This window comes from Azospirillum sp. Marseille-Q6669 (genome assembly GCF_965111635.1).
The window spans coordinates 1,849,847-1,905,864 of record NZ_CBCOOP010000001.1 but is presented as its reverse complement, the minus strand read 5'-3'; the positions used below and the strand labels follow the sequence as shown (position 1 = coordinate 1,905,864).

Below are 56,018 nucleotides of genomic sequence, written 5' to 3'. Positions count from 1 at the left end.
GAAGGCGCGCGGCACGTTGGCGCCGTAGCGCAGGCTGATCAGCCGCTCCGACCCGTAGGCGAGCATCTGGCGCCCCGCCCGCAGCGTGCCCTGCACGCTCCCCAGCGGGACGGACAGATCGGCGAAACCCTGCAGCAGGTCGGTGCGGTCGATGTCCGGCGCCCCCTCCGGCCCGAGCTTGCCCGCCGAGCCGGCCATGATCAGTTGCCCGAAGACGCGCAGGGCCGGACCCGCGCGCAGGTCGGCGTAGGGCAGCAGGCGCCACAGGCCATAGGCGTCGTTCCTCGGCTCATCCTGCCCCCAGCCGCTGTTGCGCACGGCCTCGCCGCGCAGCCGCGCCTCCAGCCCGGTGGACAGGGAGAGCGTGCCACCGGGGGTGAGCGGGATCGCCTTGAAGCGCTCCCAGAAGGCGCCGCTCCCCGCCGCGGGGTCGAGGAGGTAGCGGTAATCCTCGTCGTAGCGGCTGTTGGTCAGCGGCGGGGGCGTCTCCGCAAGGGTCTCGGCGGGGGCCGGGGCGGACTGGAGCAGCAGAGCCGCGACCAGCGCCCCGCGCCACCGCCTCACGACGCCGGCCCCGCGCCGTGCTCCAGCGCCAGGAAATGCGACACCCGCGGCGGCCCGTCGCCGCGGTGGAAGGCCAGCGCCTCCTTCTGCACGTCCGCGTCGGCGTGCGATACCCGGCGGTGCTGGCGCTGGTGCTCCGCCCAGGATTCCACGAAGAACCATTCCAGCACCCGTTCCGGATCGCCGGAATCCTGGCTGACGCCCCAGGCGTAGGCGCCGTCCCGCCGCCGCGCCTCCGACAGGCGGCGCAGCGCGGCGTGAAAGGCGTGCTGGTCGGCGGCGGCCACCCGGTACTCGATGGTGATCAGCACCGGGCCGCGGTCGTTGCGCACCGGCTCGGCGGTCAGCGGCTCCGGCCAATGGTTGGACGGGGTGAGGTCGGCCTCGCCCTCCGGCAGCGGCACCGCGCGGGACAGCACCGCCACGGCCAGCAGCCCGGCGGCGCTGACCCACAGGGTGGCCGGCACGCCGATCGCATCGGCCAGAGCGCCCCAGCCGAGGCTGCCCGCCGTCAGGGCACCGTTGAACACGGTCAGGTAGAGCGCCAGCCCACGCCCGCGCACCCAGTTGGGCAGGATGGCCTGGGTGGTGGCGCTCAGCGTCGTCAGCACGGCGATCCAGGCCGCACCGGCGCCCAGCAGGACCGGCAGGGCCAGCCAGCGCGGCGGGGCCAGGGCCAGGATGCCCATGACCACGGCGGTGACCAGCGCGGCGGCCAGCATCGGGCCGCCCGCGCCAGGCCGCGCGCGCGGGCGCGGCGGGGCGGCCGCCCCGCCGATGGCCCCCGCCCCCACGGCACCCAGCAGCAGGCCGTAGAAGCCCGGCCCGCCGCCCAGCATCGGCCCGGCGACGATGGGCAGCAGGGCCCACAGGGCGCTGGCGCAGGCGAAGAACAGGCCGGCGCGGATGAAGACGCGGTGCAGCTCCTTGCTGGCGCGGGCGTAGCGCAGCCCGGCGCGCAAAGCGCCGCCGAACTGCTCCGACAGATCGTCGCGGGTGTCGGGGGTGCGCCGCCACCACAGCAGGGCGGCGATGACGATGATGTAGGAGGAGACGTCCACCGCGTAGGTGGCGGCCGCTCCGGCGGCGGCCAGGATGGCGCCGCCCGCCGCCGGGCCGATGGCGCGGGCGATGTTGATGCCCAGGCTGTTCAGCGCGACGGCGCCTTTCAGCTCGCCGCGCGGCACCAGCTCCGGCACGATGGACTGCCAGACCGGCGCCATCAGCGCCGCCCCGACCCCGCCGAGGAAGGTCAGCCCGGCGATGGAGGCGACGCTGGCGACGCCCAGCCACGCCTGGATCATCAGCGCGGCGCTGACGCAGGCGAGCAGGCACTGGATGACGATCAGCATCCGCCGCCGGTCCATGATGTCCGACAGCACCCCCGCCGGGATCGCCAGCAGGAAGATCGGCAGCGAGCCCGCCGCCTGGATCAGCGCGACGGTGGACGGCGACCCCGACAGGTCGAGCACCAGCCACGCGCTCGCCACGTCGCGCATGAAGGTGCCGACGTTGCCCAGCACGGCCGCCACCCACAGCACGGCAAACAGGCGGTTGCTCAGCGGCGCGAAGGCTCCAGCCGGCTTGTGTGCGGCGGGCTTATGTCCGGGCGGCTGTGCGCCAGGGGTTGGGACGGCCTCGGCGGTCATGCGCGCCCTCCCCGGCGGTGGGCGTTGCGGTGGGTCAGCACCGCCGCCGCCGCGAAGCCGCCGACGATGGCCAGATGCTCCAGGAAGGTGGCGGTCTGCCGCGCGCGGTCCGGCCCCTCATAGGTCCAGAAGGCGTGGGCGAGCAGGGTGGCGACCACCGTGAAGCCGGCGAGGATCCCGGCGCCGAGCCAGCACCAGCGCCGTGTCAAAAACAGCGCCGCCCCGCCGAGCTGGGTGACGATCACCGCCACCGCGACGAGGACCGGCAGGCCGAGCCCCAGCCCCGCCGCCTCGGCCACCGCGCCGTTGAAGTCCGTCAGCTTGACCAGTCCGCTGACCACGAAGGGCGCCGCCAGCGCCAAGCGGGCGAGCCAGGCGGTCCCCGGCCAGTCGAGCAGGGCGGCGACCGGCGCAGCGGCGGCGTCCTTGCGCGTGGAGAGGGTGTCGGCCATCGTTGCGCTCCCCCTCACACCGCCCAGCAGCCGCAACCGAACACGCCCCAGAAGCTGCGCGAGTCGGACGAGGGCACGTCGGCGCCCAGCGCCGCCGCGTGGTCGTGGCCGTGCACCGCACAGCCGGAGTGGCAACCGCACTCCGCCGCCTGCCGCTGCGCCGTCCTGGGATCGCGATAATAGCCGCCGACCGTGGCGACCGGCGACCAGTCGGGCATCGGCTTGGGCAGCGGCGGGGCGAGGGTGTCGTAATCGCCCTCGCCATGCACCACGGCGCCGCCCAGCAGGGTCAGGACCGAGCGGATGTGGGGGATGCGGTCCTCCGGCACGGCCATGTAGTCGTCGCTGAGCAGCGCCGCGTCGGCGAGCTGCCCGCCCTCGATCCGGCCCTTCTTGCCCTGCTCGTTGGAGAACCAGGTGTTGGCCTCCGTCCACAGGCGCAGCGCCGTCTCGCGGTCCAGCCGGTTCGCCATCGGGTAGAGCGACAAGCCGCCCACCGTCTTGCCGGTGACCAGCCAGGACAGCGAGACCCAGGGGTTGTAGCTGGCGACGCGGGTGGCGTCCGTCCCCGCGCCCACCGGCACCCCGGCGGCCATCATCTTGGCGATGGGCGGCGTGGCCTCGGCGGCCTTGGCGCCGTAGCGCTCCACGAAATACTCGCCCTGATAGGCCATGCGGTGCTGCACGGCGATGCCGCCGCCGAGCGCCGCGATGCGGTCGATGTTGCGCTCGCTGATCGTCTCGGCGTGGTCGAAGAACCAGTTCAGCCCCTGCAGCGGGATGTCCCGGTTGACCTTCTCGAAGACGTCGAGCGCCCGCCCGATGGTCTCGTCGTAGGTGGCGTGCAGCCGCCACGGCCAGCGCCGCTCGGCCAGCAGGCGGACCACCGGCTCCAGGTCCGTCTCCATGTTGGGCGGCATCTCGGGCCGGGCGACGCGGAAGTCCTCGAAGTCGGCGGCGGAATAGACCAGCATCTCCCCCGCCCCGTTCAGGCGGTAGCGGTCGTCGCCGTCGCCCGGCTTCACCGTGTCCGACCAGGTGGCGAAGTCCTTCAGCTCCTCCTTCGGTTTCTGGGTGAACAGATTGTAGGCGATGCGCAGGGTCATCTCGCCGTCGGCGTGCAGCTTCTCGATGATCGCGTAGTCGTCGGGGTAGTTCTGGAAGCCGCCGCCGGCGTCGATCACGCTGGTCACGCCCAGCCCGTTCAGCTCGCGCATGAAGTGGCGGGTGGAGTTGACCTGATACTCCTCCGGCAGCTTCGGCCCCTTGGCGAGGGTGGAATACAGGATCATCGCGTTGGGCAGGGCGAGCAGCAGGCCGGTCGGATTGCCCGCGGCGTCGCGCTGGATCTCGCCGCCCGGCGGGTTGGGCGTGTCCTTGCCGTAGCCCACCGCCCGCAGCGCCGCGCCGTTCAGCAGCGCGCGGTCGTAGAGGTGCAGGATGAAGACCGGCGTGTCAGGGGCGGCGGCATTCAGTTCCTCCAGCGTCGGCAGGCGCTTCTCGGCGAACTGGTGCTCGGTGAAGCCGCCGACGACACGCACCCATTGCGGGGCCGGCGTGCGGGCCACCTGGGCGCGCAGCATCGCCATGGCGTCAGCCAGAGTCGGCACGCCGTCCCAGCGCAGCTCCATATTGTAGTTCAGGCCGCCGCGGATGACGTGGATGTGGCTGTCGATCAGGCCGGGGATCAGGCGGCGTCCCTTGGCATCGATCACCGCGGCGTCGGGGGCGGCGGCGGCGCGCACCTCGGCCTCCCGCCCCACGGCGAGGAAGCGTCCGTCGCGGATCGCCACGGCGTCGGCCTGCGGGTTGGCGCGGTCGAGCGTCGTGATCTTTGCGTTGACGATCAGAAGGTCGGAAGACGGCATGGCGGCATTCCCAAGGCGGGTGAGCAGGGGCGAGGCGAGCAGGGTGGCGGCGGCGCTGCCGGCGATGGCGCCGCGGCGACCGATACCGGGGCGACCGTTTCCGGTGTGGCCGGTCATGCCCGGCCCCGCGGGGGTGCGTCCGCGGCCGGGGCCGGCGGATTAGCTGCATCGGGAGCGGCATTGCCCGCCTGCGGCCCCAGGATGTGGCGCGCGCAATCGTTCTGGATGAAGGCGAGAACCGGCTGCCCGGCGATCAGCCGCTTGACCACCGGCACCGCCTGCTCGCCGACCAGCATGCCGAGCAGGCCGATCAAGGCGATGGTGGGCGGTGCTGGGGAGCGGACACCGAGCAACGCGTAGAGGACGCCGACCAGGATGCCGGCGCCGAGGGAGAGCAGATAGGGCATCATGGCGTGCCTGTTCTTCGTCCGGATGGGCGGGAAGAGGCGGACCGGCCCCGGGGAGGGTCCGGTCCGGTCCGCCGCGGCGCAGGGCATCGGGCGCCGCAAAGCAAGTGCCTCAAACCAAGCGTTGCCGGTCAGGCGGCGGCGCTGTGGCCGCCTTCCGACGCGCCGAACATGGTCTTGGCGTAGATGATGCCCAGGCCATAGGCGCCGCCGTACTTCTTGGCGATGCCGGTGGTCATCTCGTAGGTCTCGGTGCGCGCCCAGTCGCGCTGCAACTCCAGCATGTACTGGAGCGAGGTCATCGGGCGGACGCCGGCCTGGACCATGCGGTCCATGGCGCGCTGGTGCGCCTCGACCGAGACGTCGCCGCAGGCGTCGGCGATGACGTAGACCTCGAAGCCCTGGTCCAGCGCCGACAGCGTCGGGCCGACGATGCAGACCGAGGTCCACAGGCCGCAGAAGACCAACCGGGTCTTGCCCAGGCCGTTCACCCGCTTGATGACGTTCGCGTCCTCCCAGGTGTTCATGGAGGTGCGGTCGGTGACCTCCGCCCCCGGGAAGGCTTCGGTGATCTCGGAGAAGATCGGGCCGGAGAAGCTCTTTTCCGCGACCGTGGTCAGGATGGTCGAGACGCCGAAGCCGGCGGCGGCGTGGGCGACCAGCGCGGTGTTGGTGCGCAGCGTCGTGGCGTCGATCGAATGGGTCGCGAAGGCCATCTGCGACTGATGATCGATCATGATCAGCGCGTGGTCCTTCGGCGAGACGAGCAGTTTGCCGGGAGTCGCGGTGGCGGTGATGGTCATGTCTCTATCCCCGTTGTTTTTGGCGCCGGTGCCAATGGCGTTGCCTCTGACGATGTCTGTGGCCCGGCGGTGTGTCGAAGCATCGGTCAGGGACGGAGGACGGCGACATTGAACTTGCGTTTGCGGGTCCTATACCTTGGTATATCAGGCCAAGGCGCCGCTCGCCGCCGGTGCCGGTCAGGGTAAAGGGACAGGACAAAGGGACAGGGTTGAGGGAAGACGTGACCCGACGGCCAGGCGAGCGACGGTGATGCGCACGAGGGATGTCCCCGGAGACCAGCGGTTTCTTCTGGCAACCCTGCCCCCGGGGGCGGGTCAGACGCGGCTGGCCATCGGCACGGTGGCGGGGCTTCTGGTCGCGCTGGCGATCGCGACCCCCTTCGCCCGCCTGACGCTGGACGGCACGGCGGTCCTGCTGCCCGCCTACGCCACCGCGGTCCTGCTGACCGAGCTGATGACCGCCGTCCTGCTGTTCGCGCTCTACGCCACGCAGCGAACGCCGGCCCTATTGGCGCTGGCCGCCGGTTATCTGGTCACGGCACTGCTGATTGTTCCCTGGGCGCTGACCTTCCCCGGAGTCTTCGCGCCGACCGGGCTGCTCGGCGCCGGCCTGCAGAGCACGGCCATCGTGGCCGCCGGGCGCCGCGTCGGCCTGCCGCTGTTCATCCTGGCATACGCGCTGCTGAAGGCCATGGAGGCCGGCCCACGCGAGGCGCACCGCCCGGCCCTGCCCGCCATCGCGGGCGGCGTGGCGCTGGCGGCGGCGCTGGCCGGAGGCCTGACGGCCTTCGCGCTGGCCAACGACGCCGTTCTTCCCCGGCTGATGGTCGACACCATGCGGGAAACGCCGCTGTGGCGGGTCGTGCCGGTGACCGCGCTGGCGCTCTGCGCCGCCGCACTGGCCGTCCTGTGGCGGCAGCGGCGCTCCGTTCTGGACCTCTGGCTGATGGTCGTCCTGGCCGCCTGGGCCATCGAGACCTGCCTGCTCAGCTTCATCAGCGGCGGGCGCTTCAGCGCCGGCTGGTGGTCGGGGCGGCTGTTCGGGCTGGCCGCTTCCAGCGTCGTCCTGCTGATCCTGCTGGCGGAGATGACGACGCTCTATGGGCGGCTGGTCCGCTCGGTGGCGGCGGAACGGCGGGTGCGCGACGCGCGTCTGGCCAGCCTGGAGGCGCTCTCCGCCTCCATCGCGCACGAGGTCAACCAGCCGCTGGCGAGCATGGTCACCAACGCGGGCGCCGGACTGCGCTGGCTCGACCGCCCGTCGCCCAATCTGGTGGAGGTGCGGGCGGCGCTGAGGCGGATCTCCGACGACGGCCACCGCGCCGCGCGGGTGATCGCCTGCATCCGCGATTCCTTCCGCAAGGCGCCGCCCCAGCGCAGCCGGCTGGACATCAACGGCGTGATCCGGAGCGCGCTGGACCGCACGGAGGGCGAGCGCCGCCTGAACCGGATCGCCGTGCGCACCGACCTTCAGCAGAGCCTGCCGCCGGTCAACGGCAGCCCGGTGCAGCTCGAGCAGGTGCTGCTGAACCTGATCGCCAACGCCGACGACGCGATGGGCGCGGTCGCCGACCGTCCGCGCGTGCTGAGCATCCGTTCGCGCCGCCGCGGCCTCGCGGACGTCCTGGTGTCGGTGGAGGACACCGGCACCGGGTTGCAGGCGACCCAGGAGGAGCGGCTGTTCGAACCCTTCTTCACCACCAAGGAGCATGGAATCGGTATGGGGCTGACCATCTGCCAGTCGATCGTGGAGGCCCATGGCGGCCGGCTGTGGGTGGCCGCCAACCAGCCCCACGGCGCCGTCTTCCGCTTCACCCTGCCCGCCGACGACGAGCCGGAGCGGCCAGCGGCGGGCGCCGCCCTGGAGCGGACGCGATGACCGACCGCACCGTTTCCGACCGGTCCCCCGCAACCATGGAAACGCCCTTCGTCGCCATCATCGACGATGATCCGTCGATCCGGGAATCGCTGGTCAGCCTGCTGCGCTCGGTCGGGCTGACCGCCCTGCCCTTCGCCTCGGCGCAGGACTTCCTGCAGCATCGCTGGCCCGACGCGCCGGGCTGCCTGGTGCTGGACGTGCGGCTGCCCGGCCAGAGCGGCCTGGAGTTCCAGCGCGAGCTGACCGGGGCGGGCATCCATCTGCCGGTCGTCTTCATCACCGGCCATGGCGACATTCCCATGTCGGTGACGGCGATGAAGGCCGGCGCCGTCGAGTTCCTGGCCAAGCCCTTCCGCGACCAGGATCTGATCGACGCCGTCCACACCGGCATCGAGCGCGACCGCGACCGCCGCCGCGCCGTCGACGCCCTGTCCGATCTTCAGGAACGATTCCGCAGCCTGACCCCGCGCGAGCGGGAGGTGATGCAGCTCGTCGCCGCCGGGCAGCTCAACAAGCAGATCGCCGCCGAGCTGCAGCTCAGCGAGATCACCGTGAAGGTCCACCGTGCCAGCGTGATGCGCAAGATGCAGGCGCGGTCCTTGCCCGATCTGGTGCGCATCGCCGACAAGGTGACCCCCAACGGCGAGTCCTGACCGGTCCTTGCTTACGATCCTTTGATGAAGGCCAGCACGTCGGCGTTGAAGCGGTCCTGATGGGTGGCCGTCAGCCCGTGCGGCGCCCCCTCGTAGACTGTCAGCGTCGCCTGCGGCGCGATCTCCACGGCGCGGCGGGCCGCCGCGTCGATGGGCACGATCTGGTCGTCGTCGCCGTGGACCAACAGCGTCGGCACCGCCATCTTCCTCAGATCCTCGGTGAAGTCGGTTTCCGAGAATTGCTGGATGCAGTCGTAGGCGCCCTTGATCCCGGCCATCATGCCCTGCAGCCAGAAGGATTGCCGCAGCCCCTCCGACACCTTCGCCCCGTCGCGGTTGAAGCCGTAGAAGGGCATGGTCAGGTCCAGGAAGAACTGCGATCGGTCGTCGTAGGTGCCCTTGCGGATGCCGTCGAAGACCTCCATCGGCAGGCCGCCGGGGTTGGCGGCGGTTTTCAGCATGATCGGCGGCACCGCTCCGACCAGCACGGCCTTGGCGACCCGTCCGGTGCCGTGCCGCCCGATGTATCGGGCGACCTCGCCACCGCCGGTAGAATGGCCGATCATCACCGCATCGCGCACGTCCAGCGCGTCGAGCAGCTCGGCCAGATCGTCGGCGTACTGGTCCATGTGGTTGCCGGTCCAGGTCTGGTCGGACCGGCCGTGGCTGCGCCGGTCGTGGGCGATGACCCGGTAGCCCTGCTGGCCGAAGAACAGCATCTGCCCGTCCCAGGCGTCGGCGCTGAGCGGCCACCCGTGCGAGAAGACCACCGGCTGTCCGCTGCCCCAGTCCTTGTAGAAGATGCGGGTGCCGTCCTTGGTCGAGATCGTGCTCAAAACCCCCTCCATTTTTCGGGCGCGCGAAAGATCCGCGGCGCGAGGGGAAGGCGGACACCGGCCTTTCCATGGGCAGCGCGGAACCTCGTCGGCGTCACAACAGTGCCGAAGGCTGTCCTGCCTGGAAACTATACGGAGGTATCGGTGGCCTGCCCGTGTGTATGGCAAGCCGATGGAGAGCGGAGCCGCTGAATCACGGGCGGGGAGCCGAGAACGATAAGGCGCGCGAACCAGCGGCGCCACTGTTCGCCCACCGGTGGAAATATTTCGTTTTTTCAATCAGTTCCGGTGCTTTTGTCGGGGATTTAGCTCCCTTTGCGTCTTCCGGATGGGACCGGCATCGTTTATCTTCGGGCAACGGTGGGCAGGAAGCCTATCCATCTGGGAAATGAGCGGACGGTTTCTTGGAGGAGCAAAGCTTGCGAATGCTCGTCGCGGTGGTTGATGAACTGCGCCGGCAGAGCCGCAGCGTCATCGTACGTCTTATGCTGTTTGGACTAGTTCTGGTCTTTGTCGGCGCCTGCGCGCGCATCTGGGTCCTGTCCTCCTTCTTGGAGGACAAGATCAACAACCTGACCTCGTCCCAACAGCAATCGACCGCCTCCTATGTTGCCCACGACATCGACGAGAAGATCAAAGCCCGGCTCGACCTCCTGCGCCGCGCCGCCGGAAGCCTGCCGTTGATGGCCCTCGACGATCCCACGGCTCTGCGCGACTGGCTGAAGACGCATCACGAGATCGCGCCACTGTTCTCGCGCGGTCTGATGATCGTCCAGCCGGACGGCCATGGAGTCTTCGCGGATTATCCGGAACGGCACCGCCCGCCCGATTTCGACGTTTCGGATCGCGACTGGTTCCAGGCGGCGCTGGCGTCACGCGAACCGGTGATCGGGCGGCCCGCCCGCTCCGCCATCGACGGAGAGCCGATGGTGGTCATGGCGATGGCGGTCACCGACGCCGCCGGAACCCCGGTCGCGGTCCTGGCCGGCGCCACCGCCCTGTCGTCGCCCGGCTTTCTCAATCTGGTCCAGGGAAACCGCATCGGGCGCAGCGGCGGCTTCCTGCTGGTTTCCCCCCGCGACAGGCTGTTCGTGTCGGCCAGCGACCACGGGATGATCCTGACCGCGACCCCGCCGGAGGGGGTGAATCCGCTGCACGACCGGGCCATGGCCGGTTACCGCGGCACCGGCATCACCGTCAACGCGGCGGGGGTGGAAGAGCTGTCGGCCATCGCGGCGGTGCCGACGGCGGGTTGGTTCCTGGTCGCCCGCCTGCCCACGGCGGAGGCGTTCGAAGGGGTGCGCGACCTGCAGACCTTCATCGCCACCAACAGCCTGATGATCGCCGCCTTCGCCGTGACCGTGCTGTTCTTCGGCATGCGCCGCTTCTTCCGCCCGCTGACCCAGGCGGCGCGGCGGATGCACCAGATGGCCGACGGGCATGTCGAGCTGTCGCCCCTGCCGGTCCACCGCATGGACGAGGTCGGGGAGCTGGCGCAGGGCTTCAACTATCTGCTGGGCAAGCTGAGGGAGCAGGAGGCCGCCCTGCGGGCGAGCGAGGCGCGCATGGCCCACATGGCCCACCACGACGCGCTGACCGAACTGCCGAACCGCACCATGTTCCACGACCGGCTGCAACAGGCCATCGACCGGGCGGAGCGCGGCGGCACCCTGTTCGCCCTGCTCTACATCGACCTCGACGGCTTCAAGCCGATCAACGACACCCACGGCCACAGCCGGGGCGACGAAGTGCTGCGGGTGGTGGCGCGCCGCCTGTCCGGCCTGCTGCGCAAGTCCGACCTGATCGCCCGCATCGGCGGCGACGAATTCGCCATCATCCTGGAGGTGGAGGTGACCCCCGCCGGGGCGGAAACCGTCGCCGACAAGTGCCGGACGGCGTTGGCGGAGCCAATCCTGATCGACGGGCTGCGGCTGCGGCTCGCCCTGTCGATCGGCGTCGCCGTCTACCCGCAGGACGGGCGGGATGCCCAGCAACTCATCGTCCACGCCGATCAGGCGATGTACGCGGTCAAGAGGGGCGCCGCCCGCGTCCCGGCCCTGTAGGAGCGCCGGCTCAGTGGCAGCTTGAACCGCCACCGGCCGGGCCGCAGCCCGTGCACCTGCCGCCACAGCCAGACCCCTTCGGCGCGGCCCTGCCCAGCAGGCGAGCGCGCAGCCCGGCCGGCAGGATCACCCGCCACAGCGTCCACGCCGCGGCCAGCGCCACCACCACCGCGACCAGCAAATCCTGCCACATGGCCGTGCCCTCCCCTTCCTTCACAGCAGCGCAGACGCGAGGCGGTAGGTGATGAAGCTCGCCCCGTAGGCCAGCGTGATCATGTAGGCGAACATCACCGCCGGCCAGAACCAGCCGTTGGTCTCCCGCTTCACCACCGACAGGGTGGCGACGCATTGCGGGGCGAAGACGTACCAGGCGAGCAGCGACAGCGCGGTCGGCAGGCTCCAGGAGGCGGCCAGAGCCCCGGCCAGCGAGGATTGCAGCGCGTCGCCGCTCTCGCTCAGCGCGTAGATCGTGCCCAGCACGCCGACCGCCACCTCGCGCGCCGCGATGCCCGGCACCAGCGCCACGGCGATCTGCCAGGTGAAGCCGATGGGCGCCAGCAGCGGTTCCAGCGCGTGGCCGATCATGCCGGCGATGGAATACTGGATGGCCGGCTCGGTCGCCCCCTCCGGCGCGCCGGGGAAGCTCGCCAGGAACCACATGACGATCATCAGGGCGAAGATCGTCGTGCCGGCCCGCGCCAGGAAGACCTTGGCCCGCTCGAACAGGCCCAGCGCGATGTCGCGCGGGTTGGGCAGGCGGTAGGCTGGAAGCTCCATCAGCAGCGGCTCGCGGGCGCCCTTGAACACCGTGCCCTTCAAAACGAAGGCGACGGCCAGCGCCGACAGGATGCCGGCGGCGTAGAGCGCGAACATCACCAGCCCCGGCAGCCCGACCAGACCGCCCAGCAGCGGACGGTCCGGCACGAAGGCCGCGATCAGCAGCGTGTAGACCGGCAGCCGGGCGGAGCAGGTCATCAGCGGGGCGATCATGATGGTCGCCAGCCGGTCGGCGCGGTTCTCGATGGTGCGCGCCGCCATGACGCCGGGCACCGCGCAGGCGAAGCTGGACAGCAGCGGGATGAAGGCGCGCCCGTGCAGCCCCACCCCGCCCATCAGCCGGTCCAGCAGGAAGGCGGCGCGGGCGAGATAGCCGGTCGCCTCCAGCACCAGGATGAAGAAGAACAGCACGAGGATCTGCGGCAGGAAGATGACCACGCTGCCCACCCCGGCGATGATCCCGTCGGTCAGCAGGCTGCGCAGCGCGCCGTCCGGCAGGGTGGCGGCCACCCAGTCCTTGAGCCCGCTGACCGCGCCGTCGATCAGGTTCATCGGCGCCTCGGCCCAGGCGAACACCGCCTGGAACATCAGGAACAGCACGAGGAACAGGAAGGCCAGCCCGAACACCGGGTGCAGCAGCACGGCGTCCACCCGCCGGGTCGCCAGCGGCGGCAGGCCGGCATCGGCCACGCAGCCGGCCAACAGCCTTTCGACCTCCTGATGATAGGCCCGCAGGTCGCGCGAGGACGGCTCGCTCCAGCCGCAGGAGGCAGGATTCTCCGCCGCATCGGCCGCCATGGCCATGGCCCCGTCGATCTGCTCCAGCAGCGGCTGGACGCCGCCGCGGCGGATGGCGACGGTCGGCACCACCGGCACGCCGAGCGCGGCCGACAGGGCCGCCGCGTCGATGCGGCAGCCGCGCTTCTCCGCCGCGTCCATCATGTTCAGCGCCAGGATGATCGGGCGGCCCAGCCGCTTCAGCTCGACCACCAGCCGCAGGTTCAGGCGCAGGTTGGTGGCGTCGGCGACGCAGACCAGCAGGTCGGGGCTGTCCTCGTGCGAGAAGCGGCCGAGCACGACGTCGCGGGTCACCTCCTCGTCGGGGGAGCGGGCGCGCAGGCTGTAGGTGCCCGGCAGGTCGATCACCTGAACGCGGCGGCCGAGCGGGCTGACGAAATGCCCAATCTTCCGTTCCACGGTGACGCCGGGGTAGTTCGCCACCTTCTGGCGGGAACCGGTGAGCGCGTTGAACAGGGCGGTCTTGCCGCAGTTCGGGTTGCCGACCAGCGCGATGCGCGGCGGCAGGGCGGAGTCCAGGACCGACATGGCCGGATGTCCTTGCAGGGGGTCGCTTTGAAGGAGGGTGGCGGCGCCGCGCGTCAGGCGGCGGGCGCCACCAGCACGGCGCGCGCCTCGGCGCGGCGGAGCGCCAGCGTGTGCTCATTCACGCGGATGGCGATGGGGTCGCGGCCCGGAAAGGCTTCGTGCAGGACCTCGACGTGGGAGCCTTCGACCAGCCCCATCTCGATCATGCGCCGCTCCAACTCCCCTTCGGGAAGGGTGGTGACGACCCCCCGCTCATCGACGCCGGTCACGCGGGCGCGCTCGCCCTTCTTCAACTCGCCCAAATGCCGTCCGCCGGGGGACTGGCCCGTTTCGGGGGTGGGATGACCGCTCATGGCTGCACCTGATCGCACCGGGAGGTGGGGGGCGCGTTCCTGTCCGCCCCTCTTCGCCGCGGATGATCCTGCGAAGCGTTCGCATCCGTCCAGTCGGCTAAATGTCGCAGGAGCCTTGTAAAATGAGCGCAATGCCCCCAATACGATTAGGGCTTTACGGGGGCCGCCGGCCCCTTCGCGTCGCCTTTGACGGTGGGCGCCGGCGCCCTGGCGGAGCGGTCGAGGTTGGCCTGCGCCGTCTTCGCCGCCGCGCTGTTCGGCGTGTTGCGGACGATCTGGCTCCAATCCTCACGCGCGCCGGGCAGATTGCCGGCCTGCGCCTTGATGTTGGCGCGCAGCAGCAGGGCGTCGGGATCGCCGGGGCGCAGCTCCAGCGCGCGGTCGATGTCGGCGACGGCCTGCCGGTCGTTGGCGAGCGCCTTGTGGGCGGCGGCGCGGTAGAGATAGGCCTCGGGCCGCCGCGGGTCCTTCTTCAGCGCCGCGTCCAGGTCGGCCACGGCGTCCCAGAAGCGCTCCGTCTCGGCCCGCGCGATGGCGCGGTCGATCAGCAGGTCCACATCGTCCGGCTGGAGCGCCAGGGCGCGGCTGTAGGCCCGCTCCGCCCGCACATTGTCGCCGGCGCGCAGCCACGCCCAGCCCGCCCGCCCGAGGATCGAGGCCCCGGCCTTCGGGTCGTCCTTGCCCAGCACCGGGGCCAACTCCTCCAGCCGCGCCCCGGCGGTGGTGAAGTCACCCTTGTGGAACAGCGCCAGCGCCTGGCACAGCCGGGCATGGTCGCCGCCGCCGCGGTTCAGCCAGGTCTGCGCGCTCTCCAGCGCTTCGGCCGGGCGCTTCTCGGCGAGCATCAGGCAGGCCTGGAACTCCCGGTTGTGATCGATGGCGGGAGCGGCCAAGGCGGGGCTGACGGAGAAGAGCGCCAGCGCGGCCGTGATGAGGTAAGCGTTGCGTCGGTTCATGGCGGCCTTACACTCCGCCATTGCCGCTTCCGACGCAAGGACCCCGCAAGACATGGCTTCACCCCGTCTGTTCGTCTTCGGCCTGGGTTTCACCGCCCGCGTGTTCGCCGACCGGCTGAAGGCCGAGGGCTGGCGGATCGCCGCCACCTGCCGCGGCGAGGACAAGCGCGCCGCCCTGGAGGCGCAGGGCATCGAGGCGTTCCTGTTCGACCGGGGCCGCCCACTGGAGGACGCCCGCGCCGCCCTTGCCGGCACCACCCATCTGCTGGTCAGCGTGCCGCCCGACGAACGGGGCGACCCGGTGCTCGACCAGCACGCCATGGATCTGGCGGACCTGCGGACGCTCGACTGGGCCGGCTATCTTTCCACCACCGGAGTCTACGGCGACACCAAGGGCGACTGGGTGGGCGAGGCGGCGTGGCTGCGCCCGACCGGCGAGCGGCAGAAACGCCGCGTCGAGGCGGAGCGCGGCTGGCTGAACCTCTACCGCCAGTATGGCGTGCCGATGCATCTCTTCCGGCTGGCGGGCATCTACGGGCCGGGGCGCAGCGCGCTGGACAACGTGCGCGACGGCACCGCCCGGCGGGTGGACAAGCCCGGACAGGTGTTCAGCCGCATCCATGTGGAGGACATCGCGGCGACGCTGCGCGCCTCGATGGACAAGCCGACGCTGGGCGCGGTCTACAACGTCGCCGACGACCTGCCCTCCCCCTCCCACGAGGTGGTGAGCTACGCCTGCGGCCTGCTGGGGGTCGAGCCGCCGCCGCTGGTGCCCTTCGAGGAGGCCGGGCTGTCGCCGATGGCCGCCAGCTTCTACACCGACTGCCGCCGGGTGAAGAACGACCGCATCAAGCGCCAGCTCGGCGTGACGTTGACCCACCCGGACTACCGCGCCGGGCTGGACGCGCAATTCGCCGCGGAGAGCGGGCGGTAGAGTCGCGGCGGCGCGAATCGCGCGTCCTCCCGCCCCGGCCGCATCCCCCTACGGCAGCACCCCGCGGGGGCGTCACGGGCCTCCGGATGGGCCGGAATCGGCGTTTCCGGCGAGCGCCCGACCGCGCCGAACGAATTTGGTTCGGCAAAACCGACGTTGTGGTATCATGCGCGCCCGTTCCGGCCCGCTGGATTGTGGCCGGACCGGCATGGGTACGCCTGCGAATCGCAAAAAACACGACCTGCCGAGACGACGACCAGCATGAACATCATCATCGAACGCGCCGCCCTTCTCCGGTCCCTTGGTCATGTGCAGAGCGTGGTGGAGCGTAGGAACACCATCCCCATTCTGTCCAACGTGCTGCTGCGGGCGAGCGACGGCGAACTGTCGCTGGCCGCCACCGACATGGACCTGGAGATCGTCGAGACGGTCCCGGCCACGGTGACCCGCGCGGGCGGCACCACCGCCCCGGCCCACACGCTGTACGACATCGTGCGCAAGCTGCCGGACGGCAGCCAGGTGGAGCTGGACATCGGCGGCGACGGCACGATCCTGACGCTGCGCGCCGGCCGGTCGCAGTTCAAGCTGTCCTGCCTGCCGGTCGACGATTTCCCGCAGCTCTCCGGCGGCGACCTGCCGCACCGCTTCGACCTGACGGCGGGCGACCTGCGGGCGCTGGTCGACCGCACCCGCTTCGCCATCTCGACCGAAGAGACGCGCTACTACCTCAACGGCATCTACCTGCACGCCGCCAAGGCCAAGGCCGGCGGGTCCGAACTGCCGGTGCTGCGCGCCGTGGCGACCGACGGCCACCGTCTGGCGCGGGTCGAGATGCCGCTGCCGGAGGGGGCCGCCGGCATCCCCGGCGTCATCGTTCCGCGCAAGACCGTGAACGAGATCCGCAAGCTGATCGACGAGGCCGCCGACCGCATCGAGCTGTCGCTGTCGGACAACAAGATCCGCTTTGCCTTCGATTCGGTGGTCGTGACCTCCAAGCTGATCGACGGCACCTTCCCGGATTACGAGCGGGTCATCCCGGTCGGCAACGACAAGACGATGGAGGTGGACGCCAAGCTGTTCGCCGCCGCCGTGGACCGCGTCGCCACCATCTCCACCGAGAAGAGCCGGGCGGTGAAGCTGTCGCTGACCCGCGGCACCCTGACCCTGTCGGCCACAAGCCCCGAGGCCGGCAGCGCCACGGAGGAGCTGGAGGTCAATTACCAGGAAGGCCCCCTGGAAATCGGCTTCAACTCTCGCTATCTGCTTGATATCACGCAGCAGATCGAGGGTGAGGGCGCACGCTTCTCGCTGGCCGACGCCGCGTCGCCGACCATCGTGCGCGACGTCGCCGACCCCACGGCCCTTTACGTGTTGATGCCGATGCGTGTGTGACCGGTCCGGACGGATCGGCGCTTTTCGGGCCGGTGCGCTCCGGACCCCGTGTTTGACGGGGTGCGGCGGCCCGGTCCCCGCATCCCGGATCGGACGCTTTGCTCGACGCCAGACAGACTTCGCCCTGCCCCGCCCCCGTGGTGGACACTCCGGCCGCTTTGGCGGTGACGCGCCTGACCCTGACCCGCTTCCGCGGCTATGACAGCGCGCGCCTGGAGCCCGACCACCGCCCGGTGGTGCTGACCGGGCCGAACGGCGCCGGCAAGACCAACCTGCTCGAAGCGGTCAGCTTCCTCGCCCCCGGACGCGGGCTGCGCGGCGCCAAGCTGGCGGAGGTCGAGCGGATCGGCGGCGGCGCTGGCAATGGCACCAGCGCCGGCTGGGCGGTCGCCGCCGTTCTGGACACCCCCACCGGCCCGGTGGAGATCGGCACCGGCCGCGAGATCGGCCCCCAGGCGGCGTCCGGAGCCGAGCGCGACCGCCGCGTCGTCCGGGTCGACGGCCACCCCGCCAAGGGCCAGACCGTGCTGGCCGAGCATGTCGCCGTCGTCTGGCTGACCCCGCAGATGGACCGGCTGTTCCTGGAGGGCTCCAGCGGGCGCCGCCGCTTCCTCGACCGCCTCGTCTTCGGCTTCGACCCTGCCCATGCCGGGCGGCTCAGCCGCTACGAGCACGCCCTGCGCGAGCGCGCCCGCCTGCTGCGCGAGGGGCATCGCGGCTGGAACGGTGACGAGGGCTGGCTGAGCGGGCTGGAGGACCAGATGGCGACCACCGGAGTCGCCGTGGCCGCCGCCCGCCGCGACGTGGTGCAGCGGCTGCGCGCCGCCTGTGGGCGGGCCGTCGGCCCCTTCCCCGGCGCCGACCTGACGGTGCAGGGCGCGGTGGAACGCTGGCTCGACGACGGTCCGGCGCTGGCCGCCGAGGACGCGCTGCGCCGTTCCTTGCGTGACAGCCGGCGGGCCGATTCGGACAGTGGCGGGGCCACGCTGGGGCCGCACAAGAGCGATCTCGCGGTGCGCCACGCCCAGAAGGACATGCCGGCGGCGCTCTGCTCCACCGGAGAACAGAAGGCGCTACTGATCGCCATCATGCTGGCCAACGCCCGGCTTCTGGCGGCGGAGCGCGGGGCCGCCCCGCTGCTGCTGCTGGACGAGGTGGCCGCCCATCTGGACCCGCAGCGGCGCGAGGCGCTGTTCGACGAGATCCTGGCGCTGGGCGCCCAGGCCTGGATGACCGGGACCGACGATTCGGTCTTCGGGCCGCTGGGCGGTGCGGCCAAACGCTTCCACATCGAGGATGCGACCGTGACCCCGGCCTAGCGCTCAAAAAAGGGCTCAAAAGCCCGGAAAATCACCGACCGAAGTACGGTATTCCGCCGAAACCCAACGCAGTCTGCTATAGTCGAGCCATGGCACAGGAAGCACTGAAGAACGACCTCCCGCAGCAGGATTACGGCGCGGAATCGATCACCGTCTTGCGCGGGCTGGACGCCGTGCGCAAGCGTCCGGGCATGTACATCGGCGACACCGATGACGGCTCCGGACTGCACCACATGGTCTACGAGGTCGTGGACAACGCGATCGACGAGGCGCTGGCCGGCTACTGCGACGCGGTCGTGGTGCAGCTCAACGCCGACGGGTCGGTCACGGTGCGCGACAACGGGCGCGGCATCCCCACCGACATCCACTCCGAAGAGGGCGTGTCGGCGGCGGAGGTCGTGATGACCCAGCTCCACGCCGGCGGCAAGTTCAACCAGAACTCCTACAAGGTGTCGGGCGGCCTGCACGGCGTGGGCGTGTCGGTGGTGAACGCCCTGTCGGAGACGCTGGAGTTGCGCATCTGGCGCAACGGCCGCGAATGGTTCATGCTTTTCCGCCACGGCGTTGCCGATGCCCGTCTGGCCGATGTCGGCCCGGCCCCGATGGTCGACGACGGCAACGGCGGGCAGAAGCCACTCTCCGGCACCGAGGTCACCTTCCTGCCGTCCAAGGACACCTTCACCAACACCGAATTCGACTTCGCGACTCTGGAACACCGGCTGCGCGAGTTGGCCTTCCTGAACTCCGGCGTGCGACTGGTGCTGACCGATGCCCGCGGGGTGGAGCCGCGGGTCCAGGACCTGCATTACGAAGGCGGGCTGGAAGCCTTCGTGAACTGGCTCGACCGTTCCAAGGTGCCGCTGCACAAGCCGGCGATCTCGATCAAGGCGGAGCGCCCGACCGAGCATGGCGGCGTGGTCACCGTGGAATGCTCGCTCCAGTGGAACGACAGCTACCACGAGACGACGCTCTGCTTCACCAACAACATCCCGCAGAAGGACGGCGGCACCCACCTCGCCGGCTTCCGCGCGGCGCTGACGCGGGCGATCAACAACTACGCCAACGAGTCGGGCATCGCGAAGAAGGAGAAGGTCAACCTCTCCGGCGACGACGCGCGCGAGGGGCTGACCTGCGTGCTGTCGGTGAAGGTCCCCGACCCGAAATTCTCCAGCCAGACCAAGGACAAGCTGGTCTCCTCCGAAGTCCGTCCGGTGGTCGAGGCGGTGGTGGGCGAATGCCTCGCCCAGTATTTCGAGGAGCATCCGGCGGACGCCAAGCGCGTCGTCCAGAAGGTGGTCGAGGCCGCCGCCGCCCGTGAGGCCGCCCGCAAGGCGCGCGAGCTGACCCGGCGCAAGGGTGCGCTCGACATCGCCTCCCTGCCCGGCAAGCTGGCCGACTGCCAGGAGCGCGACCCGGCGCTGTCCGAACTCTTCATCGTGGAGGGCGATTCGGCGGGCGGTTCGGCCAAGCAGGGCCGGTCGCGCCAGTTCCAGGCCATCCTGCCGCTGCGCGGCAAGATCCTGAACGTGGAGCGGGCGCGCTTCGACAAGATGCTGTCCTCGGCCGAGATCGGCACGCTGATCGCGGCGCTGGGCACCGGCATTGGGCGCGACGAGTTCAACCCGGACAAGACGCGCTACCACAAGATCATCATTATGACCGACGCGGACGTGGACGGCAGCCACATCCGCACGCTCCTGCTGACCTTCTTCTTCCGGCAGATGCCGGAGCTGATCGAGCGCGGCTATCTCTACATCGCCCAGCCGCCGCTCTACCGCATCAAGCGCGGCAACGCGAAGGAGCGGTACCTGAAGGACGACCGGGCGCTGGAGGAGTATCTGATCGAGGCGGCGCTGGGCGACCTGTCCGTGCGCCCCGCCGACGGCTCCCTGCTGACCGGCGAGCCGCTGCGCGAGATGGTCGAGCAGGCGCGCGGCGCCCGCCTGCACATCGAGACGCTGGCCCGCAAGGCCGGCAACCTGTCGGTGGTGGAATCGGCGGCGGTGAGCGGCGCCTTGTCGGTCGCGCTGTCGCAGGACACCGCCCAGGCGCAGCAGGCGGCCGAGACGGTCGCCGCCCGGCTGAACGCGCTGGACGTGGAAGGCGGCTGGCGCGGCGAGAGCCTGCTCCAGGGCGGTTACGCGCTGGTGCGGACGCGCCGCGGCGTGACCCACCGCCACCATCTGGACGCTGACCTGCTGAAGAGCGCCGAGGCCCGCAAGCTGGATGCCATCGCGGCGGACCTGAAGCGCGTCTACGCCGAGCCGGGCCGTGCCTTCGAGAAGCAGAAGGAGAGCCGCAGCCTGACCGGCCCCGTCGCCCTGTTCGACACGGTGATGGAGCTGGGCCGCCGCGGCGTGACGATCCAGCGCTACAAGGGGCTGGGCGAGATGAACCCCGACCAGCTCTGGGAAACCACTTTGGACCCGACCAAGCGCTCGCTGTTGCAGGTGAAGGTCAACCACGCCGATCAGGCGGAGGAGGTCTTTTCCACTCTGATGGGCGACATTGTGGAGCCGCGCCGCGAGTTCATCCAGGAGAACGCCCTGAAGGTCGCCAACCTGGACGTGTAAACGGCTGTTGTCGGCTTCCGGATAACCATCCACACTGAACTATATAGAGGTCCAAAATTGAATTTTTGGGCCTCTTTCTTTTTCTACGTGCGCGCGGCATACGTGTTTAAGGTATATTATCCTATTAAGGATTTCTCAGGTTTCGTGCGCTGGCGCAAGGAATTCTCTGTTCGCGGTCGTCGGCGTGCCGGGAACCGGCCGCTCTTCGGTGCCTCGGGAGCGCCCCCACCTTCAGCCGGTGTGTCGGCAAGCACGCCGAACGGCGGCTCAGCCCGCCGTAGCGGCAGGCCACCAGACCTCCCGCACCCAACCCGCTTTATAGTTGACAAGGAGAAGCCACGCAGTAAATCTTGCATCATTCGCAGGATAACCCGTGACACTTTTACTTTTCCTTCGACCTAAAAGGCAAAATCTAAATAAACGTGCAGGAAATATCTGCTGACCCTGTGATTTCAAAAAATATATTCTTTGACTTCTTTGGCGGGTGCCGACTAGCACTTCTTTGGCAGTTCTACTCCCGCCTGTGCGGGACGAGCCAGCATCGACAGCAGAGACATCGGATCGGTGCAGTCTGACGAATGTGCGCGAGAATGGCTCGGCGGACAGCGGGGAGCGTCGGCTGCGCGGGTGGCCCGCTGCCCCCATCGTCCTTTTTTCTCCCGCTCCGGCGCGGCGGCGAGCCGAAGGTGCTGGAGGAACGCCAAGGCGATCATCACCAAGAGCGCATGATGATGCAGGCCGGGCCAGTTCCGGCCCTCGAAGTGATCGAGCCCCAGTTCCTCCTTCATTTGCTGGTGCGCTTGTTCACACACACCCAGCGCGCCTTGATCCAAGACGCCAGGGTGCGGAGTGGCGTGTCCGGAGGCAAGTTGCTCAGGTAATATTTGGTTTCGCCGGAGCTGCGGCGTTCGCCGACCAACCACACCTCCTCGCCCGGCTGATGTTTGCCCGTGCGCATCGCTGGCCCATCGGCCACGCGTACCCGCATCGCGGCAAACCGAGCACTCAGCGCCCCTTTGGTCCCGGTGCGCCACGTGAGCCGCCGCCACGTCGTTTTCTGGAGCATGACGGCGGCGGAGATCGGATCCTCACTGGGCATCGGATGCTTGCGGGGGCGCCCCGTAGCCGCCTTCGGCCAGGAGAGGGTCACGTCTGGCGTGTAGACATTCTGGACGCACACCGTCCCAACCGCCCACCGCAGTCCCCGCTCACTCAGCGCGCGCCGGAACGCCGCGCTGATGCCATACCCGGCGTCGGCGACGACGCAGCCAAAGCGCACACCGACGGCCAGCACCCGGTCCAATTCCTCGATCGCCAGCTCCGGCTTGGTCCGCGCCTTCTGCTGGGCTTCCGGCACCTGCCCGCGCCGGCACCGATCGGGCTTGCTCGTCCACTCCTCGGGCAGGAGCAGGCGCATGACCATCGGGACCGGCACCTCGCGGCGGGCCAGGGTCAGGGTGACCAGGACCTGACAGTTGGCGTTCTTGCCCACCACGCCGGCATACTGGGGAGCGACGCCCACGGAGTGCTCGCCCTTCTTCAGTATGGCGGTGTCGTCGATGGCCAGGATGGCATCCGGGCCACCGACCAGTTGGTCAGCCGTTTGCACCAGGATCGCTTCGAGCGGCGCCGTGTCCCAGGAGCGGCTGGCGATGAAGTTGTGCAGTTGGTCGTCGTCGCCGGGCGTCACCTCTGCGGCGATCGGCTGGACGCTCGTGCGTTCCGTGCGCCCGTACAGACCACGGATGTAGACCGGGGCCCAGCGCCGTCGGGCCTTGTGGCCCAGAGCGTCCAGAAACGGCTCCAGCCAAACGTCCAACTCGGCTTCCCAGGTCCGCACCTCCAGCATGAGCGCCTCCAGCGCCAGTCACCCCCTGAACTGTACAACAGCCCTTACCTCGCGCCCTCACCCAGGAACTGCCAAAGTAGTGCTAGGCAGAGCAAGGGCGTGGCGGGCGGCACCGTTCTGCGGATTACGCCGCCAGTGACGCGCCGGCGACCTCGGCCCAGACCTGGAATGCCTGGGCGCGGGCATTGCGATAGTCGGCGACGGAGCGGTGGTCGCGGCGGAGATGGAACAGGTTGACGATCGGATCGTGAATGGCGAGGAAAGGCTGGACTTGAGCGGGGTCTTTGAAGCGCTTTCTTTGCCGTTCACGCCGACAGGTGGGTTGGTGGGAGTTCTCGGCCCGGTTGTTCAGTCCCTTGTGCTGGCGGTGCTCCACCCTCGGCATGATCGCCCGCTTGGTGGCGGCGTAGGACTTCAGCTTGTCGGTGATCAGCACGCGCGGCGCCCGGCCCTGCTTCCTCAGCAGCTTGCGCAGCAAACGCTTGGCCGCCTTGGCGTCGCGCCCGCCTCCGTCGACCATGGCAACTGAGTGGTCGACAAGTTGACAATGCCGGTTCAGGACGTCTTGTCCGCCGTCTGGCGCCGGTATTCCTCAACCGGCAACCCGCCCATGCCCCAGTTCTCCATGGGAACCTCGTCGATTACGACGAAGGTCGCCGCGTGCGGCTTGTTCAGCACCTCGAACAACAGGTCGCTGACACCCTTGATCAGGGTCGCCTTCTGCTCCGGCGTCGCGCCGGTTGCGCCGGGGCTCGTGCCCTCGCGGGTGATCTGGATGTTCACGTACGGCATCGGGTGTTCCTTTCCGCTTGATGGCGTTACCGCCAGGGCCTTACCAGCGACCGGCGTGCTGGCCACCGTCGACGTGCAGCGTTTCGCCGGTGACGAAGTTCGCGGAGTCCAGGTAGAGCACCGCGTCCACGATGTCCTGAATCTCGCCCAGGCGGCCGACCGGGTGCAGAGCGGCCAGGAATTCGTGCGTTTCCGGGGCGTGCATCGGCGTCTTGATGATGCCCGGCGACACCGCGTTCACGCGGATGCCCTTGCCGGCGTATTCGATGGCGAGCGAGCGGACCACCGCGTCCAAGCCGCCTTTGGTCAGGGAAGCCAGCGCCGCGGGCACGCTGGCCAGCGGCTGTTCCACCAGCGTGGTGGTGATGTTGACGATGTGCCCGCTGCCCTGGTTCAGCATCTGCGTCGCGACCAACCGGGACACATGGAAGAAGCCGGTCAGGTTGGTGGCGACGACCCCCGCGTAGTCGGCCGCGGTGTATTCGGTGAAGGGCTTGGCGATGAAGATGCCGGCATTGTTGACCAGCGTGTCGATGCGCCCGAAGCGTTCGCGGGCGGTCTCCACCAAGCGCTTGGCGGTCTCCGGGTCGGCGACGTCGCCGCCGACGGTCACGACGTTCGGGTCGTCGCTGGCCTTGATGGAGCGGGAGTTGGCGACGACCGCGAAACCGCGCTGGCGGAAGCCCGCCACCAGACCCGCACCGATGCCCTGCGACGCGCCGGTGATCAGCGCAACCTTCTGCGTGCTCATGATGGATCCTTTGGGTTCGAACAAGGGTCGTGTGTGGATGGCCCGCCACTCGCAGGTCGTTTCACGCCCCTTGGCGTGGATTGAAACGATGAGAATTTCTGTTGTGAGGCGGGAACCGGAGGACCGTCGAAACTTGCGACCGCCCTGTCTTGCCGCTCCGCTTTCGCATTGAAAAATGCCGCAGGACGCGTAGAACGGCAAACGAGCTTTCCTCATCGAATCGACAAGGTGGATTTGTCGATGTCGCGACCGTTGCTGCCCCTCAGCGGGTTCCGCGCCTTCGAGGCCGCCGCCCGCCACCTCAGTTTCGCCCGGGCCGCGGACGAATTGCGCGTCACCCCGGCGGCGATCAGCCATCAGGTGCGGACGCTGGAGGATTATCTCGGCGTGCCGCTGTTCCGACGCAGCGGCCGGCGCGTGCTGCTGACGGAGGCGGGGCAGATCCTGCTGCCGGACCTGCGGCGCAGCTTCGACCTGATGGAGGCCGCAATGGGGCAGGTCAAGCGGCTGGCCGCGGGCGGCATCCTGACGGTCAGCATGTCGCCGTCCTTCGCGGCCAAATGGCTGATGCCGCGCATCGAGCATTTTCGGACGCGCCACCCCGACATCGATCTGCGCATCGACGCGGACGTGCGGCTGGTGGATTTTTCCGCCAACGAGGTGGACATCGTCATCCGCTATGGTCCCGGCTCCTACCCTGGCCTGAAAAGCATGCTGCTGTTCGAGGAGGAGCTGTTTCCGGTGTGCAGCCCCCGGCTGCTGTCCGGCGCCGTTCCGTTGCAGCGCATCACCGACCTGCGGCAACACACGCTGCTGCACGACGAGACGATCAATTTTGCGGGGCCGATCCCGTCATGGCGGGTCTGGCTGCAAACGGTCGGGCTGGAGCAGGCCGTCGACCTCAACCGGGGACTGCGCTTCAATTCCTCGGTGACGGCGACCCAGGCGGCCGTCGATGGGCATGGGGTGCTGCTGGGGCGCAGCCTGATCGTTGCCGACGATCTCTCGGCCGGGCGGCTGGTCCGCCCCTTTGCGGAGTCCTGCCCGGCGGGGTTCGGCTATTACCTCGCGTATCCGCCCCAGGTCGCGTCGCGAGCGAACGTCCACGCCTTCGTCGACTGGATCATCGAGGAAGCGGCCGGGGAGGAAACCGGCGGAAAGGGGTGACGGGGGGCCGTCACTCCCCTTTGCTCACCTCCAGCAGTGTGTCGCGCAGGTTCGCGACGGCCTTTTGCAGCTTTGCAAACTCATCGGGCGGCAGGCCGGTCTGCTTGACGAGGGTCATGTTCAGGCCCTTCTCACGCAGGCGGCGGCCGGCGTCGGTGAGGCCCACCCGGACCTGACGTTCATCCTCCGGATCGCGCTGCCGGGTGACGTAGCCCATCACCTCCAGCTTCTTGAGGATCGGTGTGAGCGTGTTGGATTCCAGGAACAGCTTTTCGCCAAGCCCCCGAACCGTCAGGTTGTCTTCCTCCCACAACGCCACGATGGTGATGTACTGGAGATAGGTGAGGCCGAGTTCCTCAAGGATTGGCCGGTAGGCCCGCCCGTAGGCGAGGTTGGCCGAATAGATCGCGAAACACAGAAAATCAGCCAGTTTGGGGCTCGCCGGGTCGTCTGGCGTCATTGGGGGAGTCATCGTCATCCTCTCCAGCACACGAAAATGTGAAGGGCCTGGAGCCTATATAACTCGCATCCGATGAAATCGTAAGGTTGACTCTCCCGCGCCCTCTGCGTAGATTTCAATCGTATCCGATTCGATCGGATACGGTATAAAAATAGCTTTTTCCTCAAGGACACCACCATGCCCCAGCTGACCAAAGTGATTTACACCGGCCGGACCCACACCTCCGCCGGGGGACGGGACGGCACCGCCCGCAGTGACGACGGCCGCCTGAACATCGCCCTGTCCTCCCCCGGTTCGTCGGGTGGCGGCACCAATCCGGAGCAGCTGTTCGCCGCCGGCTGGTCGGCGTGCTTCATCGGCGCCATGACGATTGCCGCCCAGAAGATGCAGATCACGCTTCCAGCGGACCTCGCGGTCAACGCGGAGGTGGATCTCGGCACCACCGGCACCGGCTACGGCCTCGCGGCCCGTCTCAACGTCAGCCTGCCGGGGCTCGACCGCGGAACCGCCGAAACCGTGGTGCAGACCGCGCACGGAACCTGCCCCTATTCCCTGGCGACACGCGGCAATATCGACGTCTCGATCACCGTCGTCTGAGAACGCGCCCACGGTCCAGGATCGAAGACGGTCAAATCGGAACGCTGTCGCGTGAACCGATCCGCAGTGTGAAATCGCATGCGATTTAATCGTTTCCGCTTTCATGCCTCCCTCAGCCCCATTGCTCCATCCCACCGGAGACAGACAGATGCCCGAGGCCATCAACCGCGACCGCCGCCGTTTTCTGGGCACAGCGGCCATGACTCTTGCCGCAACGCAGATCGGCCTTTCCGGGCCAGCCACCGCGCAGGCCGCCGAAGCGAAGCCGACGACGCGCCCCGTCAAGCCGGGAACGAACACGCCGTTCGGTCCGCTGAAGCAGATCGACGCGAGCGTCCTGAACATCGGCTATGTGGACGCCGGCCCTGCCGATGGCCCTGTGGTCGTCCTGCTGCACGGCTGGCCCTACGACATCCACAGCTTCGTCGACGTCGCGCCCGCGCTGGCATCGGCGGGCTACCGGGTGATCGTGCCCTATCTGCGCGGCTATGACACGACGCGGTTTTTGTCCGGCGAGACCTTCCGCAACGGTCAGCCGTCGGCGCTCGCCCTCGATACCATCGCGTTGATGGACGCCCTCAGGATCGAGAAGGCAACGCTCGCCGGCTTCGATTGGGGCGCGCGGACCGCCAACATCGTCGCGGCGCTATGGCCGGAGCGGACCAAGGCCATGGTATCGGTCAGCGGCTACCTCATCGGCAACCAGGAGGCCGGCAGGAAGCCGTTGCCGCCGGAGGCCGAACTCGAATGGTGGTATCAGTTCTATTTCGCCACGGACCGCGGCCGGGCCGGCTATGACCAGCACCGGCACGACTTTGCCAAGCTCATCTGGCGGCTCGCCTCGCCAAAGTGGGAGTTCGACGACGCCACGTTCGGCCGCTCCGCGGCGGCCTTCGACAACCCCGACCACGTTGCCATCGTCATCCACAATTACCGCTGGCGGCTTGGCCTGGCTCCGGGCGAACCGAAGTATGACGAACTGGAAAAGCGGCTTGCCGCAGCTCCGGTGATCGCCGTGCCGACCATCACCATGGAAGGCGACGCCAACGGCGCCCCCCACCCGGACGCCAGCGCCTACGCCACGAAGTTCTCAGGCAAATACGCGCACCGGCTCATCGCCGGCGGCACCGGCCACAACCTGCCCCAGGAAGCCCCGCAGGCCTTCGTGGACGCGGTCGTCGACGTTACCAAGCTCTGACCGGTTCTGGCGCACGCGTTCCCCCCGCCATCACCCCTTCACCGGAGGCGAGCGGCGCAGGCTGCCGCTCCCCCCAAGGAAACGATGATGACCCTTCTGGTTGTTGCCTACCTCGGGGGCATGCTGACCATTGTCAGCCCATGCATCCTGCCGGCTCTTCCCTTCGTCTTTGCGCGCGCGGAAAAGCCGTTCGTCACGAGCACTCTGCCGATGCTGGCCGGCATGGCCATCACCTTCGCCGCGGTCGCAACGCTGGCGGCGGTCGGAGGCGGCTGGGCCGTCCAGGCCAATGACCTGGGCCGCCTCGTCGCGTTGGCGCTGCTCGCCGTGTTCGGCGCAGGGCTGGCCTCCCCGCGGGTCGCCGGCATCCTGACACGGCCGGCCGTCGCCTTCGGGAACCGCATCCTGCATACGGCAGGCGAGCCCGGTTCCGCCCCGACCTTCGGCGGATCGCTTCTGATCGGGGTGGCGACCGGGCTGCTCTGGGCACCCTGTGCCGGGCCGATCCTCGGCTTCGTGCTGACCGGTGCGGCCCTGCAGGGCGCCAACGTGCAGACCACGCTTCTCCTCCTGGCCTACGCGGCCGGGGCGGCCACGTCGCTGGCGCTGGCGCTGCTGGTCGGCGGCCGGCTGTTCGGTGCCATGAGGCGGTCGCTCGGCGGCGGAGAATGGGTTCGCCGGGGCCTTGGCGTGGCTGTCATCGCGGGGGTTGCCGCCATCGGGCTTGGCCTCGACACCGGGCTTTTCACCAACCTGTCGAGCACCAACACCGACCGGATCGAGCGCGCCCTGCTCGGCAATTTGGGTTCGGAGGATCAGGAGTTGGGCCAGGAATTTGGAATGAGCATGGTGGCGAGCGACGCCGTGGTCCAGACGGCGGGCAGGCCGTTCCAGAGCGCCCTCCCGGTGAAGGGAACGTTCCCGTCGCTCGACGGAGCGGCAGAGTGGCTGAATTCGGCGCCGCTGTCGACGGAAGCGCTGCGGGGCAAGGTGGTCCTGGTGAATTTCTGGACCTACTCGTGCATCAACTGCATCCGCGCCCTGCCCTATGTCCGCGCGTGGGCGGACAAGTACAAGGATCGGGGGCTTGTTGTGATCGGCGTGCACACGCCCGAGTTCGCTTTTGAACGAAACGTCCAGAACATCCGGAAGGCGCTGACCGATTTCCAGATCGACTATCCGATTGCGGTCGACAGCAATTTCAAGGTCTGGCGCGCCTTTCGGAACAGCTATTGGCCAGCGCTGTACTTTATCGACGCCAAGGGCCGCATCCGGCACCACGCGTTCGGCGAGGGCAACTATCAGGAATCCGAAAAGGCCATCCAGGAGCTTCTGGCGGAAGCCGGCGAACGCAGCGCGTCCAACGACGTCGTGACGCCCGACGCCAAGGGCGCCCAGGCAGCGCCGGACCTTGCCCACATCCGATCCTCAGAAACCTACATCGGTTATCAGCAGGCGTCGAACTTCGCCTCCCCGGAAGGGATGGGCGGCGACCGCGCCCGAACCTACACGACCAAGCCTCTGAGGCTCAACCAGTGGGGCTTGGCCGGCAACTGGACGGTCGGTGCCGACCAAGCGACCCTCAACCAAGCCGGGGGCGGGATCACCTATCGATTCAGCGCGCGTGACCTTCACCTGATCCTTGGGCCAGACGCGGATGGCCAGCCGGTCCGTTTCCAGGTGACCATCGACGGCAAAGTGCCGGGCGAGAACCATGGCGCCGACATCGACGCCGAAGGGCATGGCACCGTCACCCAGACCCGCCTGTACCAACTCGTGCGGCAGAGCCGCGACATCGGGGAGCGCACGTTCGAAGTCCGCTTCCTGGATCCGGGTGTCGCGGCTTTTGCCTTCACCTTTGGCTGAGCGCCGCGCCGATGGAGATCCTGAAGGAGATTTCCGCCATGATGAAACTCGCTATCATCCTCGTCCTCGGGCTGTCGGTCCTGGCAGTCCCTTGCGTCTATGACACCGACCCCCGTGAGCCGTCACCGTTCACGGCCTTCTTCATCCGGAACTGATGGTCCTGCCGCAGGGCTTCGTTGCAGACGCACCTCCACCTGCCGGTCCATGACCGCGGCGGTCTGCTCATCACGACTGCACCGGAAGCCGGAGAGAATGCAAAATACAAGTTTCCGGCACCATCCCGAACCATCAGCAGCCAATGTAAACCGGCTTGCGTTTTTCCGGCAAAGGCCTGCCGCCCCTCGCGGCGGTCAGCCGTGTCGCGCGACGTTGGCGCCTAAATCATCGGAGGCTGGCGGTGTCGAGGGTTTGGCGAGTATAGGGTCGCCGTTGGCGTCGCGGCCCTCAACCGTATGCTCGACCTTGGACGCCCTGAATCCGTTCGCGTTGCCTGAGCGCCAACGGGGGTGGGGCGATCTCTTGCTCCGCTCACCTCGCTGCAGCACGCCGTTGGTAGCGCCAAAGCCAGTCACCTCAGGAGGATGAGACCAATCCCGGTGCCGATCAAAGCACCCGCCCACACCAGATCGAAATTCACCCAGCCACGGCGCAGGATACCGAGCCCGACGGTCTCGAAGACCACCAGCCCCACGATCGCGATTACCACCAGCATGGCCGCCATATGCACCAGGACGACAGCCAGCCCGGCAGCCGCTGACCCGAGTGCGGCAATCATGCCCGTCATCTCGGCTCCCGGTCCACACAGCGACAGCGCCATCAGTTGGGCCGGCGCGAGCATGCCCAGCAGCAGGGGCAGGATCATCAGCCCGGCCCCGTGCGCCGATGCCATCAGGAACGACCACAGCGCCAGCCCGGCAAAACCTGTGCGCATGCCGACCCGCACCCGATGCCGGTAGCCACGCACCAGCCGATAGCCACCAAGGCCGATCAGCACCGTCACCGTGGCCGGCTTCAGGAGATCTGGCGGGATGACCAGTTGGACCATGGTAAAGCTGATCACCACCACCAGCACTGACAGCGCGTGGCCCAGCGCGATGGGCGGCAGCGCCTTGACCACCGCCCCGCGGCGGCCTTCCTGAAGTCCGAGAGCTACGGCGAAGAGCCACCCCATGGCCGGGTTGACTCCGTGAAAGGCGCCGAGGCCGATCAGCGCCAGCCACTGCCACGCATCGCTCATGGATAGCAGTACGAGTCCGAGGACGCGTCGCCGCCTTCCAGCCGGATCTGGTGTCCGCGGAAACCGTCGTCGAACCGCAGGAAGAACCGCTCGTCGATGCTCAGGCCACCCTCCGGGGAGGCGTCGAGCTTGACCATCCAACTCTTGATGCCCTCGGGATAGAACTGCTCATCCCAGCTCCGGTACAGCGAGTTGGTGAAATAGACCCGTTTGCCGTCACGGCTGACCTCGACCATCTGGGGGCCGCCGTTCAGGTCTCCTTCAGCACTTGGATGTCGGCTGCGCCCGACGATCCCGCCCAACCGGACCGAGCCGGTCAGTTTGGGTCGGAAGGGGTCAGAGACGTCGTAGCGTTGCATCTCTCCGGTGCCCCAGCACGACACGTACAGCCAACGGTCGTCCAGCGACAGGTCGATGTCGGTGACCAGCGGCGGCACCGCCTTGAAGCCTTTGAGAATGGGCGGCAGTTGATCTGGATCGGCCGGTTCAGCCGGGATGTCGATGACTTTCCGCATTGCCCACTGTTCGCCGTCGCGATGCCACAGCCAGATCGACGAGGAGAGATCCTTCAGATTGACCACAGCGTTCATGAAGCCATGCGCCTTGGTCGGATCGTGCGCCGGGCGCAACTCCAGTGCCAGCTGATACTCCGGACCCAAATCGATGGTCTGCCGGTGCCGGCGGCGGTGCAGGTCCCAGAAGTGGACTCGTCGACCATACTTCGCACCCAGCAGAAGTTCCGGGTTGAGGCCGTCCTCGATCATGTCGGGCGTACCCCATTCGCTGGTGATCATCGTATCCTGGCCGAGATGCCACCAGACGTCGTAAGAAAGGAACTGCGGGCCGCGGTCGATCTCCCATTGGCCGAGCACGTCGAACGTCTCATGGTCGATAAGGAATACACCGCCCGGCCCACCGCCATTGCCCCCGCCGTTGCCGAGCGCGCTGACATAGATGCCCTCGGGACCGCAGTGCAGCGTGTGGGGGCGGGAATAGTTGGCGCGGGAGGCCAGTTGTTCCGGCTCGATCACCTTGGCGATTTTTGGATGGGCTGGGTCCGCCTTGGTGTCCACGATGTGAATGCGCGAGGACCGCAGCCCCGGTACGATGAGGTAGCGGCGCTCGACGTGCGGATGAGGCGCATAAGGGCACAAAGCGGAACTGCAGGCGTTCCAGCCGAAATGATGCAACTCGTCACCGACATTTGGCATGTCGAGGCGGCTGATGATCCGGCCGTACCCCGAAGAGCCGGGATCGACGTCGACGACACCGAGGGCATCCGGGCGGGCGGCGGTGTCCGTGTTCAACATCGCCACATAGGCCAGCCGCTCCGGGGGAGCTTGCATCGCCATACGTGGAGACGGATAGAAGCTGGGATCGGGGGTCCAAGTGGCCATGGAGGAACCTCTCAAGTCGCCACGCGCCTAACAAGGAGGGTATCGCGACACGGAGGTTCGTGATGCGAAGGAAAGGGGCTTGTCGGTTCTTCCATAAGTGGGTTTAGTCATCCCTATTTTGGTTCAGAATAATTGGGATAAACGCATGGTGGTCAGGTGGTGCTGGAACCCTGGCGCGTCTTATGCGCCATCCACATCCATAGGTCCCACGCCGATGGCCTGATCTGCGGGCTCCGTGAACGCGAGGACGGCCTTTCCATACCCATCCGCGCTGCGGACTTGCCGCATCCAGAGGCGTATTTTGGCACCTTCGCACCTTAACTTTCCCATGGAGGGGTGCCATGACCACGTCGGCAGCGAAAACCATCGATTTCAGTGACCTGAAACGAGCCATCGAATGCAGCGATGCCGACACACTGGTCCAGTTTTATACCGATGATGCCGAGATGATCATCGTCGATCGCAACCGTCCGCCCAGCGCGCCGATGACGCTGTTGGGCAAAGAAGAAATCACGGCATTCTGGCGCGATGTCTGCTCCAGGAACATGACGCATCGTGTCGGTCGAGAGGTGATTGGGGCGGACCGCGCCGCCTTCGTTGAGGAGTGCGCCTACCCTGACGGGTGCCATGTGATGTCGGCGATGACCCTCGAGCTGCGCGACGGTCGGATCGCCCGGCATCTTACTGTTCAAGCATGGGATGAGGTCAGCTGCGCGCCTGCTCGAACTTCCTGAAGCCTCCCTCCTATCCCATTGAGGGTTCCGTCAGCTCTACGCCAGGGCTGGCGAGTGGGCGCAGGGCGGCCGGCCACCGGCGCGGTTGGTTAGGCGACGGCGAGCATGTCGCGCAGAGCCGCGACTCTCCGGACATAGACGGCCCGTCGCCGGGCGGCCGGGACGTGCTGCTTGCGCTTGGTCGCCGGCCGCAGGACGTTGCACCTCATCATGAACGCGGCAGAAGCGGTGAGCGCTGTTCGGCTGGTGGAAGCCGCGCATCGGCCGTGCGCGCCCTTTCAGCCGGCGGTGATGTTGCTCCAAATGGTTGTTTTGCACTTGGGGGCGGTTGAGCGGTCGGCGACGCCGGGCGATGACCGCCAGGTCGTCGGGGCCGAGGGTGTCATGGCGGCTGAGGCTACTGGTGAACTCAGGGCGCGCGGCGGACTTCCCCCGGCGGCCCAGGCGGCATGGTCACAAACGCTCGGCGTGTAGGCTGAGCCGTCCACCAGTGTCAGCAGGCATGTCATTGCCCATCCTCCCTCAATGGGCCGGCAGGCGCTCCATGGCACCCGGTTTGTCGTGAATCGCCAGCTTGTCCACGATGGTTTCACTGGCATGGTTCAGGCCGACGATTTCGACCTCGGCCCCTTCCCGGCGGAACTTCAGCACCACCATGTCGAGCGCGGAGACGCTGGAGATGTCCCAGATGTGGGCGCGGCTGACGTCGATGGTGACCGTCTCCAGTGCCTCGCGGAAGTCGAAGGCGGCGGTGAAGCTCTCGGCCGAGGCGAAGAACAGCTGTCCCTCGACGGTGTAGGTGCGTGCGGTGCCGTCATCCGACAGGACGGAGGTGACGCGGAACAGTTGGGCCACCTTGTCGGCGAAGAACAGGCCGGACAGCAGAACGCCGATCAGGACGCCGATGGCGAGATTGTGCGTCGCCACCACACCAACGACGGTCGCCACCATGACGATGCTGGAACTGCGCGGGTGCGTCCTCAGGTTCTTCAGCGAAACCCAGCGGAAGGTGCCGATCGATACCATGATCATGATGGCCACCAGCGCCGGCATGGGGATGAGGCGCACCCAGTCACCCAGCGCGACGATCAGGAACAGCAGGAAGACGCCGGCGCAGAAGGTGGAGAGCCGCCCCCGGCCGCCCGACTTCACATTGATCACCGACTGGCCGATCATCGCGCAGCCGGCCATGCCACCGATGAAGCCGGTGGCGACGTTGGCGATGCCCTGTCCGATGCACTCGCGGTTCTTGTCGCTGCCGGTATCGGTCAGATCATCGACGATGGCAGCCGTCATCAGGGATTCAAGCAGCCCGACCACCGCGATCCCGGCGGAATAGGGCAGGACGATCCACAGTGTCTCGAAGGACAGCGGCACCTGGGGCAGCAGGAAGACCGGTAGGGTTGAGGGCAACTCGCCCATGTCACCCACGGTGCGCACTTCGAGGCCGAACGCGACCGACAGCGCAGTCAACACCAGAATGCACACCAGCGGCGATGGGACCGCGCGCGTCACCCGCGGCACCAGATAGATGATGGCGAGGCCGCCAGCGACCATGGCGTAGGTAAGCCAAGTGACACCGATAAGTTCCGGCAACTGAGCCAGAAAGATGAGGATGGCCAGGGCGTTGACGAAGCCGGTCATGACCGATTTCGACACGAAGCGCATGAGGACGCCCAGCCGCAACAGGCCGCAGCCGACCTGCAGCACGCCGGCCAGCACGGTCGCGGCCAACAGGTATTGCAGACCATGGTCCTTCACCAGGGTGACCATCAGGACCGCGGTGGCCGCGGTTGCGGCGGAGATCATTCCCGGCCGGCCACCGACGATCGCGATGATCACGGCGATGGAGAAGGAGGCGTAGAGCGCGACTTTGGGATCGACTCCTGCGATGATGGAAAATGCGATGGCCTCCGGGATGAGGGCCAGGGCGACGACCAGCCCGGCAAGCACGTCACCGCGCACGTTGCCGAACCACTCCGTACGGAGTCGTTGCAAATTGAATGTCATGAAGCTCGTGGAAAAGGAGGGGCACGGCGGCTCCAAAGAAGCCAGCCGGCATCACGGCAGGATGTGTGAAGGCGCAACGCCCGCCACATGACGATCATCCCCAGGCGACCCAGCGGGGTCGGAGGACACTAAAGCGGATCGGTCAAGGCGGCGTATTGCGGTGCAGCATGCACCTTCCCTACCAGATCACGCTGATTGGGGCAACCAGGGACATGAAAGGATTACTGTGTTTCGACACTCCGCAGGAGCCCGACCCCGCTTGGGATGTCATCGGACGAAGCCTTCCGTTGCGGTCCGGCACAGCTTGGAGGACAGCGGCTCTTGGTTTGCCCCATTAACGTATAATCATGCCTGTCCTATGGCGCATCCCCATTACGGGCCATACACAATATTAAAATTACAAAGACTATAAAAATGAAATAACCTAACTATGTTTAGGGTGCGTTCATCCCAAAATTGTCATTCTGCAACATGCAATCTTCTGATCAATGCTTCATCCGATTGGAGGGGGCATGTCACTAACGAAGATCGCTGTCTTCACAGCCACAATGCAAAACACGGGCGCTGAACTTTGGGTCACCGACGGCACGCCGTTGGGAACGCGCCTTATTGCCGACATCAGACCCGGCGAGGAGGGAAGCGCTCCCCAGGACGCTGTCGTTGCCGGCGGCAAGGTATTCTTCACCGCCGACGACGGCCTGCACGGACGCGAACTCTGGGTCACGGATGGCACCAGCAGCGGGACCCGGATGTTCGACGCTGCGGCCGGTGCCGCATCAGGCACCCCGGACGACCTGACTGTGGTCGGCAACCGGCTGTTCTTCACTGCGGACGATGGGATCCACGGCCGTGAACTGTGGGTGAGCGACGGAACCGCGTCGGGGACGCGGATGGTCGCTGACCTCATGCCGGGGATACAAGGGTCCTCCCCATCGGCGTTGACAGCTGCACACGGCCGGATCTACCTGCACGCAGACGGTGACACTCAGGATGGGATCTGGAGTTCCGATGGCACCGCCGCCGGAACTCTCCTCTTCCATGAGATGGCGCCGCTGCCCTCCTGGTCCTACGGCATAACGCTGGTCAGCATGAATGACGGAGGGGTGGCCTTTCACGAGGGGACGGCGTCCTGGCCTTCCAAGCTCACCTTCGTCAATGCCAACGGCACCGCGACGGCATTTGCGAACCTCATCCCCGACAGCGGGGCCGTCCGCTATTCCTCCTCGCCCGAGGGGATCGTGGTGTCAGTTACGAATGTGATCGACTGGACCGGGAGCATGGAGTGGCCTACCGCCGTCCGTCATTCAACCTTCTGGGTCACCGATGGCACGTCCGAGGGCACGCGCTACCTTGGCGACCTGACCATGCAGGGCTGGGACCTTGAGCGGATCGCCGGCGTGCGTAACGGCCATGTGGTGTTCACAACCGACATGGATACCTACCGGGTGGAACAAGGTTCTGCCTCGCTGATCGGAATTCTGGAAGAGGCTACTGGCAAGGTAAGCTTTCTGCCGAGCCAGGAACTCGCCAACCCGCTCGGATGGCTCGATACGGGACTGCCCGGCGATGATGGAGATCGCCTTCTCTTCTTAGACGAAAGCTATTGGTCGGGCTCGCAACGCCTGCTGGCGAGCGATGGCACACTTGGGGGCACCGCCGAACTTCATCAGAACGATTGGATGTACCAGGACATTGAGATTGCCGGCGGCCGGGCCTTCTTTCTGACGGACCAGAGCGGGGCCAATCCCGCTGCTCTGTGGGTGACCGATGGCACGCCCGAAGGCACACACAAGGTGCAGAACACATCGGGGGGAGGCTTCGGCGACAAGCTCCTCGGGGATCTTGATGGCCACATGCTGGGGTTCGATCGTGATTACGTCGCCAAAACCGATCGGTTCTTCCTGTCCGACGGCACGACGGACGGCACCATCGTACTCGCGGAGCTTCCCCCTGGAATAGGGAACGACTATTGGGATCACACGGCCAAGCTGCTCGGTGTCATCGCAGCACCGGACGGTATCCACCGAGGATCTGAAGGCAACGACACGTTGCTGGGCGGAGATGGTGCAGACCGGATTCATGGATTGGGTGGTGACGACCACATCTTGGCCGGTGCCGGGGACGATCGGTTGAACGGCGGCGCCGGAGCAGACTTCATCGACGGGGCGGAAGGTGCCGATCGCCTTTATGGCATGTCCGGGCGGGATGTCCTCGTGCCGGGGGCTGGGCGGGACATCGTGGATGGTGGTGTCGGCGATGATGTGCTGCTTGCCGAGCGGGACGGCGAGAGCGACCAATTCTTCTTCGCCCCAGGCAGCGGCGCTGATGTGCTGACTGCCCTTGACCCGCTGCTGGACGTCATCATTCTGAAGGGATTCGAGCAGGACATCGGTACGGCGGCATGGCGGGCAGAGCACGTTATCGAATTGGGGGGAAGCGTGCATGTCGATCTCGGAGGCGGAGACAGCATCCTCGTCCTGGACGCGATGGCACAGGACCTCCGCTTTACGGTCATCGACCCAAGCCTCGAACTGTAGTAGCCCGAGATCTTTGGCGGTCGGACCCGAGATTCTGGCCCGTTCTGGGACCGGATTTCCTGAGACGGGAAAGGGGCTCCGGCTCACATTTGGTGAGACGGAGTGTTGGTGCACGGAGGCGAGCCGGACCGGTTGGCGGGGTCGAACGCGCCGTGGAGAAGGGCGGCCCCGTTGTCCTGACCACCACCGCGGCCGGAGGCGCTTCGCAGGTCGGCCCGTTAATCGAGCAGACCCATGTCGGCGAACGCTGAGGCGCCCTGACCACATGGTGCGGACGACGCGCGAACAAACGGCTCCAGTCGGCAACGCTTGTTGAACAAATCCATTGCGCCCGATCCGTTGTTTCCTGTTCAGGGCGTAGATCCACACAGCCAACCATCAGGAGCAGCCATGACCATTGCCGATGTGCGGACGATGACGGTCCGGCGTTGCGGATGTCTGGCGGCCGTTGCCGTCCTGACGGGGTCTTGCGCCAACCCGCAGGCGGAGCTGGCGTTGCGCGCCCCAACGGCCATGGTCGGCATGAGCAAGGGGGATCTCATGGCGTGTGCCGGCGTACCGGAACGCATGACCGCCGGCGGCGACGCCGAGTTCATGGTCTACAGCCGGCAACAGACCCTCATCGACCGCGATGTCGATTGGGAGCCCAATCCATGGCTGGGACCACGGGGACCGCTGCTTTGGGAGCCCGACGTGACGACCTATGTCCGGACCTACCGGTGCGAGGCCACGGTCGTTCTTCGTGAGGACCGCATCGTCGAGGTCCGCTACAACCAGAACCGCGACGCCACCCTCTGTTACCAGATCGTCGGCAACTGCGTGCGGTAAACGCGCAAGATCAGCGGTGTCGGATTGGGCCGCGCTTCATCCGGCCAAGCCAGAGATCGTCTCGGTCCGCATGCGCACGTTACTCAACATTCAGTATGCCAAGACGCCCGGCCGCAAATAGGTTTTCAGCATTTCCCCGTGACGATGCCGCTTGGACCGTGTTCTGGCGTGAGGAGAGGAGGCACCATGAAGTCTCACCGGCCCGCACCCCGGACCTTGTCACCATTCGCCCGCCCTGATGGGACCTGCGTTGGCCGCCCTCCGGAGGAGGACGATGAGGAGCCCGTCCCCACCGCGCCAGCGGAACCCGAGGACGCTGCCGTCCAGCCTGCCGAGCCAATGAACCCGGCTTGACCCAAAGCGGGTCTTCTCCGCAATGGGTTGGAGGTGCGCCTCATGCTGCCCAGGCAGCGTGGGCTTTTTGAACCAGGCCAAGGGGAACGCGGATGAGTCCATGACCGACCTGGTGTGATTGGGTAAGCGGGACGAGCGTTCCATCCATTCGGCCGACCGGCACACCAGCATCCAAAGAGACGATCCCCGGCAGCATCCGTTTACAGGGCGTAGGTTGCCGGCTTCGGGCTCGACCATGAGCTGGGGAATGAACCATGCTGTTTCGCGATGTCGGCAAAGATGTGATCGCCATCCCACAGCCGAGCCATGCCTGGTTGTCGGGCCAACTGCTCCGCGCCTGGGGCAATGGGGTCTTCGCTCCGCCCGTACCCTACGAGGAGGTCTGCCTCGGGGCGGAACTGCACGACATCGGTTGGCTGTCCTGGGAAGCCTCCCCGACGCTGAACCCCCGGACCGCGCGCCCGCACAGCTTCCAGGAACTCGGCGCGGCCATCCATACCAGCCTTTGGACGGACGGGGTGCGCCGCGCGCTCGCGTTCGGGCGCTATCCGGCCCTTCTCGTCTCGCTGCACGCCGACACGATCTACGGCAGCTTTTTCGATTTCGCCAAGGCGCCGCCGGAGGATGCCGCGCTGGTTCGCCGCTTCCTGGACGACCAGCACCGCTTCCAACGCGCCTGCATCGAGGCGCTGTCGGGCAACCCGCGTTACACGCCAGCTCTCTCCCCGCCAGCGATCGAGCGCAACCGATTGCTTGTCGCCGCTGTGGACCGCATGTCCTTGCAGATCGGATGGGGTCACACCAGCGAAGCGTGCATTCCCAATGTTCCGACCATCGGCGAGGCCCGGACGGAGATCCACCTCCGTTCACCGTCTGGCGACCCGACGGAACTGGCCGTTGACCCTTGGCCCTTCGCTGCCGACCATGTCGAGGTGGTCTGCGAGGGACGGCTCCTGCGCGGCCGTTTCACCGACGAGCGGGCGATGCGTCAGGCGCTGAACGATGCGGAGCCCGTCACCATCTCAACTGTGTTGAGGCATCCGTAACGTCGGTTTATCCGCTCGGGCTGGAGCCATATAGAGTATTTGGCGTGATGGGTGCGCCGACCCGCAGCAAGTTGCCATCCGGATCAATGTAGCGTTGGTGCACGGAGGCGGTCGGTCGGTCTGTTCGTCCTTTCTGCTGCCAGTTACGCCTTGCGAACCGAAACCGGGCGTCCTGCCTCGAGCATGCGGTTCAGGGCGGCGACGCCGATCATGGCCTCGGCTTGCTGGGCGGGCAGTGTCCGGGCGTGCAAGCGGTCACCGAGGATGCCCTTGTCGCGCGCCATAGCCGTTTCGCCACTGGACCGACGGCCGTATTTGACCTTCATCTGCCAGCCCATGCGTCCGGTTTCGGCGATCCGTTGGATGTGACGATCGCGCTGTGTCGGGCTGTTGGCAGCGGTGTCGCTGGGCACCGCGGTGGCGCGTGGAGGAATGACCGTATGCTCAAGCAAGGGGCCGACCTGCGAAGCGTCGCCGGCCTCGGTGGTCGTCAGCACCGCACCCACGATGCTCAAGAACGCTGCGTCCACATACAGGTGCAGCTTTCGCCAACGCCGCGGCTGCCGGGCGCCACGCTTGACGGTCGGCCACTCGCCCGCGCCGTAGACCTTCAGGCCGGTGCTGTCGAGAACCAGGTGCACCAGCCCGTCCGGCAGCGCGGCCCGCAGGATCGGTGTCAGTATGGCCGAGCGCCGGCTCACGGTCGTGTGATCGGGCACCGGCAGGTCGAGCCCAAGCAGGTCCAGTAGAGACCGGAGCAGCCCCTCAGTCCGGCGGAGCGGTTGGTGGAACACCACGCGGACCAAAAGGGCGGTTTCTATGGCGAGGCCCGCGTAACGTGCCTGACCACCCGGGATGGTCCGAGGAGCCGCCCGCCAGCCGGCAAGCGCGGCCTCATCGCAGAAGGTCAGGCTGCCCCGCCGGCGCAGCCCCGCCTCATAGGACGACCAATTCGTCACCCGGAACGTCATCTCGGGGATGCGGTGGCGATGGGCAGCGTTGTGCTTGAAGGGCATGGCGGACGCGGTGGTCAGAACGAAAAGGCCGCCCTTCTTCACGGCACGTCCGCCCCGCCAACCGGTCCGGCTCTCCTCTGTGCACCAACGCCAATCAGATTCTGATCATTCTTTGAGTGAATGAAGCCTCCATTTATCAAATTTTGCGCTAGAAGATTCTCATTCGGAATGATACCGACGGCGTGTGAAGGCTTCCTTTGAGGCGAGCCCGATCCACCTGATTTGGCATGGGCAGCAAGGTTCACCTGGTTCATCACCTTGACGCCGATGAGTTGCATCGGCTGTACAAGGCCGCGACGGATGCGACGGAGCGGACGCATCTGCAAATCATCTGGCTGCTGACCAGTGGGCGCTCGGCCCAGTTCGTGGCCGAGGTGACGGGGTACACGCCGCGCTGGGTCAGCGTCATCGTGGGACGCTATAACGAGGCCGGGGTTGCGGGGCTGGGTGACCAGCGCCAGTTCAACCCCGGCGCCAGACCGCTGCTCGACGAAAACCAGCGACAAAGCCTGAGGACTAGCCTGGCCGATCCGCCGCCCGGCCGCGGTTTGTGGACGGGCCACTCGGTCGCCCAGTGGATCGCCGGCATGCTTGGCCGGCTCGTCTCACCCCGGCGCGGCACCGATTATCTGGGCCGGCTCGGCTTCACCCGCCAAATACCGCGCCCCCGCCATGCCGAAGCCGATCCCTTGGCCCAGGAGGTCTTCAAGGCCCGGTTCCGCCGCCGTGTGCAGGCCCTCCAGCAGGAAGACCCGGACACACCCTTGGAGGTGTGGGCGATGGATGAGCATCGCGTCGGGCTGAAGCCGGTGCTCCGCCGAGTGTGGGCGCCGCGCGGCCGCCGGCCGGTGGCGCGCGGCCACCAGCGCTTCGAGTGGATGTATCTCGCGGGCTTCGTACGGCCGAGCACCGGACAGGTGATCTGGTTTCTCGTCGATGGCCTCGATGCGCCCATGTTCGGTGCTATCCTGGACGCCTTTGCCCGCGAGGTCGGGGCCGGGCCCACCAAGCAGGTGCTCATCGTCCTCGATGGCGCGGGCTGGCATGTCGCCGGCTCGCTGGACATCCCGGAGAGCATCACGCTGGAGTTCTTACCCCCGTATTCCCCCGAATTGCAGCCCGCCGAGCATCTCTGGCCACTGACCAACGAGACGATCGCCAACACCTACTTCGAGGATCTCGATGCCCTCGATCAAGCACTCGCCGATCGCTGCTGCGGTCTCGCCGATGATCCCGACCGTATCCGCGCCGCCACATGGTTCCACTGGTGGCCGCAATTCGCATGAATTCCAAGCAATGGAAGCCTTCATGCGCCATCGGTATGAGAGAGCAATATTGACGCCATTGAATTTCAAGACATTCACTTATCATTCTTTGGCTGAAGCACCACGTGCAACGTGAAACGGGCGGAGTCGAAAGGCTCCATCCGTTTTGTATCTCGGACATCCATGGCTTGGGAGTGGGGCATCAATGATCCGCATACGACCGGCAACCCCATGCGATGCCCCCGCCCTGCCGGGGATCGAGCGCAGTTCCGGCGTGATCTTCCGACAATGGGCGGGGCTGGAGTGGATTGCCGACGACGACGTCCAGTCGGAGGAGCGGCATCGCGCCCTGATCGCCGACGGCGTTGCATTCGTCGCTGAATTGGCAGGGTATGGACTCGCCGCCTTCCTGAACGGCACGGTGACTCCCGATGCCCTTCACCTTTGGCAGGTGGCCGTCCACCACGACCAGCAGGGCCATGGCCTCGGGCGGCAATTGATCGAAACGGCCCAGCGCCACGCCGCCGGCCATGGCATCCCCTCCCTGACCTTGACCACCTTCAGGGCCGTGCCGTGGAACGAACCCTACTATCAGAGGCTTGGCTTCGTCACACTGGATGACGGGCAGCTCGGGGCCCGTCTGCGCGCCGTTCTGGACGCGGAGGAGCGGGCCGGGCTCCCCATCGCACAGCGTTGCGCCATGAGGAAAATGCTCTGATGGCGGCTCGCTGTGCGCCGCTCCGGGGTCCATGAAGAGTGCATGAAATATTTTATCTTCCAACAATTCGCCGGACAGATGCTTGAGTTGGCTGTAATTTTATTGCCTCGCTGCGTTGCACACTCTGCGTATCTGGTATTTGGTATGCCAGTGTAAGGTCGTCTCCATCAGACATGAGGGAGATGCACCATGGCCTACACCACCGCTTCGCACACCGATCACGACGGTCTTCTGTCGGGCATCGTCAAGGGCGTCCGTGAGTTCGTGAGCGCTTGGTTCGAGGCTTCCGCCGCCTATACCGTCTATTGTGAGCTGTCGGCTTTGAGCAGGGCCGAACTGGCCGCGCGTGACCTGCGCCGCGAGGACATCGGCCGCGTCGCCATGGACCTGCCGACGCTGATGCGCGAGTAACCCGTGCACGGTCTTCTCCAAGCCGGGAGAGCGCCGAACGCGTGACGGGTCAGGAGAGTGCCTTTTGCAGCTCCTCCTTGCTCATGCGGGACCGGCCGGGCAGGTTCCGCTGCTTTGCCTTCTCGTAGAGGGCCGCACGGGTCGCGTTCTCGTCGGCATGGTGCCGGAACGGCGCCGTCTTCCGGGCAACGTCGTCCGGCTGCTTGGAGAATTGTCTGCCCTTCTTCGTGTCGGCGCGCTTCTTGTCGCTGGTGCGCCGGTAGTCCGCTTTGGACAGGTGCTCGCGGGCCTGCCGGGGGAGGTAACGTTCCCCCGTTTCCCCGCTCGGCTTGCCTGAGCCCGTGCCCCACTCCTCGTCGGTCCACTGCCTCAGGCTGTTGTCCGCGCTTTTGGACCCCGCGTAGCCGCCGCCGCACCGCTTGTATTCCTGAACGGCTATCTGAGCCTTGCGGGCGGACCACTGGCCGGGCTCGCCGCCCTTGCCGCCTTTCAAGATGCTTGCCTTCACCGTCTCCCACAAACGGGGGTCGGTGCGCTCGGCGCCCGATGCCATGTCGCCCTCCTGCCTGTGACTCACGTCCACAAACAGGCCGACGGAGCGATGGTGCCGCGCCGAGGAGCGTTTCCGCCCCCCGGGAGGCGGCGCGATCAGCCGCGCGCCGCCAGCTCCTCGTGGGTGATGCGCTGAAGCCCGCCCTCGGTGCCGACGACATAGACCTCGTCGGCGTTGCGGATGGTCGCCAGGCGGTGGGCGATGACCAGGGTGGTCCGCCCCTCCGCCAATTCCATCAGCGACTTCTGGATCTCCCGCTCGGTCTGGGTGTCGAGCGCGGAGGTCGCCTCGTCGAGGATCAGGATCGGCGGGTTCTTCAGGAACATGCGGGCGATGGTCAGGCGCTGCTTCTGCCCGCCGGACAGCTTCACGCCGCGCTCCCCGATGACGGTGTCCAACCCCTCCGGCAGGGAGGCGATCAGCCCGTCGAGATGGGCCCGCTGCGCCGCCTCCATGATCTCCGCGTCGCCGGCACCGAGACGGCCGTAGGCGATGTTCTCGCGGATCGTGCCGCCGAACAGGAACACGTCCTGCTGGACGATGCCGATCTGCCGGCGCAGCGAGGCCAGCGTCATGGCGCGGATGTCCAGGCCGTCGATGGTGATGCGTCCCGCCATGACCTCGTAGAAGCGCGGCAGCAGCGAGCAGATCGTCGTCTTGCCGGCACCCGACGGCCCGACGAAAGCGACGGTCGACCCGGCCTTGATCGACAGGTCGATGCCCTTCAGCACCGGGCGCGCCGGGTCGTAGCCGAAGGACACGCCCTCGAAGCGGATGTCGCCCTTCAGCGGCGGGGCCGCCACGGCGCCGGGCGCGTCGGCGATGTCCGGCTGGGTGTCGAGCAGCTGGGTGTAGCGGCGGAAGCCGGCGATGCCGCGGGGGTAGGTCTCGATGACCGCGTTGATCTTCTCGATCGGGCGGAAGAAGGTGTTGACCAGCAGCAGGAAGGCGAAGAACCCGCCCTGGGTCAGCTCGCCCACCAGCACGAAATGGGCGCCGGTCAGCATGACGACGATCAGGATCAGCCGCATGCTCATGTAGCTGAGCGTCGTCGAGGCCGCCATGATCTTGTAGGCGGCGAGCTTGGTGGTGCGGTAGCGGTCGTTGTCCTCGGCGAACAGCTTGCGCTCGTGGTCCTCGTTGGTGAAGGCCTGGACCACGCGCATGCCGCCGACATTCTCCTCGATGCGGACGTTGAAGTCGCCGACGCGGGAATAGAGCGACTGCCAGTTCTTCGTCATCCGCCCGCCGTAGCGGCTGGTCACGAAGGCGATCACCGGAACGATGGCCGCGGTGATCAGCGCCAGCGGCAGATGCACCACCGCCATCAGGATGAAGGCGCCGACGAAGGTCATGATTGCGATCAGCAGGTCCTCGGGGCCGTGGTGCGCCACCTCGCCGATCTCGTCCAGGTCGCGGGTGACCCGCCCGACGAGATGGCCCGTCTTGTTGTTGTCGTAGAAGCTGAAGGAGAGCTTCTGCAGATGGTCGAAGCTCTTGCGGCGCATCTCCGTCTCGATGTTCACGCCGAGCATGTGGCCCCAATAGGTCACGATGGCCATCAGCCCGCCGTTCGCCATGTAGATCGCCAGCAGCGCCACCGTGGCGGCGACGATCAGCGGCCAGTCCTGGGTCGGCAGGAGCTGGTCCACGAAGGCGCGCACGGCCATCGGGAATCCCAACTCCAGCAGGCCCGACAGGACGGCGCAGACGATGTCGAGGACCAGCAGGCCGGTGAAGGGGCGGTAGTAGGAGAGGAAGCGGCGAAGCATGGCTCTTCTCATTGCGGAACGGCAGAGGGGTGAACGGGACGGTTCACGGGGTGCGGGCGTCGGACCGGCCGAGCAGCCAGACCAGATAGGGGCCGGCGAGCAGCGCGGCAAAAAGACCAAGGGGCAATTGATAGGGGAAAGCGACGGTGCGGGCCAGCCAGTCCGACACCACCATCAGCCCGGCGCCGATCAGAACGGCCCCGATCCCCTGCTGGAGCGGGCGGCCCAGCCCGGTCAGCCGGGCGAGATGCGGCGCGATCAGTCCGATGAAGCTCAGCGGCCCGACGAACAGCGCCGCTGCCGCGGTCAGCAGCCCGGCCAGCAGCACCAGCAGGACGCGGCAGCGCCGCACCGGCAACCCGACGGCCCGCGCCGTCACGTCGCCCAGCGGCAGAATCTCCAGCCACTTGGCGGTCAGCGGCAGGGTTGCCAACAGAAGCACCGCCACACCGGCGCAGAACCAGGCGTCGCCCGGACCGGCCTCGTTGGTCGAGCCGCTCAGCCAGCGCAGCAGGGCGAAGGCCTGCGGCGTGCCCGTGGCGATGACTGCGGTCAGGACGGCGCTGCACAGGGCGCTCATGGCGATGCCGGCCAGCAGAAGCCGCTCCGGACCGAAACCGGCGCGCAGCGACAGGGCCAGCATGGCGGCCAGCGTCAGCACCGCCCCCGCCGCCGACGCGGCGAGCTGAACGCTGAAGCCGGGTGCCGCGACGAGGAACAGCGCGGCGGTCAGCCCGACGCCGGCCCCGGTGCCGACGCCGAGGATTTCCGGGCTGGCAAGCGGGTTGGCGGTCACCCTCTGCAACACCATTCCGGCGGCGGCCAGCATCGCCCCCGCCGCCGCGGCGACCGCCACGCGCGGACCGCGCCAGCCCAGCAGCGTGTCGAGCAGCGGGCCGGTGGACAACGTCCAGCCGCCCGGCCCGTAGCCGACCGTGAGCGCGAGGCCCACGGCGACGGCGCCGAGGACGGCGAACAGGGCGATCAGCCGGTACGGGTGCGGGCTGCGGCGCGACGGCGCGGGACGACTGTTCAGCGACGGCCATTCGAACATGCGCAGGCGCGGCAGCAGCCAGAGCAGCAGCGGGCCGCCGAGCAGCGCCGTCGCCGCCCCGGTCGGCACCCGCTCCCCGTCCACCCCGGCCAGAAACTGCACCAGCCCGTCGGTCAGCCAGAGCAGGAGCGCGCCGATCAGCGGGGCGGCGACCAGCCTCTGGCCCTGGGTCCGCGCGCCGCTGAGATGGGCCAGCGCCGGGGCTGCCAGACCGACGAAGCCGATCACCCCGACCTCCGCCGTCACGCTGGCCGCCAGCCAGACCGCGACCCCGATGACGCCGAAGCGCGTGGCGTTGAGGGCGACGCCCAGGCTGCGGGCGCTGGCGTCGTCCAGCCCGAGGATGGCCAGCGGGCGCATCAGCAAGACGGCGGCGCCGACGCCGATCAGCAGCCGGACGGCGATGGTCAGCGTCGGCCCCCAGCTCTGCTGGGCCAGCGCCCCGCCGCCCCAGATGAAGATGGAGAAGAGATAGTCGCCGTTGGCGAGGATCAGCGCGGCGCTGCCCATGGTGGCGGTCAGGGCGACCATCATGCCGGCCAGCACGACGGCCACCGGCTCCAGCCCGCGCCGCCACGTCATGGCGAGAATCAGCCCGACCGCCGCCAGTCCGCCGGCCAGTGCCACCCCCTCCCGCGCGTGGTCCATCAGCGCCGGGGCGTAGAGCATCCCCAGCGTCAGGGCGAGCTGGGCGCCCGCCGACACGCCGAGCGTCGAGGGCTCGGCCAGCGGGTTGCGCAGCACGCGCTGGAGCAGCAGCCCCGACAGGCCGAGCGCCGCCCCGGCGACCAGCGCCACCGCGATCCGCGGCAGCACGCTGTGATAGAGGATGACACCGTCCAGCCAGGCGGCGTCCGGCGGCAAGGGAATGGATGGCGCCGCGGCGTGCCCGGCGACCTGCCAGACGGACAGCGCGGCGGCGGCCAGCGCCAGCCCGCTCCACAGCAGAATGCGGTTGAATGCCATGCGCTCAGCCATGCCGCGCGCCTTCCAAACGGAGCAGGGCGGCGGTGACGAGGCGGGCGAAGCGCAGGGCGGCCGGAAGCCCGCCGAAATGGTTGACCGGCTCGATCACGCTCACCCGCTTCTGCCGCACCATCGGCAGGGCCTGCCACAGGGCGCTGTCGTCCAGCCCGCGCACCACGTCGGAGGGCAGCGGCGGAACGACGATGGTGATGGCGTCCGGCATGCGGGCCAGCGCCTCGATCCCCAGCGGTGCCGCGGCGCTGTAGCTCGATTGCGACGCCCAGGCGTTGCGCAACCCCAACCGCTGGAGCACCGCGCCGAACATGCTGTCGTCGCCGAAGGCGCGGACATGGCGGGCATCGCCGAAGTTGATCGCCAGAACCGGGCGGCGGACGCCGCCGCGCAGGGAGTTGCCCAGCCGGGCGATCTCCGCGTCGGCCCCGGCGACGAAGGCGCGGGCCTCCGCCTCCCGACCCAACGCCCGGCCGAGGGTCAGCGCCGCTTCGGTGGCGAGCGTGTAGGGCGGCACGCCCGGCTGGTAGATCGGCAGCGACAGGGTTTCCGCCACCCGCTCCAGGCTGGCCCGCTGCCCCTCATAATAGTTGGAGGTGAGGATGAGGTCCGGCCCGGCCAGCGTCAGCGCCTCGTAATTGGGGGTGCCGCGCAGACCGAGGTCGATCACCGAGTCCGGGACCCCCGGCTCGACGACGACCTTGCGGAACTGGATCAGTTCGGTCGCGGCGACCGGCACGATGCCCAGCGCCAGCGCCGTCTCCAGCCCCGCCCAGTCGATGGCGGCGACCCGGCGCCCGGACGCGGCGTGCCCGAGGCGGGGCAGCAGCACCGCTCCGGCGGCCAGCCCCAGCGCGTGGCGGCGGGTGATCGTCGCCCGCCCCGTCACAGCACGCAACCGATCGGCTTGCCGGTCACCGGGTGCGGGACGGTCGTCATGGCGAGGCGGTAGATGGCCCCCAGCGTCTCGCCGGTCATGATGGTGTCCGGCGTGCCCTGGGCGATCAGCGCGCCGTTGCGCATGGCCAGGATCTCGTCGCAGACGCTGGCCGCCATGTTGATGTCGTGCAGCACGATGACCGCGCCGATGCCGCGCGCCCGGCTCAGCCGGCGCACCAGCCCCAGCAGTTCCACCTGACTGGCGATGTCCAGCGCCGAGGTCGGCTCGTCGAGCAGCAGGCAGCGCGTGTCCTGTGCCAGCATCATCGCCAGCCAGACGCGCTGCCGCTCGCCGCCCGACAGGCTGTCGACCAGCCGGTCGGCAAAGGCATCCAGGTGGGTTTCGGCGATGGCCTCCGCCACCTTGGCGGCGTCCTCCGCCCCGAAGCGGCCGAGCGCCCCGTGCCAGGGAAAGCGGCCGAGCGCCACCAGCTCCCGCACCGTCATGCCCTCGGCGGGCGGGGTGAATTGCGGCATGTAGGCGACGGTGCGCGCGAAGTCGCGGTCGCCGATCCGCGCGAGGTCCGTCCCCAGGCAGCGGATGCTTCCGCCGCCCGGCGGCTGCTGGCGGGCGAGCAGGCGGATCAGCGTGCTCTTCCCCGACCCGTTGGGGCCGACCAGCCCATAGATCCGCCCCTGCTCCAGCCGGAGCGACAGTCCCGACAGGATCGCCCGTCCGGCAACGGAGAAGCTCACGCCTGCGAGGTCGTAGAGGGGTTGGGTCTGGTCCGGGCTCATCGGTCTTTCTGAATGTTCCTACTGGAAACCCTCTCCCGTCCCGGGAGAGGGGGATTCAAGTCACCACGTCATGTTGACGGTCAGCAGGGCGGTCCGACCCTCGGCGTAGCCGCAGGAGAACTGGGTCTGGCAGCTCGCCACATACTCCTTGTCAAACAGGTTGGTGACAGCGAGATTCACGCCCCAGGCGGCGGGCTTGTAGCCGATCCGCGCGTCGAAGACAGTGGCGGCGGGGACCTTCAGCGTGTTCTCGTTGTCGGCCCAGGACGAGCCGACGTAGCGCACGCCGCCGCCCACCGACACGCCGTCCAGCGCGTTTTCCCGGAAGGTGTAGTCGAGGAAAGCCGAGCCCTGGATCTGCGGCACGATGTAGGGGGTCTTGCCGATCAGCGCCGGGTTGGCGTCCTTCTTGATGTCGAGGTCGAGCGCGGTGAAGGAAGCCACCGCCTTCAGATTCGGCGTGATGTTGGCCTTGGCCTCAAGCTCGATGCCGCGCGAATTGACCTCGCCCAGCTGCGTCTCAGCGTTGAAGGGACCGGTCACCACGTTGGTGCGCGTCAGGTCGAACAGGGCCGCGGTGAAGATGGCGTCCATCCAGGCCGGGCGGTACTTCACGCCGACCTCGTATTGCTGGCCGGTTTCCGGCTTGAACACGCCGGCCACCGCCGACGATCCCAGCACCGGGTTGAAGAAGGTCGAGGCGCTGACATAGGGCGTCACGCCGTTGGCGAACTCGTAGGCCAAACCGGCGCGCCCGCTGAACTTCCCGTCCTTGCCGTCGTAGGCGGGGGTGCCGTCGGCGTCGGTCGAGGCGATGTCGTAGCGCCCGTTCAGCGTCACCAGGAAGCCTTGGCCGAAGCGCATCTGGTCCTGGAGATAGACGCCGAGCTGACCCATCGTCAGCTCCTGGTCGATGTAGGAGAAGCGCGGACCCTGCGCGGCGCCGTAGACCGGGTTGGTGGCGCTGATCGGCGTGGCCGAGCCGGACGCCTGCACCTGATCCATCTTGAAATACTTGTAGTCGACGCCGACCAGCGCCGTGTGGGCGACCGGTCCGGTCTGCCACTTGGATTCGAGCTGGTTGTCGATCAGGAAGGCGTTGACCTTGGTCGTGTGCTCGAAATTGATGCGCGACAGCAGGTTGTCCGGGTCGGTCGGCACCGCCGAGAAGCCGTTGTAGCCGAAGGGATAGACCGTGACCTCGTGGACCCGGCTGTAGCCATAGCGGGCGTTCTGGCGGAAGGTCAGGTCGTTGTCGAAGCGGTGCTCGAACTCGTAGCCGATGGAAGCCTGACGGCGCCGGTAGGTGTCGATGTCCGGCTCGGTGAAGTTGGCCTTGCGGTCGATGCGCCCGAAGGGGGCCGGCTTCACCGTGCCGACATAGGGCAGGAAGGCGCCGCCGTTGTGCGTCTCGTCGATGTCGGTGTAGTTGCTCAGCACCGTCAGCGTGCTGCGGTCGTTCGGCGACCACTTGAAACTCGGCGAGATGGTGCCGCGGAAGCCGTCCGCGAAGTCGGTGTAGCTGTCGCCGCCGGCGATGCGGCCGGTCAGCCGGTAGCTCAGCGTCGGGTCGATGGCGCCGCCGACGTCCAGCCCGAGATGGGCGGTGCCGTGCTGGTTGATCCCCGCCTCGACCGAGCGCACCGGCGTGTCGCCGGGCCGCCTGGAGACGTAATTCACCAGACCGCCGGGATTGCTGCCGCCGTAGAGGACGGAGGAGGCGCCGCGCAGCACCTCGATCCGCTCCAGCGTGTAGCTGTCCACGAACTGGCCGCCGAAGCCGTAGCTGTAGAGCTGGAGCCCGTCCTGGTAGATGCCGGTCTGCGTCGCCTGGAAGCCGCGGATGAAGATCCAGTTGGTGTCGCTGTCCGGGCCGAAGGGCTGGCTGAAGACGCCGGGGGTGTAGCGCAGCGCCTCGTCGACCTTCTGCGCGCCGCGGTCGTCCATCTCCTCGCGCCCGATCACCGAGACGGACTGCGGGACCGCCTCAAGTGGGATGTCGGTCTTGGACCCCGTGGCCGTGCGGCCGGGCACATAGCCGCGGACCGGGCTGGTCGCGGTGTCGGCGGCCCGGTCGCCCTCCACGGTCACCGGCGCCAGGACCGCCGGAGCGGTCGTTCCCTGCGCCTGGGCGAGCGCCGGCACCAGCAGGGCGGCGAGCGCCGTGCTGCTCAAAAGGAGGCGGGTCAGTCGCTTGTTGGAAATATCACTCATCGCAATCGGCCTCGGACTGTATGCGGCATCCGCGAAACGCCTTCGGACCGGCGGGTCCCGAAGCGCCCTCGTTGTTGCGAATGATTAGCATGTGCATGAAGCGGCGCGATTGAACGGTCTTTGGATGGGTTGGACGATCTTCCGGCATTCGTCGCTTCCAGGGTACGTCGGGCGGTGCGCCGGGCGATGCCCCGGCTCAGCCGGTCTGGTTGCGCAGCCACGCGGCGGGCGTGGTGCCGACGATCTGGCGGAAGACGCGCGTCAGGTGCGCCTGATCGGAGAAGCCAGCCGTCACCGCGGCGGCGGCCAGCGTCATGTCCGATCCGGTCAGCAGGCTCTTGGCCCGCTCCACGCGGACCCGCATCTGCCATTTGTGGGGCGGCAGGCCGGTCGAAGCCTTGAAGGCGGTGCAGAAATGGGTGGTGGACAAGCCGGTCAGTTCGGCCAGTTCCTGCAGGCGGATGGGACGACTGCAATGCTCCTCGATGTAGTCGGTGACGCGCCTCAACTGGCGCGGCGGCAACTGCCCCCGCTTGCGTTCGGCGACGGGCTCCGCCTGCGCGAGGCCGACGAACAGCGCGGCCATCAGGCTCTCGCCATAGAGGTCGTGCAGGTTCGCCGACGTCCGGCATTCCGCCGCGATCAGGCGGGCCAGCGCGAACAGCCGCTCATCCGCGAAATTCAGACGCGGCCGTTCCATGCCCCGGACATCCAGCCCGTCCACGAAGCGGCCCCCCAGCACGGACATGTCGAAATGGAGATCGAGATGGGTGAGCCGGCGGACGTTCACCGTGCGCGACCACACCCGCAGACCGGCGGGCACATAGCTCAGCGGCTCGCGCCGGCTGAGCCGGCCGGACTCGCCCCGGCCGGGCGAGGCGGTGACGTGCAGCCCGCCCTCCCCCACCTGATCGAGGACCACCACCAGCCGCGGGGCTTCGGAGACATACTCGCCCTGGCCGTTCTGATCGCAGGCGACGTTCCAGACGTCGGCGATCATCCCGTTCCAGGCGCGCCACTGAAGGTCCCCGAGGATGGTGAAGCCTTCCGTGCTGCTTTGCATTCTGGGATGGAACGGCATGGATCGGCCTCCCAGCCACCGGATTGAACAGATCCCCGGAATCCTCCCCCGAGCCGCCAGACCTATAGGGCAATATGCAATTGCGAACAAGTCGCATTCTTACTTGGTGCTTTGCCACACGGGCGAAGTGTGGTGGGGGGGGACGGCTGGGTAATGTGTAGATTGACCGGCAGGAGGCGCCGAGGCGTGGGGCAGGGCGTCAAAACGCAAGATTATGGGTGGGCTCTGGGGTCCGGTGATGGCGCTTTTCAGACATTCGGCACCCTCCACTGTCGCCTCCTGCCACCCAATTCCCGCTTGTCAAATGATGCCGCCCCCCGCCGACTCACGGCAAGCGCCATGCACCACCCCGCGCAGCCAGCGGTGGGCCGGGTCGGCGTCTTGCCGAGGATGCCACATCTGCGTCACCACGACCTCATCCAGGGCAATGGGAAGCGGCAGGGTGCGGACCCCGGCCACGCCCGCGGCGACCTGACGCTCGGACACCAGGGCGGTCAGGTCGGAGGCGCGGACGATCGCCAGGGCCGCCGGGAAGCTCGGCACGACCGCCGCCACCTTGCGCGCGAGGCCGAGGGCGGCCAGCGCCTCGTCCATCCGGTCCCGCACCAGCCCGCGCCGCGAGGTCAGCACATGCCCGCAGGCGGCGTACTGTTCCGGCGTCACCGTCCCCAACCGGGTCAGCGGATGGTCCTCCCGCACGGCGGCGACCAGCCGGTCGCGGAGCAGGCTCTGCACCTTCAGCTCCGGCGTGGTTTCCGAATGCACCCCGATGTCGAGGTCGATCAGCCCGTCGCGCAACGCCTGCGCGTCGCGGTTCCCCCGCGGCGCGAAGCGCAGCAGGACGCCGGGGGCTTCGGCGGCGACGCGGCCGACCAGCCGGGCGGCGTAGACCTCGATGAAGCTCTCGCTGGCGCGCAGGGTGAAGCTGCGCTCCAGCCGGGCGATGTCGATGACCTCCGCCGGACGCAGCACCGCGCGGACCTCCTCGGCGAGACCGGGCACCCGCTCCCGCAGCTGGATGGCCCGCGGCGTCGGGACGAGGCCGCGTCCGGCCCGGACGAGCAGCGGGTCCCCGGTGACCTCGCGCAGGCGCGCCAGGGTGCGGCTCATCGCGGAGTCGCTGAGGCCGAGCCGTCGCGCCGCCTTGACGACGCTGCCCTCCGACAACAGCGCGTCGAGCGCGATGAGCAGGTTGAGATCGGGATCGGCCATGGAGCGCGAGGCTAACACATGGCGTTCGATGCAGGAATAACCTGCACAGGCGGCGTCTTCCGCCATGCCACGCGGAGAGCGAGATTGATCCAACCCCTGTTGGAGACGCCGATGCCCCGTTCCCCCATCGCCCGAACGCCCGAAACCATGCACCCGAAAGGCCCGCATCCGGACGGGCTGCCCATGCCCCGCCGCGCCGTGGCCGGCGCGTCCGTCATCGCCGCGATCGTGCTCGTCGTGCTCGACGGCGCCATCGCCAACATCGCCCTGCCGACCGTCGCCGGCACCCTCGAGGTTCCGCCCGCCGACACCGTCTGGATCATCACCGCCTACCAACTGGCGCTGGTGATCGCGCTCCTGCCCGTCGGCGCCCTCGGCGAGAGTCTCGGGCACCGCCGGGTGTTCACCGGCGGGGTGCTGCTGTTCACCGCGGCCTCCGCCGGCTGCGCCCTGGCGCCGACGCTGCCCTGGCTGATCGCCGCGCGTTTCGTGCAAGGGCTCGGCGGGGCGGCGGTGATGGCGCTGGGCGTCGCGCTGCTGCGCTTCGTCTATCCGCAGCGGCTGCTCGGCGCCGCCATCGGCTGGAACGCCCTGGCCATCGCGCTGGCCTCGGCCGCAGGGCCGACGATCGGGGCGGGCATCCTCGCCGTCGCCCCCTGGCCCGTCCTGTTCGCGATCAACATCCCGGTCGGGATCGTGGTTCTGGCGACCGCCCGCGCGCTGCCCGCCGTCGCGGGAACCAAGCGCCGCCTCGATCCCGCCAGCGTCGCCCTCAACGCCGGATTCTTCGCCGCCCTGGTGATGGGGGCCGAAACCGTCGCGACGCAGCCCCTGCGCGGGGGCGCGCTGCTGCTGGCCGCGGCGCTCTGCCTTGCCGGGCTGGTCCGGCGCGAAAAGGAACGCGAGGCGCCGCTGGTGCCGCTCGATCTGTTGCGGGTGCGCTCCTTCCGCCTGTCGGTGGTCGCCTCCGTCCTCTGCTTCACCGGCCAGATGGCCGCCGCCGTGGCCCTGCCCTTCTATCTGCAGCACGGGCTCGGCCAGGACATCGTCACGGCGGGGCTGTTCCTGGTGCCGTGGCCGCTGGCGACCGCCGTCGCCGCACCCATCGCGGGCCGGCTGTCCGACCGGGTGGGAACGGGTTGGCTGTGTGCCGTGGGCGGCCTTCTCCTCGCCGCCGGCCTTGCCCTGACGGCGGTCTGGCCGCTCGGGCAGGACCCGCGGCCGCTGCTGGCCTTCATGGTGATGTGCGGTTTCGGCTTCGGGCTGTTCCAGACGCCCAACAACCGCAACATGCTGCTGACCGTGCCTAAGACGCGCAGCGGCGCCGCCGGAGGGATGCAGGGCACCGCGCGTCTGGTCGGGCAGACCGCTGGCGCGGTGCTCATGACCGTGCTGTTCTCACTGCTGTCCGGTCCGGAGGCGGCGCCGCGCCTCGGCCTCGCCGTGGCCGCCGCCCTCACCCTGGCGGGCGGGCTGACCAGCCTGCTGCGCGTTCCCCCGCGCGGCGCGGCGGAGGCCGTGGAGGCGCCGGCCCCCGGCCGCTGAGTCCGGCCGGTGATCCTTCTCTTCGGGGATCGTCAGCCGCGCCGCGCGGCCTCGATCGCAGCGACGTCGATCTTCGTCATGCCCATCATCGCCGCGAAGGCGCGCCCGGCTTCGTCGCCGCCGGCCGCCAGCGCCTCGGTCAGCACGCGCGGCGTGATCTGCCAGGAGACGCCCCAGCGGTCCTTGCACCAGCCGCAGGCGCTTTCCTGCCCGCCGTTGCCGACGATGGCGTTCCAATAGCGGTCGGTCTCCTCCTGGTCGTCGGTGGCGATCTGGAACGAGAAGGCTTCGTTGTGTTTGAACGTCGGCCCGCCGTTGAGGCCGAGGCAGGGAATGCCGGCGACCGTGAACTGCACCGTCAGCACGTCGCCCGTCTTGCCGGACGGGTAATCGGCGGGAGCGCGGTGGACGGCCCCCACCGCGCTGTCGGGAAAGACCGTGGCGTAGAAGCGGGCCGCGGCCTCCGCGTCCGTGTCGTACCAGAGGCAGATGGTGTTTTTGGCGGTCGTCATGGCGTGTCCCTTCCCTGTCGGTGCGTTGCCGATGCGCGTGAGGATACGCCGCCGCCCTTGTTGACGGGAAGGTTGCAATCCCTTTCCCAGAGGTGGCGCATGAGCGACCCGAAGAAGCCGGACGACACCGCCGTCCATCCCCCGCGCAGCTACGACCCCGACAGCCAAAAGCCGGCGAGCGACCGTGACGAGGCCGCGCCCGGCACGCCGGGAACCGGCGAGGACATCGACCCCAGGACCGGCGAGACCTTCACCGAGGGCATCGGCGGCGCCTGACCGCCCTTATCGCCCAGGCATTATCGTCCGGCGGCTAAAGCCTGCATGGTCACGCGGGCGGCGCTGGCGATGTGCTCGTCGTAGAGCTGGCGCGTGCGCACCGTGTC

49 protein-coding genes and 1 pseudogene (2 of these 50 running past the window's edge) are annotated in these 56,018 nt (G+C 68.0%); 20 read left to right on the top strand and 30 right to left on the bottom strand.

The window, feature by feature from the left end; translation table 11 throughout:
• The 6 genes from ACWPXE_RS08395 to ACWPXE_RS08370 form a co-directional block, all read right to left on the bottom strand.
• Positions 1 to 564 carry the start of an alginate export family protein gene (locus ACWPXE_RS08395; protein WP_454017441.1) on the bottom strand. It extends 837 nt beyond the left edge of the window, so 564 of the gene's 1,401 nt are visible here — the first part of the coding sequence; its start codon is at positions 562 to 564; its stop codon lies off the left edge, out of view.
• The gene (locus ACWPXE_RS08390) at positions 561 to 2,213 is read right to left on the bottom strand and encodes an MFS transporter (RefSeq protein WP_454017440.1); all 1,653 of its coding nucleotides are present in this window, start codon (positions 2,211 to 2,213) and stop codon (positions 561 to 563) included. Before ACWPXE_RS08390 ends, ACWPXE_RS08395 begins: the two co-directional genes overlap by 4 nt.
• Positions 2,210 to 2,665, bottom strand: coding sequence for a DoxX family protein (locus tag ACWPXE_RS08385; protein WP_454017439.1), 456 nt, complete (start codon positions 2,663 to 2,665; stop codon positions 2,210 to 2,212). Before ACWPXE_RS08385 ends, ACWPXE_RS08390 begins: the two co-directional genes overlap by 4 nt.
• Before the next feature lie 14 nt (positions 2,666 to 2,679).
• Positions 2,680 to 4,650, bottom strand: coding sequence for an amidohydrolase (locus ACWPXE_RS08380; RefSeq protein WP_454017438.1), 1,971 nt, complete (start codon positions 4,648 to 4,650; stop codon positions 2,680 to 2,682).
• Positions 4,647 to 4,943, bottom strand: coding sequence for a XapX domain-containing protein (locus ACWPXE_RS08375; RefSeq protein ID WP_454017437.1), 297 nt, complete (start codon positions 4,941 to 4,943; stop codon positions 4,647 to 4,649). Before ACWPXE_RS08375 ends, ACWPXE_RS08380 begins: the two co-directional genes overlap by 4 nt.
• Before the next feature lie 128 nt (positions 4,944 to 5,071).
• Positions 5,072 to 5,743, bottom strand: a complete 672-nt coding sequence (locus tag ACWPXE_RS08370; RefSeq protein ID WP_014197758.1) for a hydrolase — start codon at positions 5,741 to 5,743, stop codon at positions 5,072 to 5,074.
• Between the two features lie 250 nt (positions 5,744 to 5,993).
• On the opposite strand from ACWPXE_RS08370, the gene ACWPXE_RS08365 reads away from it, so the two are divergent.
• Together ACWPXE_RS08365 and ACWPXE_RS08360 are read left to right on the top strand one after the other, a co-directional pair.
• Entirely contained in the window at positions 5,994 to 7,622 is a 1,629-nt protein-coding gene (locus tag ACWPXE_RS08365) for an MASE4 domain-containing protein (RefSeq protein ID WP_454017436.1), read from the top strand.
• A complete protein-coding gene (locus ACWPXE_RS08360; protein ID WP_014197760.1) occupies positions 7,619 to 8,275 on the top strand; it encodes a response regulator transcription factor in 657 nt (218 codons plus the stop codon). The genes ACWPXE_RS08365 and ACWPXE_RS08360 overlap by 4 nt, the downstream gene beginning before the upstream one ends.
• A gap of 11 nt (positions 8,276 to 8,286) precedes the next feature.
• Here the strand turns inward: ACWPXE_RS08360 and ACWPXE_RS08355 are convergent, their stop codons facing one another.
• Entirely contained in the window at positions 8,287 to 9,111 is an 825-nt protein-coding gene (locus ACWPXE_RS08355) for an alpha/beta fold hydrolase (protein ID WP_454017435.1), read from the bottom strand.
• 425 nt (positions 9,112 to 9,536) lie between these two features.
• Here ACWPXE_RS08355 and ACWPXE_RS08350 point away from each other — a divergent pair, with 425 nt between their 5' ends.
• Positions 9,537 to 11,174: a diguanylate cyclase domain-containing protein gene (locus ACWPXE_RS08350; protein WP_454017915.1), complete on the top strand. Its 1,638-nt coding sequence runs from the start codon at positions 9,537 to 9,539 to the stop codon at positions 11,172 to 11,174.
• 10 nt (positions 11,175 to 11,184) lie between these two features.
• On the opposite strand, the gene ACWPXE_RS08345 is transcribed toward ACWPXE_RS08350, so the two are convergent.
• From ACWPXE_RS08345 to ACWPXE_RS08330, 4 genes are all read right to left on the bottom strand, one after another.
• On the bottom strand, positions 11,185 to 11,367 hold the full coding sequence (locus tag ACWPXE_RS08345) for a hypothetical protein (protein ID WP_237905568.1): 183 nt from the start codon (positions 11,365 to 11,367) through the stop codon (positions 11,185 to 11,187).
• Between the two features lie 20 nt (positions 11,368 to 11,387).
• Positions 11,388 to 13,277, bottom strand: coding sequence for a ferrous iron transporter B (gene feoB, locus ACWPXE_RS08340; RefSeq protein ID WP_454017434.1), 1,890 nt, complete (start codon positions 13,275 to 13,277; stop codon positions 11,388 to 11,390).
• Between the two features lie 53 nt (positions 13,278 to 13,330).
• Positions 13,331 to 13,630: a FeoA family protein gene (locus ACWPXE_RS08335; protein ID WP_051658377.1), complete on the bottom strand. Its 300-nt coding sequence runs from the start codon at positions 13,628 to 13,630 to the stop codon at positions 13,331 to 13,333.
• Positions 13,631 to 13,776: 146 nt separating this feature from the next.
• Entirely contained in the window at positions 13,777 to 14,586 is an 810-nt protein-coding gene (locus tag ACWPXE_RS08330; RefSeq protein WP_454017433.1) for a tetratricopeptide repeat protein, read from the bottom strand.
• 52 nt (positions 14,587 to 14,638) lie between these two features.
• Between ACWPXE_RS08330 and ACWPXE_RS08325 the strand changes: the two genes are divergently transcribed.
• The 4 genes from ACWPXE_RS08325 (at position 14,639) to gyrB (ending at position 20,804) form a co-directional block, all read left to right on the top strand.
• Positions 14,639 to 15,520 carry an SDR family oxidoreductase gene (locus ACWPXE_RS08325; RefSeq protein WP_454017432.1) on the top strand — a complete coding sequence of 294 codons (882 nt, stop codon included), beginning with the start codon at positions 14,639 to 14,641 and terminating at the stop codon, positions 15,518 to 15,520.
• A gap of 261 nt (positions 15,521 to 15,781) precedes the next feature.
• Entirely contained in the window at positions 15,782 to 16,912 is a 1,131-nt protein-coding gene (gene dnaN / locus ACWPXE_RS08320) for a DNA polymerase III subunit beta (protein ID WP_035677532.1), read from the top strand.
• 98 nt (positions 16,913 to 17,010) lie between these two features.
• Positions 17,011 to 18,231: a DNA replication/repair protein RecF gene (recF, locus tag ACWPXE_RS08315; protein ID WP_454017431.1), complete on the top strand. Its 1,221-nt coding sequence runs from the start codon at positions 17,011 to 17,013 to the stop codon at positions 18,229 to 18,231.
• A gap of 89 nt (positions 18,232 to 18,320) precedes the next feature.
• Positions 18,321 to 20,804: a DNA topoisomerase (ATP-hydrolyzing) subunit B gene (gene gyrB / locus ACWPXE_RS08310; protein WP_454017430.1), complete on the top strand. Its 2,484-nt coding sequence runs from the start codon at positions 18,321 to 18,323 to the stop codon at positions 20,802 to 20,804.
• 491 nt (positions 20,805 to 21,295) lie between these two features.
• Here gyrB and ACWPXE_RS08305 read toward each other — a convergent pair.
• The 4 genes and pseudogenes from ACWPXE_RS08305 to ACWPXE_RS08290 form a co-directional block, all read right to left on the bottom strand.
• Positions 21,296 to 22,653: pseudogene (locus ACWPXE_RS08305) on the bottom strand (IS701 family transposase).
• Between the two features lie 124 nt (positions 22,654 to 22,777).
• Positions 22,778 to 23,173 (bottom strand): DDE-type integrase/transposase/recombinase, encoded by a 396-nt coding sequence (locus ACWPXE_RS08300; protein WP_454017429.1) that lies wholly within the window; start codon positions 23,171 to 23,173, stop codon positions 22,778 to 22,780.
• A gap of 35 nt (positions 23,174 to 23,208) precedes the next feature.
• Entirely contained in the window at positions 23,209 to 23,445 is a 237-nt protein-coding gene (locus ACWPXE_RS08295; RefSeq protein WP_454017428.1) for a tautomerase family protein, read from the bottom strand.
• A gap of 40 nt (positions 23,446 to 23,485) precedes the next feature.
• Positions 23,486 to 24,196: an SDR family NAD(P)-dependent oxidoreductase gene (locus tag ACWPXE_RS08290; RefSeq protein ID WP_454017427.1), complete on the bottom strand. Its 711-nt coding sequence runs from the start codon at positions 24,194 to 24,196 to the stop codon at positions 23,486 to 23,488.
• A gap of 240 nt (positions 24,197 to 24,436) precedes the next feature.
• On the opposite strand from ACWPXE_RS08290, the gene gcvA reads away from it, so the two are divergent.
• Positions 24,437 to 25,363 (top strand): transcriptional regulator GcvA, encoded by a 927-nt coding sequence (gene gcvA / locus ACWPXE_RS08285; protein WP_454017426.1) that lies wholly within the window; start codon positions 24,437 to 24,439, stop codon positions 25,361 to 25,363.
• 10 nt (positions 25,364 to 25,373) lie between these two features.
• Here gcvA and ACWPXE_RS08280 read toward each other — a convergent pair whose 3' ends face one another.
• Positions 25,374 to 25,823, bottom strand: coding sequence for a MarR family winged helix-turn-helix transcriptional regulator (locus ACWPXE_RS08280; protein ID WP_454017425.1), 450 nt, complete (start codon positions 25,821 to 25,823; stop codon positions 25,374 to 25,376).
• Between the two features lie 177 nt (positions 25,824 to 26,000).
• Here ACWPXE_RS08280 and ACWPXE_RS08275 point away from each other — a divergent pair, with 177 nt between their 5' ends.
• From ACWPXE_RS08275 to ACWPXE_RS08265, 3 genes are all read left to right on the top strand, one after another.
• Positions 26,001 to 26,420, top strand: coding sequence for an Ohr family peroxiredoxin (locus ACWPXE_RS08275; protein WP_454017424.1), 420 nt, complete (start codon positions 26,001 to 26,003; stop codon positions 26,418 to 26,420).
• 148 nt (positions 26,421 to 26,568) lie between these two features.
• Complete coding sequence (locus ACWPXE_RS08270; RefSeq protein ID WP_454017423.1) at positions 26,569 to 27,618, top strand: alpha/beta fold hydrolase; 1,050 nt, start codon at positions 26,569 to 26,571, stop codon at positions 27,616 to 27,618.
• An 84-nt stretch (positions 27,619 to 27,702) separates the two neighbouring features.
• Positions 27,703 to 29,484: a cytochrome c biogenesis protein DipZ gene (locus ACWPXE_RS08265; protein WP_454017422.1), complete on the top strand. Its 1,782-nt coding sequence runs from the start codon at positions 27,703 to 27,705 to the stop codon at positions 29,482 to 29,484.
• 568 nt (positions 29,485 to 30,052) lie between these two features.
• Here the strand turns inward: ACWPXE_RS08265 and ACWPXE_RS08260 are convergent.
• Positions 30,053 to 30,721, bottom strand: a complete 669-nt coding sequence (locus ACWPXE_RS08260; RefSeq protein ID WP_454017421.1) for a hypothetical protein — start codon at positions 30,719 to 30,721, stop codon at positions 30,053 to 30,055.
• Positions 30,718 to 32,118, bottom strand: coding sequence for a selenium-binding protein SBP56-related protein (locus ACWPXE_RS08255; protein ID WP_454017420.1), 1,401 nt, complete (start codon positions 32,116 to 32,118; stop codon positions 30,718 to 30,720). The genes ACWPXE_RS08260 and ACWPXE_RS08255 overlap by 4 nt, the downstream gene beginning before the upstream one ends.
• 341 nt (positions 32,119 to 32,459) lie before the next feature.
• On the opposite strand from ACWPXE_RS08255, the gene ACWPXE_RS08250 reads away from it, so the two are divergent.
• Positions 32,460 to 32,852, top strand: coding sequence for a nuclear transport factor 2 family protein (locus ACWPXE_RS08250; protein ID WP_237905541.1), 393 nt, complete (start codon positions 32,460 to 32,462; stop codon positions 32,850 to 32,852).
• 522 nt (positions 32,853 to 33,374) lie between these two features.
• On the opposite strand, the gene ACWPXE_RS08245 is transcribed toward ACWPXE_RS08250, so the two are convergent.
• Complete coding sequence (locus tag ACWPXE_RS08245; protein ID WP_454017419.1) at positions 33,375 to 34,862, bottom strand: SulP family inorganic anion transporter; 1,488 nt, start codon at positions 34,860 to 34,862, stop codon at positions 33,375 to 33,377.
• 512 nt (positions 34,863 to 35,374) lie between these two features.
• On the opposite strand from ACWPXE_RS08245, the gene ACWPXE_RS08240 reads away from it, so the two are divergent.
• From ACWPXE_RS08240 to ACWPXE_RS08230, 3 genes are all read left to right on the top strand, one after another.
• Positions 35,375 to 37,399, top strand: coding sequence for an ELWxxDGT repeat protein (locus ACWPXE_RS08240; RefSeq protein WP_454017418.1), 2,025 nt, complete (start codon positions 35,375 to 35,377; stop codon positions 37,397 to 37,399).
• Positions 37,400 to 37,789: 390 nt separating this feature from the next.
• Entirely contained in the window at positions 37,790 to 38,227 is a 438-nt protein-coding gene (locus ACWPXE_RS08235; protein WP_454017417.1) for a hypothetical protein, read from the top strand.
• Positions 38,228 to 38,835: 608 nt separating this feature from the next.
• Positions 38,836 to 39,627 (top strand): DUF3891 family protein, encoded by a 792-nt coding sequence (locus ACWPXE_RS08230; RefSeq protein ID WP_454017416.1) that lies wholly within the window; start codon positions 38,836 to 38,838, stop codon positions 39,625 to 39,627.
• A gap of 143 nt (positions 39,628 to 39,770) precedes the next feature.
• Here ACWPXE_RS08230 and ACWPXE_RS08225 read toward each other — a convergent pair whose 3' ends face one another.
• Positions 39,771 to 40,643, bottom strand: coding sequence for an IS5 family transposase (locus tag ACWPXE_RS08225; RefSeq protein WP_454017914.1), 873 nt, complete (start codon positions 40,641 to 40,643; stop codon positions 39,771 to 39,773).
• A 227-nt stretch (positions 40,644 to 40,870) separates the two neighbouring features.
• Here ACWPXE_RS08225 and ACWPXE_RS08220 point away from each other — a divergent pair, with 227 nt between their 5' ends.
• The 3 genes from ACWPXE_RS08220 to ACWPXE_RS08210 all read left to right on the top strand — a co-directional run bounded on the left by ACWPXE_RS08220 (position 40,871) and on the right by ACWPXE_RS08210 (position 43,037).
• Positions 40,871 to 41,929, top strand: a complete 1,059-nt coding sequence (locus tag ACWPXE_RS08220; protein WP_454017415.1) for an IS630 family transposase — start codon at positions 40,871 to 40,873, stop codon at positions 41,927 to 41,929.
• A 184-nt stretch (positions 41,930 to 42,113) separates the two neighbouring features.
• Complete coding sequence (locus tag ACWPXE_RS08215; RefSeq protein ID WP_454017414.1) at positions 42,114 to 42,626, top strand: GNAT family N-acetyltransferase; 513 nt, start codon at positions 42,114 to 42,116, stop codon at positions 42,624 to 42,626.
• A 189-nt stretch (positions 42,627 to 42,815) separates the two neighbouring features.
• The gene (locus ACWPXE_RS08210; protein ID WP_237905535.1) at positions 42,816 to 43,037 is read left to right on the top strand and encodes a hypothetical protein; all 222 of its coding nucleotides are present in this window, start codon (positions 42,816 to 42,818) and stop codon (positions 43,035 to 43,037) included.
• 49 nt (positions 43,038 to 43,086) lie between these two features.
• Here the strand turns inward: ACWPXE_RS08210 and ACWPXE_RS08205 are convergent, their stop codons facing one another.
• The 8 genes from ACWPXE_RS08205 to ACWPXE_RS08170 all read right to left on the bottom strand — a co-directional run bounded on the left by ACWPXE_RS08205 (position 43,087) and on the right by ACWPXE_RS08170 (position 53,578).
• Complete coding sequence (locus ACWPXE_RS08205; RefSeq protein WP_454017413.1) at positions 43,087 to 43,590, bottom strand: hypothetical protein; 504 nt, start codon at positions 43,588 to 43,590, stop codon at positions 43,087 to 43,089.
• Between the two features lie 95 nt (positions 43,591 to 43,685).
• On the bottom strand, positions 43,686 to 45,362 hold the full coding sequence (locus ACWPXE_RS08200) for an ABC transporter ATP-binding protein (protein ID WP_454017412.1): 1,677 nt from the start codon (positions 45,360 to 45,362) through the stop codon (positions 43,686 to 43,688).
• A 43-nt stretch (positions 45,363 to 45,405) separates the two neighbouring features.
• Positions 45,406 to 47,394, bottom strand: coding sequence for a Fe(3+)-hydroxamate ABC transporter permease FhuB (fhuB, locus tag ACWPXE_RS08195; RefSeq protein ID WP_454017411.1), 1,989 nt, complete (start codon positions 47,392 to 47,394; stop codon positions 45,406 to 45,408).
• A complete protein-coding gene (locus tag ACWPXE_RS08190; RefSeq protein WP_454017913.1) occupies positions 47,387 to 48,283 on the bottom strand; it encodes an iron-siderophore ABC transporter substrate-binding protein in 897 nt (298 codons plus the stop codon). Before ACWPXE_RS08190 ends, fhuB begins: the two co-directional genes overlap by 8 nt.
• The gene (locus ACWPXE_RS08185) at positions 48,280 to 49,071 is read right to left on the bottom strand and encodes an ABC transporter ATP-binding protein (protein WP_454017410.1); all 792 of its coding nucleotides are present in this window, start codon (positions 49,069 to 49,071) and stop codon (positions 48,280 to 48,282) included. The genes ACWPXE_RS08190 and ACWPXE_RS08185 overlap by 4 nt, the downstream gene beginning before the upstream one ends.
• A 60-nt stretch (positions 49,072 to 49,131) precedes the next feature.
• Positions 49,132 to 51,285: a TonB-dependent siderophore receptor gene (locus ACWPXE_RS08180; RefSeq protein ID WP_454017409.1), complete on the bottom strand. Its 2,154-nt coding sequence runs from the start codon at positions 51,283 to 51,285 to the stop codon at positions 49,132 to 49,134.
• 196 nt (positions 51,286 to 51,481) lie between these two features.
• On the bottom strand, positions 51,482 to 52,366 hold the full coding sequence (locus ACWPXE_RS08175) for a helix-turn-helix domain-containing protein (RefSeq protein WP_454017408.1): 885 nt from the start codon (positions 52,364 to 52,366) through the stop codon (positions 51,482 to 51,484).
• Between the two features lie 300 nt (positions 52,367 to 52,666).
• Entirely contained in the window at positions 52,667 to 53,578 is a 912-nt protein-coding gene (locus tag ACWPXE_RS08170; protein ID WP_454017407.1) for a LysR family transcriptional regulator, read from the bottom strand.
• A gap of 111 nt (positions 53,579 to 53,689) precedes the next feature.
• Here ACWPXE_RS08170 and ACWPXE_RS08165 point away from each other — a divergent pair, with 111 nt between their 5' ends.
• Entirely contained in the window at positions 53,690 to 55,123 is a 1,434-nt protein-coding gene (locus ACWPXE_RS08165) for an MFS transporter (protein WP_454017406.1), read from the top strand.
• Positions 55,124 to 55,155: 32 nt separating this feature from the next.
• Here ACWPXE_RS08165 and ACWPXE_RS08160 read toward each other — a convergent pair whose 3' ends face one another.
• Positions 55,156 to 55,635 (bottom strand): VOC family protein, encoded by a 480-nt coding sequence (locus ACWPXE_RS08160; protein WP_454017405.1) that lies wholly within the window; start codon positions 55,633 to 55,635, stop codon positions 55,156 to 55,158.
• A 99-nt stretch (positions 55,636 to 55,734) separates the two neighbouring features.
• On the opposite strand from ACWPXE_RS08160, the gene ACWPXE_RS08155 reads away from it, so the two are divergent.
• Positions 55,735 to 55,911: a hypothetical protein gene (locus ACWPXE_RS08155; protein ID WP_349621067.1), complete on the top strand. Its 177-nt coding sequence runs from the start codon at positions 55,735 to 55,737 to the stop codon at positions 55,909 to 55,911.
• 20 nt (positions 55,912 to 55,931) lie between these two features.
• Here ACWPXE_RS08155 and ACWPXE_RS08150 read toward each other — a convergent pair whose 3' ends face one another.
• Positions 55,932 to 56,018 carry the final stretch of a GntR family transcriptional regulator gene (locus tag ACWPXE_RS08150; protein WP_454017404.1) on the bottom strand. 588 nt of this gene lie beyond the right edge of the window, so the window shows 87 of its 675 coding nt (coding positions 589-675); its start codon lies off the right edge, out of view — the gene reads right to left on this strand; the stop codon is at positions 55,932 to 55,934.

What these genes read in the sequence shown, in the direction of transcription:
- ACWPXE_RS08390 (WP_454017440.1), bottom strand. Translation starts at nt 2,213, where the DNA reads ATGACCGCCGAGGCCGTCCCAACCCCTGGCGCACAGCCGCCCGGACAT.
- ACWPXE_RS08385 (WP_454017439.1), bottom strand. Translation starts at nt 2,665, where the DNA reads ATGGCCGACACCCTCTCCACGCGCAAGGACGCCGCCGCTGCGCCGGTC.
- ACWPXE_RS08380 (WP_454017438.1), bottom strand. Translation starts at nt 4,650, where the DNA reads ATGACCGGCCACACCGGAAACGGTCGCCCCGGTATCGGTCGCCGCGGC.
- ACWPXE_RS08375 (WP_454017437.1), bottom strand. Translation starts at nt 4,943, where the DNA reads ATGATGCCCTATCTGCTCTCCCTCGGCGCCGGCATCCTGGTCGGCGTC.
- ACWPXE_RS08370 (WP_014197758.1), bottom strand. Translation starts at nt 5,743, where the DNA reads ATGACCATCACCGCCACCGCGACTCCCGGCAAACTGCTCGTCTCGCCG.
- ACWPXE_RS08365 (WP_454017436.1), top strand. Translation starts at nt 5,994, where the DNA reads ATGCGCACGAGGGATGTCCCCGGAGACCAGCGGTTTCTTCTGGCAACC.
- ACWPXE_RS08360 (WP_014197760.1), top strand. Translation starts at nt 7,619, where the DNA reads ATGACCGACCGCACCGTTTCCGACCGGTCCCCCGCAACCATGGAAACG.
- ACWPXE_RS08350 (WP_454017915.1), top strand. Translation starts at nt 9,537, where the DNA reads ATGCTCGTCGCGGTGGTTGATGAACTGCGCCGGCAGAGCCGCAGCGTC.
- ACWPXE_RS08345 (WP_237905568.1), bottom strand. Translation starts at nt 11,367, where the DNA reads ATGTGGCAGGATTTGCTGGTCGCGGTGGTGGTGGCGCTGGCCGCGGCG.
- feoB (WP_454017434.1), bottom strand. Translation starts at nt 13,277, where the DNA reads ATGTCGGTCCTGGACTCCGCCCTGCCGCCGCGCATCGCGCTGGTCGGC.
- ACWPXE_RS08335 (WP_051658377.1), bottom strand. Translation starts at nt 13,630, where the DNA reads ATGAGCGGTCATCCCACCCCCGAAACGGGCCAGTCCCCCGGCGGACGG.
- ACWPXE_RS08330 (WP_454017433.1), bottom strand. Translation starts at nt 14,586, where the DNA reads ATGAACCGACGCAACGCTTACCTCATCACGGCCGCGCTGGCGCTCTTC.
- ACWPXE_RS08325 (WP_454017432.1), top strand. Translation starts at nt 14,639, where the DNA reads ATGGCTTCACCCCGTCTGTTCGTCTTCGGCCTGGGTTTCACCGCCCGC.
- dnaN (WP_035677532.1), top strand. Translation starts at nt 15,782, where the DNA reads ATGAACATCATCATCGAACGCGCCGCCCTTCTCCGGTCCCTTGGTCAT.
- gyrB (WP_454017430.1), top strand. Translation starts at nt 18,321, where the DNA reads ATGGCACAGGAAGCACTGAAGAACGACCTCCCGCAGCAGGATTACGGC.
- ACWPXE_RS08300 (WP_454017429.1), bottom strand. Translation starts at nt 23,173, where the DNA reads ATGGTCGACGGAGGCGGGCGCGACGCCAAGGCGGCCAAGCGTTTGCTG.
- ACWPXE_RS08295 (WP_454017428.1), bottom strand. Translation starts at nt 23,445, where the DNA reads ATGCCGTACGTGAACATCCAGATCACCCGCGAGGGCACGAGCCCCGGC.
- ACWPXE_RS08290 (WP_454017427.1), bottom strand. Translation starts at nt 24,196, where the DNA reads ATGAGCACGCAGAAGGTTGCGCTGATCACCGGCGCGTCGCAGGGCATC.
- gcvA (WP_454017426.1), top strand. Translation starts at nt 24,437, where the DNA reads ATGTCGCGACCGTTGCTGCCCCTCAGCGGGTTCCGCGCCTTCGAGGCC.
- ACWPXE_RS08280 (WP_454017425.1), bottom strand. Translation starts at nt 25,823, where the DNA reads ATGACGCCAGACGACCCGGCGAGCCCCAAACTGGCTGATTTTCTGTGT.
- ACWPXE_RS08275 (WP_454017424.1), top strand. Translation starts at nt 26,001, where the DNA reads ATGCCCCAGCTGACCAAAGTGATTTACACCGGCCGGACCCACACCTCC.
- ACWPXE_RS08270 (WP_454017423.1), top strand. Translation starts at nt 26,569, where the DNA reads ATGCCCGAGGCCATCAACCGCGACCGCCGCCGTTTTCTGGGCACAGCG.
- ACWPXE_RS08265 (WP_454017422.1), top strand. Translation starts at nt 27,703, where the DNA reads ATGATGACCCTTCTGGTTGTTGCCTACCTCGGGGGCATGCTGACCATT.
- ACWPXE_RS08260 (WP_454017421.1), bottom strand. Translation starts at nt 30,721, where the DNA reads ATGAGCGATGCGTGGCAGTGGCTGGCGCTGATCGGCCTCGGCGCCTTT.
- ACWPXE_RS08255 (WP_454017420.1), bottom strand. Translation starts at nt 32,118, where the DNA reads ATGGCCACTTGGACCCCCGATCCCAGCTTCTATCCGTCTCCACGTATG.
- ACWPXE_RS08250 (WP_237905541.1), top strand. Translation starts at nt 32,460, where the DNA reads ATGACCACGTCGGCAGCGAAAACCATCGATTTCAGTGACCTGAAACGA.
- ACWPXE_RS08245 (WP_454017419.1), bottom strand. Translation starts at nt 34,862, where the DNA reads ATGACATTCAATTTGCAACGACTCCGTACGGAGTGGTTCGGCAACGTG.
- ACWPXE_RS08240 (WP_454017418.1), top strand. Translation starts at nt 35,375, where the DNA reads ATGTCACTAACGAAGATCGCTGTCTTCACAGCCACAATGCAAAACACG.
- ACWPXE_RS08235 (WP_454017417.1), top strand. Translation starts at nt 37,790, where the DNA reads ATGACCATTGCCGATGTGCGGACGATGACGGTCCGGCGTTGCGGATGT.
- ACWPXE_RS08230 (WP_454017416.1), top strand. Translation starts at nt 38,836, where the DNA reads ATGCTGTTTCGCGATGTCGGCAAAGATGTGATCGCCATCCCACAGCCG.
- ACWPXE_RS08225 (WP_454017914.1), bottom strand. Translation starts at nt 40,643, where the DNA reads ATGCCCTTCAAGCACAACGCTGCCCATCGCCACCGCATCCCCGAGATG.
- ACWPXE_RS08220 (WP_454017415.1), top strand. Translation starts at nt 40,871, where the DNA reads ATGGGCAGCAAGGTTCACCTGGTTCATCACCTTGACGCCGATGAGTTG.
- ACWPXE_RS08215 (WP_454017414.1), top strand. Translation starts at nt 42,114, where the DNA reads ATGATCCGCATACGACCGGCAACCCCATGCGATGCCCCCGCCCTGCCG.
- ACWPXE_RS08210 (WP_237905535.1), top strand. Translation starts at nt 42,816, where the DNA reads ATGGCCTACACCACCGCTTCGCACACCGATCACGACGGTCTTCTGTCG.
- ACWPXE_RS08205 (WP_454017413.1), bottom strand. Translation starts at nt 43,590, where the DNA reads ATGGCATCGGGCGCCGAGCGCACCGACCCCCGTTTGTGGGAGACGGTG.
- ACWPXE_RS08200 (WP_454017412.1), bottom strand. Translation starts at nt 45,362, where the DNA reads ATGCTTCGCCGCTTCCTCTCCTACTACCGCCCCTTCACCGGCCTGCTG.
- fhuB (WP_454017411.1), bottom strand. Translation starts at nt 47,394, where the DNA reads ATGGCTGAGCGCATGGCATTCAACCGCATTCTGCTGTGGAGCGGGCTG.
- ACWPXE_RS08185 (WP_454017410.1), bottom strand. Translation starts at nt 49,071, where the DNA reads ATGAGCCCGGACCAGACCCAACCCCTCTACGACCTCGCAGGCGTGAGC.
- ACWPXE_RS08180 (WP_454017409.1), bottom strand. Translation starts at nt 51,285, where the DNA reads ATGAGTGATATTTCCAACAAGCGACTGACCCGCCTCCTTTTGAGCAGC.
- ACWPXE_RS08175 (WP_454017408.1), bottom strand. Translation starts at nt 52,366, where the DNA reads ATGCCGTTCCATCCCAGAATGCAAAGCAGCACGGAAGGCTTCACCATC.
- ACWPXE_RS08170 (WP_454017407.1), bottom strand. Translation starts at nt 53,578, where the DNA reads ATGGCCGATCCCGATCTCAACCTGCTCATCGCGCTCGACGCGCTGTTG.
- ACWPXE_RS08165 (WP_454017406.1), top strand. Translation starts at nt 53,690, where the DNA reads ATGCCCCGTTCCCCCATCGCCCGAACGCCCGAAACCATGCACCCGAAA.
- ACWPXE_RS08160 (WP_454017405.1), bottom strand. Translation starts at nt 55,635, where the DNA reads ATGACGACCGCCAAAAACACCATCTGCCTCTGGTACGACACGGACGCG.
- ACWPXE_RS08155 (WP_349621067.1), top strand. Translation starts at nt 55,735, where the DNA reads ATGAGCGACCCGAAGAAGCCGGACGACACCGCCGTCCATCCCCCGCGC.